This window comes from Pseudomonas mosselii (genome assembly GCF_003205295.1).
In the GTDB taxonomy this organism is placed as follows: Bacteria; Pseudomonadota; Gammaproteobacteria; order Pseudomonadales; family Pseudomonadaceae; genus Aquipseudomonas; species Aquipseudomonas mosselii_B.
The window spans coordinates 1-40,713 of sequence record NZ_QJRP01000038.1; the positions used below are offsets into that span (position 1 = coordinate 1).

Sequence of the window (40,713 nt, forward strand, 5' to 3'; positions counted from 1 at the left end):
CTCACTCCGGCCTTGCTCCCGGGAGGACCGCGCTGCAGGGCCCATCCTGGGCCCCAGCGCTTGACGGGCATCCATGCCCGTCACCTCCCTGCGCAAGGCCTGCGTTCGGCCTCCTGAAGTCGCGAAGGTACGGGCGGCGCCTGGGCTGACGCAGCTGTCGCTAGCGGGCTATGGGGCTAAACTTTTGATCGGCAACGGCAACGGCAACGGCAACGGCAACGGCAACGGCAACGGCGGGCAGCGTCACCACTTGTGCGTTCGTCGGCGCGCCGACTCAAACATCGATCGTTTCTCTGTCACGCAACTGTATTGTTGACTATCCTGCGATCTGTCCCAGTACACTTCGCAACTGTTACGGTATTCTGCCTCGGCAGTGAGTCGCACAAGAACAACGATCCCGTCCGCGCTTCGAGAACACGCCATGACCAACCTGCTGCTGTACCAGCGTATCGCCCAGCAACTGGCCGACGACATCCGTCGGGGTGTCTACCAGCCGGGTGAGCGGGTGCCGTCGGTACGCAAGATGAGCGCCCAGCTCAATGTCAGCCACGCCACCGTGCTGCAGGCCTATGCCAATCTCGAGGACCAGGGCCTGATCCGTGCCCGGCCGCAGTCGGGCTACTATGTCCACCAGACCCCGGCGCTCACGGCGCAGACCCCGGATATCGCCCGGGTCGAACGCCCCGGCCTGGTCACCCGGGCGAGCATCATCCAGCAGGTGCTGGTCGAGGCGCGGCGCGATGGCGTCTTCCCCTTTGGCGCGGCGGTACCCCATGTCGACTACCTGCCCGTGCGCGCCCTGCACCAGCAGTTGGCCAAGGTGACGCGCTTCCATAGTCCGCGTGCCTTCAGCTACATGTTCAGCCCCGGCTTCGAGCCGCTACGCCGACAGATCGCCATCCGCATGCGCGATGCCGGCGTGCTGGTCGATCCCCGTGAGGTGGTGGTGACCCATGGTTGCGTCGATGCCCTGCAGATGGCGCTGCGGGTCCTGACCCGGCCGGGCGACCTGATCGCCGCCGAGTCACCCACCTACTACGGTCTGCTGCAACTGGCTGACCTGCTCGGGCTCAAAGTCATCGAGATTCCAAGTGATCCGTCCACCGGCATCAGTCTGGAAGCCCTGCAGCTGGCCGCCAACCAGTGGTCGATCAAGGCCTTGGTGCTGACGGCCCGGCTGAGCAATCCACTGGGTGGCACCATTCCGGAAGAGCGGCAGAAACAGTTGCTGCGCCTGGCCTCGGATTTCGACATCCAGATCGTCGAGGACGATATCTACGGCGAGCTGATGTTCGAACAGGGGCGCACCAAGGCGCTCAAGGCGTTCGATCGGCTGGATCGGGTGATCTACTGCTCGAGTTTTTCCAAGACCCTGTCCCCGGGGGTGCGGGTCGGCTGGATGATCGCCGGGCGTTACCAGGACGAGATCCAGCGCCTGCAGACCTTCACCACCCACTCGGCCTGCAGCGTCACCCAGATGGCGGTGGCCGCCTACCTGGAGAACGGGGGATACGATCGTCACCTGCGCTACATTCGCCAGGAGTATCGCAAGAACCTCAGTGCCTACCAGCTGGCGGTGCAGCAGCATTTCCCGGACGGCACGCAGATGACTCGACCCACCGGGGGCTTCATCCTCTGGGTGAGCCTGCCGGGACGGGTCAATACCCAGGAGCTGCACGTACGGGCGCTGGAGCAGGGGATCAGTATCGCCCCGGGGCTGATCTTCAGTAATACCGAGCAGTTCAACCACTGTATCCGCCTCAACTGCGGCATTCCCTGGAACCGCGAGGCGGAGCGGGCGGTGATGACCCTGGGGCTGCTGGCCCAGCAATTGTGCCGCGAGCCAACGGGTTCACTTTTGTAGGCTTGTCAGATGAGCGGGGAACAGGGAGCATACGTGTTTTGCAGCTTACGCTTCCGGTACCCATGAATCTGCTTCGTCCTCTTGTCATTGCCCTGTGTTTCGCGTTGTCCTGGCTGCCGGCCGGAGCGGCGCAGGCTGCCGAGCCTGCTGCCAAGGCGCAAGGTGTGCACAAGTCGGCGGTCAAGGCTCCAGCCAAGCCGGCTGCCAAGGCCAAACCCAAGGCAAGAGCCAAGCCCGTCAGCAAGGCTGTTGCCAAACCGCTGCCCAAGCCGAAGATCGACCTGAGCCTGCCGAGTGAAATGGTCAGGCATCTCGAGCCGGACCTGGGTGACGGGCCGGTGGTGCGCAAGGCTCTGCTACCGTCTATGTTCCCCACCAAGCCCGAGTCCGACAGCAGCCCGTTCCAGCTCAACGGGCGGCTGATCAGCAACGAAATGCAGTTGCAGTTGCGCAATGACAGCCGGCGCGATGTTGACGGCGCGGCCATCGAATTCGAATTCCGCAACTGACTGCCGGGTCACGGTTGATTTCATCCGTCCGGCAATTTCAAACATATGTTTGAGCGGTTAGTATCCAGGGACGTTCGTCCCGTTTTGCTCCTGGGAGTCCTGTTGTCATGAAATGCCGCGAGGGTTGTGGTGCCTGCTGCATCGCCCCGTCCATCAGTTCGCCGATCCCTGGCATGCCGCAGGGCAAGCCGGCCGGCGAACGCTGCCTGCACCTGAATGTCGAAAACCTCTGTGCGCTGTTCGGCAAGCCCGAGCGGCCGCAGGTGTGTGGTGGCTTCAAGGCGGAAGCGGACATCTGTGGCAATGATCGTGACGAAGCCATTCGCATCATCGGATGGTTGGAGCAGATGACGGCGGCGTGACAGGTTGGATCTTCGACAACAAGGAACAAGATGATGAGATCGATCAAAGGTATTGCACTGCTGTGTGGCATGGGCGTCCTGCTGGCACCGACGGCCTGGGCCGAGAACTGGCAGGTGGCCAAGGACGAGGAGGGGATCAAGGTCTCCCTCAGCGAAGTGGCCGGCTCGAAGTACAAGGCCTATCGCGGCGTGACCGTGATCAAGGCGCCGCTGGCCAAGGTCAAGGCGCTGCAGGAAGACGTGGCGGGGGCCTGTGCCTGGATCCACGAGTGCAAGTCGCAGAAGCTGCTCAAGAGCGAAGGTGACCAGAGCTGGACCTACACCCAGTTCAACACGCCCTGGCCGGTGACCCCGCGGGATTCGATCCTGCATGTGACCACGGTCCAGGAGGCTGATGGCAGCCTGACCCGCAAGCTTCAGGAAGAGCCGAAGTATCTGCCGGAAGAAAAAGGCTTCGTGCGTGTCGCCCAGGTGGAAGGCTTCTGGAAGCTGGTGCCCAAAGGTGACAGCACCGAGGTGACCTATCAGGTGCACACCGAGCCGGGCGGCAGCGTGCCGTCGTGGCTGGCCAACAAGTTCGTGGTCGATGCGCCGTTCAATACCCTCAAGGGGCTGAAGGAGCGGGCCGAGAAATAGTGTTTGGCCTATCGCGGGGCTCCGTGGGAGCGGGCTTGCTCCGCGATAGGGTCGGTACCGGCACTACAGAAACAAGAAAGGCTGCCCGAGGGCAGCCTTTTTGCGTTCAGCCGGCAGGCTTACTTGCGGTCCTTCAGCTCAACGATGTCACGCTGCTCGTAGCCGGTGTACAGCTGGCGCGGACGGCCGATCTTGTACGGGCTGGAGAGCATTTCCTTCCAGTGCGAGATCCAGCCGACGGTACGCGCCAGGGCGAAGATCACGGTGAACATGCTGGTCGGGATACCGATGGCCTTGAGGATGATGCCCGAGTAGAAGTCGACGTTCGGGTACAGCGAGCGCTCGACGAAGTACGGATCGGTCAGGGCGATCTCTTCCAGGCGCATGGCCAGTTCCAGCTGCGGGTCGTTCTTGATGCCCAGCTCGCTGAGCACTTCGTCGCAGGTCTTCTTCATCACGGTGGCGCGTGGGTCGCGGTTCTTGTACACGCGGTGACCGAAGCCCATGAGCTTGAACGGATCGTTCTTGTCCTTGGCCTTGGCGATGAACTTGTCGATGTTCGAGACATCGCCGATTTCATCGAGCATGGTCAGTACGGCTTCGTTCGCACCGCCGTGGGCCGGGCCCCACAGTGCGGCGATGCCGGCGGCGATACAGGCGAACGGGTTGGCGCCCGAGGAGCCCGCCAGGCGCACCGTGGAGGTGGAGGCGTTCTGCTCGTGGTCGGCGTGGAGGATGAAGATCCGGTCCATCGCCTTGGCCAGCACCGGGCTGATCGGTTTGATCTCGCACGGGGTGTTGAACATCATGTGCAGGAAGTTCTCCGCGTACGACAGGTCGTTGCGCGGGTACATCATGGGCTGGCCCATGGAGTACTTGTAGACCATCGCGGCCAGGGTCGGCATCTTGGCGACCAGGCGAACCGCGGAGATTTCGCGGTGCTGCGGGTTATTGATGTCCAGCGAGTCGTGATAGAACGCCGACAGGGCGCCGACCACGCCGCACATCACTGCCATCGGGTGGGCGTCGCGGCGGAAGCCGTTGAAGAACGACTTCAGCTGCTCGTGAACCATGGTGTGGTTCTTCACGGTGCTGACGAACTGGGCCTTCTGCTCGGCATTCGGCAGTTCGCCGTTGAGCAGCAGGTAGCAGGTCTCGAGGTAGTCCGATTGCTCGGCGAGCTGTTCGATCGGGTAGCCGCGATGCAGCAGGATACCCTTGTCGCCGTCAATGTAGGTGATCTTCGACTCGCACGAGGCGGTCGCCATGAAGCCTGGGTCGAAGGTGAAGTGGCCGGATGCCCCCAACCCGCGGACGTCGATAACATCGGGACCAACGGTGCCGGTTAAAATGGGCAGCTCGACGGGGGCAGCGCCCTCGATGATCAACTGCGCTTTTTTGTCAGCCATGTGGCCTCCTATTAATGCTTGAAATCATCAGACAGACCCCCCACGCAGGGCCCGCACCACTATAGAGGGATAAATTCGAATGTCAATTTGCCTAAAGGCTGGTTGAAACGCCCTCTGAGGCCTGGTTTTTCACGAAATTCTCGCCCGTTTACGCCTTTTGTTCACTAAAGGCAATGCGCTATTTGGGCGAGCCCCTCACGTTGTCATAAGCAGCCTAACTGTCTATACTCGGCAGCCGACTCCCAGGGGCTTTCAAGCCCGCCCTGCTGGGTGTCGTCGCTCTCCTGGGTGGTGGGTACCTGACCAGTACACTTACCAACAACTTTGCCCTGTTAGCTAGGGGCTCTTCAGTGTGAAAAAAGCCGTGAAAAGCCAACGACCTGTAAACCTAGACCTAAGGACCATCAAACTCCCGATCACCGCGTACACGTCCATTCTTCACCGTATCTCCGGCGTCATCCTGTTCCTCGGCCTTGCCATCATGCTGTATGCACTGGGCAAGTCGCTGGGTAGCGAGGAAGGCTTTGCCGAGGTGAAGGCGTGTCTGACCAGTCCGCTGGCCAAACTGGTGACCTGGGGCCTGCTGTCCGGCCTGCTGTATCACCTCGTGGCAGGTGTGCGCCACCTGATCATGGACATGGGTATCGGTGAGACGCTGGAAGGCGGCAAGCTGGGCTCGAAAATCGTGATCGTCATCTCCGTGGTGCTGATCGTTCTGGCAGGAGTTTGGGTATGGTAACTAACGTCACGAACCTGTCGCGTTCGGGCCTCTACGACTGGATGGCGCAGCGCGTCTCGGCGGTCGTTCTCGCGGCTTACTTCATTTTCCTGATCGGCTACCTCGCCGCCCACCCGGGCATCGACTACGCCCAGTGGCACGCTCTGTTCACCAACAACGCGATGCGCATCTTCAGTCTGCTGGCCCTCGTTGCCCTGGGCGCCCACGCCTGGGTTGGCATGTGGACCATTGCCACCGACTACCTGACGCCGATGGCGTTCGGCAAGTCGGCGACTGCGATTCGTTTCCTGTTCCAGGCGGTATGCGGCGTTGCGATGTTCGCTTACTTCGTCTGGGGTGTGCAGATTCTCTGGGGTATCTGATTCATGGCTAACATTCCAACCATTTCCTTCGACGCCATCATCATCGGTGGTGGCGGCGCCGGCATGCGCGCAGCACTGCAACTGGCTCAAGGCGGCCACAAGACCGCCGTAGTCACCAAAGTGTTCCCGACCCGTTCGCACACCGTTTCCGCCCAGGGCGGCATCACCTGCGCCATCGCTTCGGCCGACCCGAACGACGACTGGCGCTGGCACATGTACGACACCGTCAAGGGTTCCGACTACATCGGTGACCAGGACGCTATCGAATACATGTGTCAGGAAGGCCCGGCCGCGGTCTTCGAACTGGATCACATGGGCCTGCCATTCTCGCGTACCGAGACCGGCCGCATCTACCAGCGTCCGTTCGGTGGCCAGTCCAAGGACTTCGGCAAAGGTGGCCAGGCCGCCCGTACCTGCGCAGCTTCCGACCGTACCGGTCACGCGCTGCTGCACACCCTGTACCAGGGCAACCTGAAGGCAGGCACCACCTTCCTCAACGAGTACTACGCCGTCGACCTGGTGAAGAACCAGGACGGCGCCTTCGTCGGTGTGATCGCGATCTGCATCGAAACCGGCGAAACCATGTACATCAAGTCCAAGGCCACCGTGCTGGCGACTGGCGGTGCGGGCCGTATCTACGCCTCCACCACCAACGCCCTGATCAATACCGGCGACGGTATCGGCATGGCGCTGCGTGCCGGTGTACCGGTGCAGGACATCGAGATGTGGCAGTTCCACCCGACCGGCATCGCCGGCGCCGGTGTACTGGTAACCGAAGGTTGCCGTGGTGAAGGTGGCTACCTGATCAACGCCCACGGCGAGCGCTTCATGGAGCGTTATGCGCCGAACGCCAAAGACCTGGCCGGCCGCGACGTGGTTGCCCGTTCCATGGTCAAAGAGATCATCGCCGGCAACGGCGTGGGCCCGAACAAGGATCACGTGCTGCTGAAGCTGGATCACCTGGGCGAGGAAGTGCTGCACAGCCGCCTGCCAGGCATCTGCGAGCTTTCCAAGACCTTCGCCCACGTCGACCCTGTGGTCGCGCCGGTCCCGGTCGTTCCGACCTGCCACTACATGATGGGCGGCGTTGCCACCAACATCCATGGCCAGGCCATCACCATGGACGCCGAAGGCAAGGACCACATCATTCCGGGCCTGTTCGCGGTCGGTGAAGTGGCGTGCGTATCGGTCCACGGCGCCAACCGCCTGGGCGGCAACTCGCTGCTCGACCTGGTGGTCTTCGGCCGCGCCGCCGGCCTGCACCTGGAAAAGGCACTGACCGAAGGCGTCGAGTACCGCGATGCCAGCGACACCGACGTCGATGTTGCCCTGAACCGCCTGAACAAGCTCAATGAGCGTACCAGCGGTGAAGACGTGGCAAGCCTGAAGCGCGAACTGCAGAGCTGCATGCAGAACTACTTCGGTGTATTCCGTACCGGCGAATACATGCAGAAGGGTATCGAGCAGCTGGCTGGCCTGCGTGACCGCATCGCCAACGTCAAGATCAACGACAAGTCCCAGGCCTTCAACACCGCGCGTATCGAAGCGCTGGAGCTGCAGAACCTGCTGGAAGTCGCCGAAGCGACCGCCATTGCCGCTGAAGCCCGTAAAGAGTCCCGCGGCGCGCACGCCCGTGAAGACTTCGAAGACCGTGACGACGAGAACTGGCTGTGCCACACCCTGTACTACCCGGGTGAGAAGCGCGTTGCCAAGCGTGGCGTCAACTTTGCGCCGAAGACAGTTCCTGCCTTCGAACCAAAAGTCCGGACTTACTAAGGGTGGCTGCTATGTTGAAAGTCGAAGTTTATCGTTACAACCCCGACACCGACTCGGCGCCCAAGATGGAGTCGTTCGACGTCGATACCGGCGGCAAGGACCTGATGGTTCTGGACGTGCTGGCGCTTATCAAGGAAAAGGACGAGGGCTTCTCGTACCGTCGCTCCTGCCGTGAAGGCGTGTGCGGTTCCGATGGCATGAACATGAACGGCAAGAACGGCCTGGCCTGTATCACCCCGCTGTCGGGTGTGGTCAAGGGCAACAAGCTGGTCCTGCGTCCGCTGCCTGGCCTGCCGGTCATTCGTGACCTGGTGGTCGATATGAGCATCTTCTACAAGCAGTACGAGAAGGTGAAGCCTTTCCTGCAGAACGACACGCCGGCCCCGGCCATCGAGCGTCTGCAGTCGCCGGAAGATCGCGACAAGCTGGACGGTCTGTACGAGTGCATCCTGTGCGCCTGCTGCTCGACCTCCTGCCCGTCGTTCTGGTGGAACCCGGACAAGTTCCTGGGCCCCGCCGCGCTGCTGCAGGCCTACCGTTTCCTGGCCGACAGCCGCGACACCAAGACTCAGGAGCGCCTGGCGTCCCTGGATGACCCGTTCAGCGTCTTCCGCTGCCGCGGGATCATGAACTGCGTGAACGTTTGCCCGAAAGGTCTGAATCCGACCAAGGCAATCGGCCACGTACGTAACATGCTGCTGCAAAGCGGCACCTGATTCAAAGCGTTGTACCTGCAGTAAGCCGAGGTGCGGGCGCTGAGCCCGCACTGAGGTAAAACCCGAGCAAGGGCCCACAAAGCCCGCGTTCATTACCTATGAAGATATGAGACCAGCAGGGGCTTCCGGGCTGGTACCCGGAAAATCAGCAGGATCCAGGTGGCGTGGTTCAGTCGCTGTGTTCGGACTTTTCCAGGTTTGCTGTGGCTCTCGCCGATCAGTCCCCTAACCGAGGGTGACCAAGCATGCAAGAAAGCGTGATGCAGCGCATGTGGGATAGCGCCCACCTTTCAGGTGGTAACGCTGCATATGTGGAAGAGCTTTATGAGCTCTACCTGCACGACCCTAACGCTGTGCCAGAAGAGTGGCGCACCTACTTCCAGAAGTTGCCCGCCGACGGCAGCACCGCTACCGATGTATCGCACTCGACGATCCGCGACCATTTCGTACTGCTGGCAAAGAACCAGCGCCGCGCCCAACCGGTATCCGCCGGGAGCGTGAGCAGTGAACACGAGAAGAAGCAGGTTGAAGTGCTGCGACTGATCCAGGCCTATCGTATGCGCGGCCATCAGGCTGCCAAGCTCGACCCGTTGGGGTTGTGGCAGCGCCCTGCGCCCGTAGACCTGTCGATCAATCACTACGGCTTGACCAATGCCGATCTTGATACGACCTTCCGTGCCGGCGACCTGTTCATCGGCAAAGAGGAAGCGAGCCTACGCGAAATCTTCGAAGCGCTGCAGAAGACATATTGTCGCACCATTGGCGCCGAGTTCACCCACATCGTCGATTCCGAGCAGCGCAGCTGGTTCCAGCAGCGCCTGGAAAGCGTGCGTGGCCGTCCGGAGTTCTCCGCCGACGTGCAGGCTCACCTGCTCGAGCGCGTCACGGCCGGTGAGGGCCTGGAGAAGTACCTGGGCACCAAGTACCCGGGCACCAAGCGCTTCGGCCTCGAGGGTGGCGAAAGCCTGATCCCGATGCTGGACGAAATGATCCAGCGCTCCGGCTCCTACGGCACCAAGGAAGTCGTGATCGGCATGGCCCACCGTGGCCGCCTGAACGTGCTCGTCAACACCTTCGGCAAGAACCCGCGCGAGCTGTTCGACGAGTTCGAAGGCAAGAAGATGAACGAGCTGGGCTCCGGTGACGTGAAGTATCACCAGGGCTTCTCCTCCAACGTGATGACCCCCGGTGGCGAAGTCCACCTGGCCATGGCGTTCAACCCCTCCCACCTGGAAATCGTCTCGCCAGTGGTGGAAGGTTCGGTTCGCGCCCGCCAGGATCGCCGCAACGACACCGTTGGCGACAAGGTTCTGCCGATCTCCATCCACGGTGACGCAGCATTCGCCGGCCAGGGTGTGGTCATGGAAACCTTCCAGATGTCGCAGACCCGCGGTTTCAAGACCGGCGGCACCGTGCACATCGTGATCAACAACCAGGTCGGTTTCACCATCAGCAACCCGCTGGATGCGCGCTCCACCGAGTACGCCACCGACGTTGCCAAGATGATCCAGGCGCCGATCCTGCACGTGAACGGCGATGATCCGGAAGCGGTGATGTTCGTCACCCAGCTGGCCATCGACTACCGCATGCAGTTCAAGCGTGACGTGGTCATCGACCTGGTCTGCTACCGTCGTCGCGGCCACAACGAGGCCGACGAGCCGAACGGCACCCAGCCGCTGATGTACCAGCAGATCACCAAGCAGCGCACTACCCGTGAGCTGTACGCCGAGCAGTTGATCAGCGCCGGTCGCATCGACGCCGAGCGCGCCCAGGCCAAGGTCGACGAGTACCGCAATGCCCTGGACAACGGCCTGCACGTGGTCAAGAGCCTGGTCAAGGAGCCGAACCGCGAGCTGTTCGTCGACTGGCGTCCGTACCTGGGCCATGCCTGGACCGCGCGTCACGACACCCGCTTCGACCTCAAGACCCTGCAGGAGCTGTCGGCCAAGCTGCTCGAGCTGCCTGAAGGTTTCGTCGTCCAGCGCCAGGTGGCGAAGATCTACGAAGATCGCCAGAAGATGCAGGCCGGTGGCTTGCCAATCAACTGGGGTTATGCAGAGACCATGGCCTACGCCACCCTGCAGTTCGAAGGTCACCCGATCCGCATGACCGGCCAGGACATCGGCCGTGGCACCTTCTCGCACCGTCACGCGGTGCTGCACAACCAGAAGGACGCCAGCACCTACGTGCCGCTGAAGAACCTGTTCCCGGGCCAGCCGCGTTTCGACCTGTACGACTCCTTCCTCTCGGAAGAAGCGGTACTGGCCTTCGAATACGGCTACTCGACCACCACGCCGAACGCGCTGGTGATCTGGGAAGCCCAGTTCGGCGACTTCGCCAACGGCGCACAAGTGGTGATCGACCAGTTCATCACCAGCGGCGAGCACAAGTGGGGCCGCCTGTGCGGTCTGACCATGCTGCTGCCGCACGGCTATGAAGGCCAGGGTCCGGAGCACTCCTCCGCGCGTCTGGAACGCTACCTGCAGCTGTGCGCCGAGCACAACATCCAGGTCTGCGTACCGACCACCCCGGCACAGATCTACCACCTGCTGCGTCGCCAGGTGATCCGTCCGCTGCGCAAGCCGCTGGTCGTGCTGACGCCGAAGTCGCTGCTGCGCCACAAGCTGGCCATCTCGACCCTGGAAGACCTGGCCGATGGCTCGTTCCAGACCGTGATCCCGGAAATCGACACCCTGGATCCTGCCAAGGTCGAGCGCCTGGTGCTGGCCAGCGGCAAGGTCTACTACGACCTGCTGGAAAAACGCCGTGCCGAAGGCCGCGAAGACATCGCCATCGTGCGTATCGAGCAGCTGTATCCGTTCCCTGAGGACGACCTGGTCGAAATCCTCGCGCCTTACACCAACCTCAAGCATGCAGTGTGGTGTCAGGAAGAGCCGATGAACCAGGGCGCCTGGTACAGCAGCCAGCACCACATGCGCCGTATCCTGGGCCGCCACAACAAGGCGCTGGTCCTGGAATACGCCGGCCGCGACGCTTCCGCCGCGCCAGCTTGTGGTTATGCATCGAAGCACGCCGAACAGCAGGAAAAACTGCTGCAAGACGCCTTCACTGTCTAACGCCTTCGCGCACCTGAAACCGAATTTAAGGAAACACAGATAATGGCTATCGAGATCAAAGCCCCAACCTTCCCGGAATCGGTTGCCGATGGCACCGTTGCCACCTGGCACAAGCAGCCGGGCGACGCCGTCAAGCGTGACGAGCTGATCGTCGACATCGAGACCGACAAGGTCGTCCTGGAAGTCCTGGCCACCGCTGACGGCGTGCTGGGCGCCATCGTCAAGGGCGAGGGCGACACCGTCCTGTCCGACGAAGTCCTGGGCTCGATCGTTGAAGGTGGCGCCGCCGCCGCAGCGCCAGCTGCCGCGCCTGCCGCTGCTGCTCCGGCCGCTGCTGCCGCCGACGCTGGCGAAGACGACCCGGTCGCTGCTCCAGCCGCGCGCAAGCTGGCTGAAGAGAACGGCATCGACCTGGCTACCGTTGCCGGCACCGGCAAGGGCGGTCGCATCACCAAGGAAGACGTCGTCGCTGCCGTTGCCAACAAGAAGTCGGCTCCTGCCGCTGCTCCGGCTGCCAAGCCGGCCGCTGCTGCCGCTGCCCCGGTTGTCGTCGCCGCTGGCGACCGCACCGAGAAGCGTGTGCCGATGACCCGCCTGCGCGCCAAGATCGCCGAGCGTCTGGTCGAAGCACAGTCGAACATGGCCATGCTGACCACCTTCAACGAAGTCGACATGACCGAAGTCATGGCCCTGCGTTCGAAGTACAAGGACCTGTTCGAGAAGACCCACAACGGCGTGCGCCTGGGCTTCATGTCGTTCTTCGTCAAGGCTGCCACCGAGGCGCTGAAGCGCTTCCCGGCAGTCAACGCCTCGATCGACGGCAACGACATCGTCTACCACGGTTTTGCTGACGTCGGCGTCGCCGTCTCCAGCGACCGTGGCCTGGTGGTACCGGTGCTGCGCAACGCCGAATCGATGTCGCTGGCCGAGATTGAGAACGGCATCGCCACCTTCGGCAAGAAGGCCCGTGACGGCAAGCTGTCGATCGAAGAGATGACTGGCGGTACCTTCACCATCACCAACGGTGGTACCTTCGGCTCGATGATGTCGACCCCGATCGTCAACCCGCCGCAGGCCGCGATCCTGGGCATGCACAACATCATCCAGCGCCCGATGGCCATCAACGGCCAGGTAGTGATCCGCCCGATGATGTACCTGGCGCTGTCGTACGATCACCGCCTGATCGACGGCAAGGAAGCGGTAACCTTCCTGGTGACCATCAAGAACCTGCTGGAAGATCCGTCTCGCCTGCTGCTGGACATCTAATCAACTAGCCGCGCGCCGCCGGCCCCGCTCTTCGCAAGAGGCGGGGCCGTGCGGTACGCGGCCTGTAGCTTGTAGCTGATAAGGAATCTTTTATGACCCAGAAATTCGACGTAGTGGTGATTGGTGCAGGTCCTGGCGGCTATGTTGCCGCCATCAAGGCTGCCCAACTCGGTCTGAAGACTGCCTGTATCGAGAAATACACCGACGCCGAGGGCAAGCTGGCCCTGGGCGGCACCTGCCTGAACGTGGGTTGCATTCCGTCCAAGGCGCTGCTGGACAGCTCCTGGAAGTACAAGGAAGCCAAAGAGAGCTTCAACGTGCACGGTATCTCCACTGGCGAAGTGAAGATGGACGTTGCCGCGATGGTTGGCCGCAAGGCCGGTATCGTCAAGAACCTGACCGGTGGCGTCGCCACCCTGTTCAAGGCCAACGGCGTCACTTCGATCCAGGGCCACGGCAAGCTGCTGGCCGGCAAGAAAGTCGAAGTCACCAAGGCTGACGGCACCACCGAAGTCATCGAAGCCGAGAACGTGATCCTGGCTTCGGGTTCGCGTCCGATCGACATTCCGCCGGCCCCGGTCGACCAGAACGTCATCGTCGACTCCACCGGCGCCCTGGAATTCCAGAGCGTACCGAAGCGCCTGGGCGTCATCGGTGCCGGCGTGATCGGCCTGGAGCTGGGCTCGGTATGGGCTCGCCTGGGTGCCGAAGTCACCGTCCTGGAAGCCCTGGACACCTTCCTGATGGCTGCCGACACCGCCGTGTCGAAAGAAGCCCAGAAGACCCTGACCAAGCAAGGCCTGGACATCAAGCTGGGCGCTCGCGTCACCGGCTCGAAAGTCAACGGCAACGAAGTCGAAGTCACCTACACCAACGCCGAAGGCGAGCAGAAGATCACCTTCGACAAGCTGATCGTCGCGGTCGGCCGTCGTCCGGTGACCACCGACCTGCTGGCCGCCGACAGCGGCGTGACCATCGACGAGCGTGGCTACATCTTCGTCGATGACCACTGCGCTACCAGCGTTCCGGGCGTATTCGCCATTGGTGACGTGGTGCGTGGCATGATGCTGGCGCACAAGGCCTCGGAAGAGGGCATCATGGTCGTCGAGCGCATCAAGGGCCACAAGGCCCAGATGAACTACGACCTGATCCCGTCGGTCATCTACACCCACCCGGAAATCGCGTGGGTCGGCAAGACCGAACAAGCCTTGAAGGCCGAGGGTGTTGAGGTTAACGTAGGCACCTTCCCGTTCGCGGCCAGCGGCCGTGCGATGGCAGCCAACGATACCGGTGGTTTCGTCAAGGTCATCGCCGACGCCAAGACCGACCGCGTCCTGGGTGTTCACGTGATTGGCCCGTCGGCTGCCGAACTGGTACAGCAGGGCGCGATCGCAATGGAATTCGGCACCAGTGCCGAGGATCTGGGCATGATGGTCTTCAGCCATCCGACCCTGTCCGAAGCGTTGCATGAAGCAGCGCTGGCGGTGAATGGCGGTGCCATTCACGTCGCCAACCGTAAGAAGCGTTAATTATAAGAAACCACGGCGGTCTGCCCGTCGTGGGTCTTGCGTGCAAGACTCACCGCGGAACGTCCGCCGGACCGGATCACATGGGAAAACCCGGGGTCAACGGTCACAGGTGGTGCGGCGCCAGTAATGGCGCAGCGCCGAAGCGCAGTACCTAACGAAGACGGTAAAAAGCATGAATCTTCACGAGTATCAGGGTAAGCAGCTGTTCGCTGAATACGGCCTGCCAGTTTCCAAGGGTTTCGCAGTCGACACCCCTGAAGCTGCAGCAGAAGCCTGCGACAAGATCGGCGGTTCCGAGTGGGTTGTAAAAGCCCAGGTTCACGCGGGTGGTCGCGGTAAAGCGGGCGGCGTCAAGCTGGTTCGCAGCAAGGAAGACGCCAAGGCGTTCGCTGCCCAGTGGCTTGGCAAGAACCTGGTTACCTACCAGACCGACGCCAATGGTCAGCCAGTTTCCAAGATCCTGGTCGAATCCTGCACTGACATCGCCAAAGAGCTGTACCTGGGCGCTGTAGTCGATCGTTCGAGCCGCCGCATCGTGTTCATGGCTTCCACCGAAGGTGGCGTGGACATCGAGAAAGTCGCTCACGACACTCCTGAGAAGATCCTCAAGGCCACCATCGATCCGCTGGTCGGCGCTCAGCCGTTCCAGGGTCGCGAGCTGGCGTTCCAGCTGGGCCTGGAAGGCAAGCAAGTTCAGCAGTTCGCCAAGATCTTCGTAGGCCTGGCCAAGCTGTTCAAGGATCACGATCTGGCCCTGCTGGAAGTGAACCCGCTGGTGATCAAGGCCGATGGCGATCTGCACTGCCTCGATGCCAAGATCAACATCGACGCCAACGCCATGTACCGTCAGCCGAAGCTGAAGACCTTCCACGACCCGTCGCAGGACGACGCCCGTGAAGCCCACGCCGCCAAGTTCGAACTGAACTACGTTGCCCTCGAAGGCAACATCGGCTGCATGGTCAACGGTGCCGGCCTGGCCATGGGTACCATGGACATTGTCAACCTGCACGGCGGCAAGCCAGCCAACTTCCTCGACGTGGGCGGCGGCGCTACCAAAGAGCGCGTTACCGAAGCATTCAAGATCATCCTGTCCGACAGCAATGTCGCGGCCGTCCTGGTCAACATCTTCGGCGGCATCGTTCGCTGCGACATGATTGCCGAAGGCATCATCGGCGCTGTGAAAGAAGTCGGCGTCAAGGTTCCGGTTGTCGTTCGCCTCGAAGGCAACAACGCCGAACTGGGCGCTAAAGTACTGGCAGAAAGCGGTTTGAACATCATTGCGGCAACCAGCCTGACCGACGCTGCTCAACAAGTTGTCAAAGCTGCGGAGGGCAAGTAATGAGCGTCCTGATCAATAAAGACACCAAAGTCATCTGCCAGGGCTTCACCGGCTCGCAGGGTACTTTCCACTCCGAACAAGCCATCGCCTACGGCACCAAGATGGTCGGCGGCGTCACCCCGGGCAAGGGTGGCACCACCCACCTGGGCCTGCCGGTGTTCAACACCGTGAAAGAAGCCGTAGAAGCCACCGGCGCTGACGCGTCGGTCATCTACGTACCGGCTCCTTTCTGCAAGGACTCGATCCTGGAAGCCGCCTTCGGTGGCATCAAGCTGATCGTCTGCATCACCGAGGGTATTCCTACCCTCGACATGCTGGACGCCAAGGTCAAGTGCGACGAGCTGGGCGTGACCCTGATCGGCCCGAACTGCCCAGGCGTGATCACTCCGGGCGAGTGCAAGATCGGCATCATGCCGGGTCACATCCACCTGCCAGGCAAGGTCGGTATCGTGTCGCGTTCCGGCACCCTGACCTACGAAGCTGTCAAGCAGACCACCGACGCCGGCTTCGGCCAGTCGACCTGCGTCGGCATCGGCGGTGACCCGATCCCGGGCTCCAACTTCATCGACATCCTGAAGCTGTTCCAGGAAGACCCGAAGACCGAAGCGATCGTCATGATCGGTGAGATCGGCGGTTCCGCTGAAGAAGAAGCCGCGGCCTACATCAAGGCCAACGTGACCAAGCCTGTCGTTTCCTACATCGCCGGTGTTACCGCACCTGCGGGCAAGCGCATGGGCCACGCTGGCGCCATCATCTCCGGTGGCAAGGGTACTGCGGACGAGAAGTTCGCCGCCCTGCAGGACGCCGGTGTGAAAACCGTGCGTTCCCTGGCTGACATCGGCAAGGCCCTGGCCGAGCTGACTGGCTGGGAAGTCAAGAAGTAAGTAACACGCAGTACCCCCCACGCGCACAAAGGCCACCTTCGGGTGGCCTTTGTCGTTTTTCTTGGCGATCGGCGATCACGCTTTTTGTGGGAGCGGCCTTGTGTCGCGAAAGGGCCGCAGAGCGGCCCCAGGGTTCTAGCGTCGATGCCAACTACCGCTGGGGCCGCTACGCGGCCCTTTCGCGACACAAGGCCGCTCCCACGCGTAGGAAAGCTCGATCCCTTCAATCAGGATTTTCAACCAGACATCTACCCAAATGAGCAATAAATTGTCGCCTAACACGTTCAACCAGACGACAAACACATACGCACATCGGACAAGCAGCACTGTGCCAGTGCGTTTGTCAGGCAAAACAGGTAGGCTACGCGTTCACTCTGTGCCCGTACCCCAAAAGGGAACGACACGCTAAACGGGTCTGGCTCACCAAGCCGGGCAGCATTTCCCTTCATCCTATGGGAAATCCCCTCCGACTCCCGATTTCAGCAGTGTGGTATTTCCTTAAATGAAAGTGTTAAAAGGCCAGGATATCCTGGCACTTGGCTTTATGACGTTCGCGCTGTTCGTCGGCGCCGGCAACATCATCTTCCCGCCCATCGTCGGCCTGCAATCCGGCCCGAACGTATGGATGGCCGCACTCGGCTTCCTGGTCACCGCGGTAGGCCTGCCGGTCATCACCGTCATCGCCCTGGCCAAGGTCGGTGGCGGCATGGACGCCCTGAGCAGCCCGATCGGCAAGTTCTTCGGTGGCCTGCTGGCGGCTGTGTGCTACCTCTCGGTCGGCCCGCTGTTCGCCACCCCGCGCACCGCGACCGTGTCGTTCGAAGTGGGCGTTGCGCCGCTGACCGGCGAGAGCCCGACGGCGCTGCTTATCTACAGCATCGTGTACTTCGCCGTGGTCCTGGCCGTGTCCATGTACCCGGGCAAACTGCTCGACACCGTGGGCCGTTTCCTCGCGCCGTTGAAGATCATCGCCCTGGCGGTGCTGGGCATCGCTGCCTTCGCCCTGCCGGCCGGCACCATTGGCGAGGCCCAGCCTGCCTACGCGGCCGCTGCGTTCTCCAAAGGGTTCTCCGATGGTTACCTGACCATGGACACCCTGGGCGCCCTGGTCTTCGGTATCGTCATCGTCAACGCCATCCGCTCGCGTGGCGTCGAGTCGCCGAAGCTGATCACCCGCTATGCCATCATCGCTGGCCTGATTGCCGGTGTGGGCCTGGTGCTGGTGTATGTCAGCCTGTTCCGTCTCGGGGCGGGCAGCCATGACATCGCAGCCGATGCCACCAACGGTGCGATGGTATTGCATGCCTACGTGCAGCACACCTTTGGTTCGCTGGGCAGCGGCTTCCTCGCCGTGCTGATCGCACTGGCCTGTCTGGTGACTGCCGTTGGCCTGACCTGCGCCTGCGCCGAGTACTTCAGCCAGATCCTGCCGCTGTCGTACCGTACCCTGGTGGTGATCCTGGCTGGCTTCTCGCTGGTGATCTCCAACCTGGGCCTGACCAAGCTGATCATGTTCTCGATTCCCGTGCTGACGGCGATCTACCCGCCGTGCATCGTGGTCGTGGGCCTGAGCTTCGTGAAGGACCTGTGGAATTCGCCAACCCGCATCCTGGCCCCGGTCATGCTGGTGTCGCTGGTGTTCGGCGTTGTCGATGCGATCAAGGGCAGCAGCTTTGCCCACGTACTGCCTGACGCCTTGGCTCACCTGCCGTTCAGCAACGAAGGCATGGCCTGGCTGGTGCCTTCGGTGGTTACCCTGGCCGCCGCCGTGGTCTTCGACCGTATGCTGGGCAAGCCGCGCGAGGCGCTGGCCTGATGGATTGAAGCCCGAAGGGCAGGGCGCCGGCCACAAGCCGAAGGGCGCCTGACCAAGGTGGATATCGAAACCCCGCTTCCTGTGAAGGAGCGGGGTTTTTTATTGCCTGTGCCGGCCCTTTCGCGGGTAAACCCGCTCCCACAGGCACCGTGTGATCCCTGTGGGAGCGGGTTTACCCGCGAAGAGGCCAGTGCAGGAAAAGCCAAAAATGGCGCACATGTGTCTTATGGCGAATCCGGACGTCGAAAATCGGTCTGTTTCTCTTTGACGGGATTCCTGCATGAGCTTCATTCAAAACAACCTGGGCAACCTCCTGGCCGCCTGCTGGTTTGCCATCTGCTGGGGCGGCTATACCCGTTATGCCATCTGGAAAGGCCGCGACACGGCGTGCCTGGCCAGCGTGCTGCACCTGTACCGCGAAGACTGGATGCGCCGCATGCTGCTGCGCGACAACCGCATCGCCGATGCCAGCGTGATCGGCAACCTGGAGCGCAACGCGTCGTTCTTCGCCTCCAGTACCCTGATCATCCTCGCCGGTATCCTCACTGTGCTCGGTGCATCGGATCGCGCGCTGTCGCTGCTGGCCGACCTGCCATTGGTACAGCAGGCCTCGCAAGGGATGTCCGAAATCAAGCTGCTGTGCCTGGCAACGGTATTCGTCTACGCCTTCTTTACCTTCAGCTGGTGCATGCGCCAATACAACTTCGCCGCGGTGCTGGTGGGGTCGGCCCCGATGATCGGCGAGCGGCTGGTAAACGAGCTCGAGCGCAAGGCTTTCGCGTCCAGGGCAGCGCGGGTACTTTCGCTGGCTGCCAACCAGTTCAACCTGGGGTTGCGTTCGTATTACTTCGGCATGGCCATGTTGAGCTGGTTCATCAGCCCTTGGTTGTTCATGGTCATGAGCGTCGGCGTGGTATTCATCCTGTATCGCCGCGAGTTCCATTCCCATGTATTGGAAGTGATGGTGTTCACACCGACGGAAAGTGTGTCGGTAGAGCCAGGCAAGGACACTTCCGGTGTTGCCGGCTGAAGCCTTTCAGCGTTAAGTGACAGGCACAAAAAAACCCGACATTGTCGGGTTTTTTTGTATTGCTCGATTACTGCTTGGCAGGCTCGGCAGGTGCAGTGGTCGGCGCTGGGGTAGTCGGCGCGGCTTCCTCGGCGGCCTTCTGCTGCGCTTCGGCCTGATCTTTGGCGGCTTCGGCGTTTTCCTTGGCGGCTTCGTTCATCTTATCCTGAGCTTCGCCCATCTTCTCTTGGGCTTGCTCGGCGTGTTGCTGTGCGTCCTGGGCTTTGTCTTCGCTCGCTTTATCGCAAGCAGCCAGGCCCATGGCAGCGGCCAGCATCAGAGCAAAAGCAAAAGGTTTACGCATGGGGTGTTTCTCCTGGGTGGAATAACTTTACTTGTACCTTCGAGTTCACCGGGTACGAAGAAGTTCCACAAAGGTTACAGATATATAACTACCCGACCTATATAGACTTTTTATCCATTTTATGCAGCGAGGGAAAATGAACGAGACGCCGTTGATGGCGATGGCCGAGCGTTTTCTCTCGGCGCTGAAACATTGCCAGGTATTGCAGATGCGCGTGCACCATGCCGATGCCGACGGCATGACGCTGGTGCTGCCCTGGCAGCCTGCGATTGTCGGCAATCCGCAGAACGGCGCGGTGCATGGCGGCGTACTGACCACGCTGATGGACACCACCTGCGGCATGGCCACGCTCTGTGCGCTGCCGCGTTTCGAGGTGTGCCCGACCCTGGACCTGCGCATCGACTACATGCACCCGGCCGAGGCGGGCAAGGATATCTACGGGCACGCCCAGTGCTACCGGGTGACCCGCGATGTCATCTTCACCCGTGGCACTGCCTACCAGGATGACCCTGCGCAGCCGATCTGCCAGGTGGTCGGCACCTTCATGCGCCTGGGACAGGACGTCAAGGGCGGCATCCGCTTCGGCAACAGCCTCAAGGAGGGCCGCGCGTGATCCCTGCCGATATCCGTCAACAGCTGAACCAGGCCCATGCCCGCGGCGACTACCAGCCGCTGCTGGCGTTGATCCCGTATGCCGGGCTGATCGGCATCGAATGCGAGCGTCAGGGCGACGACCTGCTGTTCCGCCTGCCGGCCAACCCCGACAACATCGGTAACCCGTTGCTGCCGGCAATCCATGGTGGCGTGATCGCCGGCTTCATGGAGCTGTCCGCGGCGCTCTACCTGCTGATCTACAGCGAGAGCGCGAGCATCCCGAAGATCATCGATTTCTCCATCGACTACCTGCGCGCCGGGCATTTTCGCGACACCTACGCCCAGTGCCAGCTGTGGCGCCAGGGGCGACGGGTGACCAACGTCGCCATCACCGCCTGGCAGGGCGATCGCGACGCGCCGATCGCCACGGCACGCGCGCATTTCAAGATCGAACCGGAAAAGCCCTTGAAATAGTCTGGGCTGCCCCCATCTGTTGTACATCCGCCATCAAAAGCAGGCCAGACGGCCGCCAGGCGCCAACAACCAACAGATTGGAGTTTTGAAGACCATGAGTGTGGAGACTCAAAAACAAACCCTGGGCTTCCAGACCGAGGTAAAGCAGCTGCTGCACCTCATGATCCATTCCCTGTATTCGAACAAGGAGATCTTCCTGCGCGAGCTGGTCTCCAACGCCTCCGACGCCGTCGACAAACTGCGTTTCGAAGCCCTGGCCAAGCCTGAGCTGCTCGAAGGCGGCGCCGAGCTGAAGATCCGCGTGAGCTTCGACAAGACCGCCAATACCGTGACCCTCGAGGACAACGGTATCGGCATGAGCCGCGAAGACGTCATCGCCCACCTGGGCACCATCGCCAAGTCCGGCACCGCCGATTTCATGAAGAACCTCACCGGTGACCAGAAGAAGGACTCGCACCTGATCGGTCAGTTCGGCGTGGGCTTCTACTCCGCGTTCATCGTCGCCGACAAGGTCGATGTGTTCAGCCGTCGTGCCGGGCTGCCGGCCGCCGAAGGCGTGCACTGGTCGTCCAAGGGCGAGGGCGACTTCGAAGTTGCCACGGTCGACAAGCCAGAGCGCGGCACCCGCATTGTCCTGCACCTTAAGAAGGGCGAGGACGAGTTCGCCGATGGCTGGCGCCTGCGCAACATCATCAAGAAATACTCCGATCACATCGCCTTGCCGATCGAGCTGCCGAAAGAGCAGGCAGCGGCCGCCGAAGGTGAAGAACAGCCGGCGCAGGAGTGGGAAACCGTCAACCGCGCCAGCGCCTTGTGGACCCGCCCGCGTACCGAGATCAAGGACGAGGAATACCAGGAGTTCTACAAGCACATCGGCCATGACTTCGAAAACCCGCTGGCCTGGACCCACAACAAGGTCGAAGGCAAGCTCGAATACAACTCGCTGCTGTATGTGCCGGCCCGCGCACCGTTCGATTTGTACCAGCGCGAAGCGCCACGCGGCCTGAAGCTGTACGTGCAGCGCGTGTTCATCATGGACCAGGCCGAGTCGTTCCTGCCGCTGTACCTGCGCTTCATCAAGGGTGTGGTCGACTCCAACGACCTGTCGCTGAACGTTTCCCGCGAGATCCTGCAGAAGGATCCGATCATCGATTCGATGAAGACCGCGCTGACCAAGCGCGTGCTGGATATGCTGGAGAAGCTGGCGAAGAACGAGCCCGAGCAGTACAAGGGCTTCTGGAAGAACTTCGGCCAGGTGCTGAAGGAAGGTCCGGCCGAGGACTTCGCCAACAAGGAGAAGATCGCAAGCCTGCTGCGCTTTGCCTCCACCCATGACGACAGCGGCGAGCAGAGCATCGCCCTGGCCGACTACCTGGCCCGCGCCAAGGAAGGCCAGGACAAGATCTACTTCCTGACCGGCGAGTCCTACGCCCAGGTCAAGAACAGCCCGCACCTGGAAGTCTTCCGCAAGAAAGGCATCGAAGTGCTGCTGCTGACCGATCGCATCGACGAGTGGCTGATGAGCTACCTCAGCGAGTTCGATGGCAAGGCCTTCGTTGACGTCGCCCGTGGCGACCTGGACCTGGGCAAGCTGGACTCCGAAGAGGACAAGAAGGCCCAGGAAGAAGTCGCCAAGGACAAGGAAGGCCTGGTCGAGCGCCTCAAGGGCGCGCTGGGTGACAGCGTGGCCGAAGTACGTGTCTCGCACCGCCTGACCGACTCGCCGGCGATCCTGGCCATCGGCGAGCAGGACCTGGGCCTGCAGATGCGCCAGATCCTCGAGGCCAGCGGGCAGAAGGTGCCGGAGTCCAAGCCGATCTTCGAGTTCAACCCGACCCATCCGCTGATCGAGAAGCTCGATGGCGAACAGAGCGAAGACCGCTTCGCCGAGCTTTCGCACATCCTGTTCGACCAGGCGGCCCTGGCGGCTGGCGATAGCCTGAAGGACCCGGCGGCCTATGTACGTCGCCTCAACAAGCTGCTGGTCGAGCTGTCCGCTTGATCTGACGTAGACAAAGCCCGCTTCGGCGGGCTTTTTCTTTCTGGCGAGAACTCACTTGTGGGAGCGGGCTTGCCCCGCGATACCTGCTTCGCGGGGCAAGCCCGCTCCCACGAATACATCTATCATGTGCTGACCCGTGAAGCCCAAGGAGAGCTGAATGAGCAAGGTCATCGTCGAATCGCTGGTCTATCACCTGTCAGGCAAAGCCTACGAGAGCCGCCTGGTCTATACCCAGGGCGCGCTGCCGCAGCCAGGCCTGGTGATGGCGCCGAACTGGATGGGTATCGGCGAGGGTGCCGAACGCATCGCCAGGGAAGTGGCCGAGCAAGGCTATGTAGTACTGATCGCCGACCTGTACGGCCAATCGGTGCGCCCGTCCAATGCCGACGAGGCGGGCGCGGCGATGATGCCGCTGAAGAACGACCGCGCCGAGCTGCGCAAGCGCATGCAGGAGGCGCTGGCGCAACTGGTGGGGCAGTCGAAGGCCTTGCTGGAGCCCGGCAAGGTCGCCACCTTCGGCTTCTGCTTCGGCGGCTGTTGTGCCCTGGAACTGGCCCGTACCGGCGCTGATCTGAAGGCCGCCGTTTCCTTCCACGGCACCCTGGACACGCCGAACCCCGAGGATGCCAAGCGCATCAAAGGCTCGGTGCTGGTACTGCATGGTGCTTCCGATCCGTTGGTGCCAAAGGAGCAATTGCCAGCCTTCGAGGAAGAGATGAACGCCGCCAAGGTCGACTGGCAACTGCTTAGCTACGGTGGCGCTGTGCATTCTTTCACCGATCCGAACGCCAATGTGCCGGGCAAGATGCAGTATGACCGGCGTACATCGGAGCGGGCATTCCGCGCGATGCATAACCTGCTCAAGGAAGTGTTCCAGCGCTGATACCGCAGGGGCCGCTTCGCGGCACAAGGCTGCTCCGACGGGGGGAACGCGTATTTCTGTAGGAGCGGCCTTGTGCCGCAAAAGGGCTGCAACGCAGCCCCCCAATTCAGTGGGGTAACTCGATTCTCGAAGTTTCCCCCGGCACCGTTGGCCAATCCCCCGCAGCCCACTTGGCCCGCGCTTGCTCGATCAACTCCGGGTCACTGGCCACGAAATTCCAGTTCATCCGCCGCGGCCCATCCAGCGCCGCACCACCGATCAGCACCAGCTGGCACGCTTCTTCGGCGTATAGCACCACATCTTCGCCCTCCGGCAGCACGACCAGGCTGCAGGCCTCCGCGCGCTCGTCGTTGAGCGACAGTTCACCGTCCAGCACATACAGGGCGCGTTGCTCATGTTCGGCTGGGACTGTCAGCGTCGTGGCCGATTGCATGTGCACGTGGGCATACAGGGTAGGGGAGAGCACCGGCACTGGCGACTCCAGGCAAAAACCATTGCCGGCAATCATGCGGATCTGCACGCCCAGGCTGTCACTGACCGGTAAGCTCGCCGCCGGATGATGGCTGTAGCTCGGCTTACCCTGCTCGTGCTCGCGAGGCGACGCCAGCCAGACCTGCAGCCCGTGCAGTCTTGAACCCTTGGCCAGCAGATCGGCAGGCGTACGCTCGACATGGGCCACGCCGCCTCGCGCGGTCATCCAGCTCACATCCCCCGCCAGCACGCGCTGGTCCGAACCCAGGCTGTCCTTGTGCTGGATTTCACCCTCGAACAGATAGGTGAGGGTGGACAGGCCGATATGCGGATGCTGGCGAATGTCCATGCCATGCCCCGGCGCGTAGTCGGTTTCCAGCATATGGTCGAAGAACACGAAGGGACCGATGCTGCGGCACTGCGCCGAGGGCAGCGGGCGCAGGATCGGCTGGCCCTCGACCGATTCGGCGCGTGGGCGGATGACCAGGGGACTGCTCATGGCGACACTCCTTGAGGGATGCCTGCAAGCATAGCGTTTCGCCGCCCGTGGCTGAACCGTCGCGGGTGCTGCCCGGTCTACTCTAGCGGTACCGGCAAAGGAGGCTCTGATGATTGCCCGCACACTGGCTTGCCTGCTGTTGAGCGCAGGCCTGCTCGACACCGCGCAGGCCCGCGACTATCGCTACAGCGACGCGCACCTGCACTACGTGGACTTCTTCCAGGAAACCGAGGGCATGCCGGCGCTGCTCAAGGCCATGGACGCAGCTGGGGTTGAGCAGTCGATGATCTCCGGCATTCCGGTGGCGAAGAAATGGCACGAGGACGAGCCCAAGCGCCCACGCTACTACGCCGGGGATGACGCCGACGCCTACTGGTACAGCGCCACCGACCTGTACGTCGCCGCTGCGTTGCAGAAGCTGCCGGCGCAGCAGCGTCGTCGCTTTCACCCGTTCCTCACCGGCTTCAATCCGGTGGACAAGAACGCCGTCAGCCATATCGAGCGCATGCTCGAACTCTATCCGGGGTTGTGGCAGGGCATCGGCGAAGTGTTCACCCGCCACGACGACCTCACCGCCCTGACCAGTGGCGACACGCCACGGGCCAACAACGAAGCCATGACCCGCATCTATCACCTGGCCGCCGAGCGCGATTTGCCGGTGCTGCTGCATTCGAACATCACCTCCAAGCGCGAGCGCAACCCGCTGTACCTAGCCGAGATCGAGGAACCGCTGCGCAACCACCCGCATACCCGTTTCATCTGGGCTCACGCCGGCAGCAGCCTGGAGATCCATCGGCACCAGGAGCAGATGGACTTTCTCCTGCCGGTGCTGACCCGGTTGCTGGAGGACTACCCGAACCTGTATGTAGACCTGTCCTGGAGCGTGCTCGAGCCTTACCTGCTCGACCCGCAAGGTGCGCCGTGCCCGGCGTGGGTGGCGCTGGTCGAGCGCTTCCCACAACGTTTTGTACTCGGCTCCGACCTGGTGGGGCGGTTCGACAGCCTGGGTGAGCAGATGCATGCTTTCGACCCCTTCCTAGATGCCTTGCCCGCGGCGGTGGCGGAGCAGGTGAGTCGGACAAATTTTCTCAACCTGCTGCCAAAAGCGGCGAAGTAGCGTGTTTTAGCAATAGATAGCTTTTTGATATCGCCTTTTCGTCTTACGCAATTTCCAGGCGGCCCGATACCTTCATTAAGCGACGGAACAACGCTTTTGGGAGGGATCCTGGAAATGAGCCTGAGACGCTTGAATATCGCCCCGCGCGCGGGCCTGGGCTTCGGCATCATGGCGCTGCTGGTAGTGGCGCTGGGCGGCTTCGCGCTGCAGCAGATGACCAGCATGCGCCAGCAGTCCGAACAGGTCGACAACAACTGGCTGCCGAGCGTGATCTCGGTGGGCCGCATGACCCAGGACATGCTGCGCATCCGCGCCTTGACCCTGCGCCTGCTGGTCAACACCGATCCGGCGGCCCAGCAGCAGAATCGTGCCCGCATCGAAGAGATCAAGGGCGGCTTGAGCAAGGCCCAGAACCATTACGATGGGTTGATCGTGCTGCCTGAGGAGCGGACCTTGTTCGACCGCTACCAGGTCCTCGAGCGCCAGTACATGACCTTGCAGGGGCGAGTGGTGCAGTTGGCCACCGATGGGCATGTCCAGGCGGCGGCGGCGCTGGTCAACGGCGAGATGAACCTGCTGGCCGACCAGATGACCGCCACGCTCAACGAGCTGATCGAACTGAACAATCACCAGGCCAACTCCGCCACCGACCTGGCCGAGGCCGTGTACAACGGCGCGAAGGTGTGGGTCGGCGTGCTGCTGGTGATCGCCCTGAGCCTTACCGTGGTGCTCGCCCTGGCCCTGACCCGCAGCATCGTGCGGCCGCTCGGGCAGTCGCTGAAGGTCGCCGAAACGGTCGCCACGGGTGACCTCACGCCGCAGATCACCGTGCAGGGCGACGATGAGCCGGCGCGCTTGCTGGCCGCGCTCAAGAGCATGCAGCAGAGCCTGCGCGAGACCATTGGGAGGATTTCCGACTCGGCCAGTCAGCTGGCCTCGGCGTCCGAGGAGCTGAGCGCGGTCACCGAGGATGCCACCCGTGGCCTGCAGCAGCAGAGCATGGAGATCGAGCAGGCCGCGACCGCGGTGAACCAGATGACGGCGGCAGTGGAGGAGGTGGCGAGCAATGCGGTGGCCACCTCGGAGGCTTCCCGCGAGTCCGACCAGATTGCCCGTCGCGGGCGCGAGCAGGTGCAGGCCACGGTCACCGCCATCGAGGCGCTGGCCAATGGCGTGGCGGGCAATGCCGAAGAGGTGGGGCAGCTGGCCCAGCAGGTACACGACATCAGCAAGGTGCTGGATGTGATCGGCTCGATCGCCGAGCAGACCAACCTGCTGGCGCTAAACGCTGCCATCGAGGCGGCGCGGGCCGGTGAGGCCGGGCGCGGGTTCGCCGTGGTCGCCGACGAGGTGCGGGCGTTGGCCCATCGCACGCAGTCCTCGACCCAGGAGATCGAGCAGATGATCGTCGCCATCCGCAGCGGCGCCGAGCGGGCGGTGCAGGGTATGCAGCACAGCGATGCCCAGGCCCGTTCGACCCTGGATGGCGCCCATGCCGCCGGCCAGGCGCTGGAGGCGATCGCCGCGGCCATCGGCCAGATCAACGAGCGCAACCTGGTGATCGCCAGTGCCTCGGAGCAGCAGGCCCAGGTGGCGCGGGAGGTGGATCGCAACCTGACTACCATCCGCGATTTGGCGCACCAGTCCTCGGCTGGGGCCGAGGAGACGTCTGCCGCGAGCCAGGCGCTGTCGAGGCTGGCGGTGGACCTCAATACCCTGGTGCAGCGGTTTTCCGTATAGAGACCTGGCCCGTGTAGGAGCGGCCTTGTGTCGCGAAAGGGCCGCGCAGCGGCCCCGGCACTCTCGCGGTGACGCTGAGATCCTGGGGCTGCTGCGCAGCCCTTTCGCGACACAAGGCCGCTCCTACACGGGGAGAAGTTGGGCTGAAGCACAAACAAAAACGCCCGGACCAAGGTCCGGGCGTTCTCGTTCAGCAGATCAAGCGATCACTTGCCAGTCCAGCGCTTGAGCACCAGGGTGGCATTGGTGCCGCCGAAGCCGAAGCTGTTGCTCATGACCGTGTCGATCTTGGCGTTCTCTTCGGTCTTGCGCAGTACCGGCAGGTCGGCGACTTCCGGGTCCAGCTCGTCGATGTTGGCGGAGCCGGCGATGAAGTTGTTTTCCATCATCAGCAGGCAGTAGATCGCCTCGTGCACGCCCGCGGCGCCCAGCGAGTGGCCCGACAGGCTCTTGGTCGAGCTGATCTTCGGTGCCTTGTCGCCGAACACTTCACGTACGCCCTTCATCTCGGCGACGTCGCCGACCGGGGTGGAGGTGCCGTGGGTGTTCAGGTAGTCGATCGGGGTGTCGACGGTGGACAGCGCCTGCTGCATGCAGCGGATCGCGCCTTCGCCGCTCGGGGCAACCATGTCGTAGCCGTCGGAAGTCGCGCCGTAGCCGACGATCTCGGCGTAGATCTTGGCGCCACGGGCCAGGGCATGTTCCAGCTCCTCGACCACCACCATGCCGCCGCCACCAGCGATGACGAAGCCATCACGGTCGGCGTCGTAGGCGCGCGAGGCCAGTTCCGGGGTTTCGTTGCGCTTGGTCGACAGGGCGCCCATGGCGTCGAACAGGAACGACTGGCTCCAGTGCTCTTCTTCACCGCCACCGGCGAAGACGATGTCCTGCTTGCCCCACTGGATCTGCTCCAGGGCGGTGCCGATGCAGTGCGCGGAGGTGGCGCAGGCCGACGAGATCGAGTAGTTGATGCCCTTGATCTTGAACGGGGTGGCCAGGCACGCCGACACGGTGCTGCCCATGGTGCGGGTGACGCGGTACGGGCCGACGCGCTTGACGCCTTTTTCGCGCAGGGTGTCCAGGGCTTCCATCTGGTTCAGGGTGGAAGCGCCGCCGGAGCCGGCAACCAGGCCGGTGCGCGGGTTGGAAACCTGCTCTTCGGTCAGGCCGGCATCCTTGATCGCGTCCTGCATGGCGAGGTACGCATAGGCGGCGGCGTGGCCGACGAAGCGATAGACCTTGCGGTCGATCAGCTCTTCGAGGTTGAGGTCGATGGAACCGGAAACCTGGCTACGCAGCCCCATTTCCTTGTATTCCGGGTTGTAGCGGATACCCGGACGGCTGTTGCGCAGGTTTTCGGTGACGGTAGCTTTGTCATTGCCCAGGCACGATACGATGCCCAGACCAGTGATCACGACGCGGCGCATGCGAATAACCCTTAGAAATTGTCAGTGGAGGTGAACACGCCGACCCGCAGGCCTTCGGCGGTGTAGATCTCGCGACCGTCGACGCTGACCGAGCCATCGGCGATGGCCATGTTCAGCTTGCCCTTCAGGACGCGCTTGATATGAATGTTGTAGGTGACTTTCTTGGCGGTAGGCAACACCTGGCCGAAGAATTTCACCTCGCCCGAACCCAGGGCGCGGCCACGGCCCGGCAGACCCTGCCAGCCGAGGAAAAAGCCGACCAGCTGCCACATGGCGTCCAGGCCCAGGCAGCCCGGCATCACCGGATCGCCTTCGAAATGGCAGGCGAAGAACCACAGGTCCGGATTGATATCCAGCTCGGCGACCAATTCACCTTTGCCGAACTTGCCGCCTTCCTCGCTGATATGGGTGATGCGATCGACCATCAGCATGTTCGGGGCGGGCAGTTGCGCATTACCGGGGCCGAACAGCTCACCGCGACTGCAGCGCAGCAGGTCTTCCCGAGTAAAGGCGTGTTGTTTGGTCATGCGAGCTCCTCAATAACCCCCTGCGGCAGGGGATGAATCTTCCCGGCCGGCCCGAAGCGCTAGGCATTCGAGGCGGCAGCCTACAGGTAGACTATTGCGTTGTGGTGAAAGTCACAGCGCACCTGGCAAAAGAAGTACAGGTGTGCACTGAAATGTTATTTTCCGGCCCTGCGGCGGTCCTGTCCAGTCCTTAAGACTGCCGCACTTTAGCATTTATCGCCAGTCGCGGCTGTCCGGCCCGGTAACCAGCGCTGCAGGATGCGCTGCAAATCGGTGCGTTTGAACGGCTTGCTCAGGTAATCGTTCATGCCGGCGGCCAGGCAGCGTTCGCGGTCACCCTGCAGCGCGCTGGCGGTCAGGGCGATGATTGGCAGGCCCTCGGTGCGGGGCAACTGGCGGATGCGTCGGGTGGCCTCGTAGCCGTCGACATTCGGCAGGCGGCAGTCCATCAGCACGGCGGCAAAGCGTTGTTGGCCGACCAGGTCGACCGCCTGGGCACCGTCCATGGCCAGGCTCACCTCGAAACCAAGGCTGCGCAGCATCGCCTCGATGACGCTCTGGTTGACCGGGTTGTCCTCCACCAGCAGGATCCGCCCGCCGCCTGCGCCGGTCGCGCTGTCCTGGGGCGTTGCGCCGGGCAGGGCGGCGGGCGCGCTGGCCAGGGCCAGCGGCATCTCCAGGGTGAAGGTTGAGCCCAATCCCTCGCGGCTCTCGCCGCGCAACTGGCCGCCCATGCGCTCGGCCAGGGTGCGGGCGATCGACAGGCCCAGGCCGGTGCCGCCGTAGCGGCGGGAGATGGTGTTGTCGGCTTGCTGGAAGGCCACGAACATCATTTCCAGGCGGTTGCTATCGATGCCGATGCCGGTGTCGCGCACAGTGCAGGTCAGCCAGATCAGTTGGCGGTCGAGCACCTGCCAGCGAGCCTCGATGGTCACTTCGCCACGCTCGGTGAATTTCAGCGCATTGCCCACCAGGTTCAGCAGAATCTGGCGGATGCGCGTCGGATCGCCCATCACCTGCAGCTGGTTCATGCCCGGCGGCAACTGCAGGCGCAGGTCGAGGTTGCGCTGCTGGGCGCTGTGCTGGAACGACAGCACGCTGCTGGTGATCAGCTCGCCGAGATTGAAGTCGATATGCTCCAGCTCCAGGGTGGTGCGCTCGATTCGCGAGAAGTCGAGGATGTCGTTGATCACCTTGAGCAGGTGGCCGGTGGACTCGCTGGCCACGGCGGTGTAGTCGGCCTGCTCGCCGGTCAGCTCGGTGGTCTCGAGCAGTTGCAGCATGCCCAGCACGCCGTTCATGGGGGTGCGCAGCTCGTGGCTCATCATCGCCAGGAAGTCCGACTTGGCGCGGTTGGCCTGCTCGGCTTCTTCACGGGCCTGGATCAGCTGGCCCATGGCCTGTTGCTGTTCGTGGGCGGCCTGGTCGAGGGCGCTGGCCAGGTTGTTGATGTGCCGGGCCAGGTGGCCCAGCTCGCTGTCGTCGACCACCGGCAGCGGCGCGTTGAAGTCGCCCTGCTGGATCGCCCGGACCGCGTGGCCCATGTCGCTGATCGGCTTGGACAGGCTGGTGGCCAGGCGTCGCGCCAGCAGGAAGGTGAACAGCAGGGCGAACAGGGCGAGGATCGCGGCCTTGATCACGATCTCCTGCTGGCGCTGGCTGAAGGCGTCGTCGGACATGCCGACGATCACCCGGCCCAGATAGTCGTCGCCGATGTTCGGCGCCGGCGCCTTGCCCTGCAGGAAGTCATTGTCCAGACGGATCTGCTGCAGGCGGATCGGTGCCTGGAACACCTCGACGCGCTGGGCGCGACTGTGGCTCTCGTCGGGCTGTTCGACGTACACCAGGATATGGTTGCGGCTGTCCTGCACCTCGAGGAAACGCACGTGCGGGATGCTCAGGGTGGCGCGCATCAGGCTCTCGAGCACTTCGTTGTTGCCCGAGATCACCCCGTACTCCGAGGCCGGTGCCAACTGGTTGGCGATCAGTTGCCCGGTGTGGTTGAGTTCCTGGCGCAGGTCCTGGATCCGCACGAAGGTGAAGAAGCTGATCAGCAGCAGGGTCAGCAACAGGGCCGGGCCCAGGCTGATGATCTGGGTGCGGGTGTGGATGTCCCAGCTCAGGCGCTTGCTCATGGAATGGGGGCTCCTTCGGCAAGGGCCAGGGCGGCGGCGACCGGGTCGATCGCCTCCAGGCCCAAGGCGCGGGCCACCTGCTGGTTGCCGCTGACACCGAAGTGCGCGGGGTAGAGGCTGCGCGGCCAGCGGCCTGGAGGCAGGTCGAGCAACTGCCCGAGCACCGCCAGCCAGTCGTCCTGGTCGCTGTAGGTGCTGGCCAGGGCGCCGGCGCGTACGAAGCCGACGTTCGGCCCGATCAGCGCCATCTGCCGGCCATAGCTGCTGAGCAGCACGTTCTTGGCCGACTTGGAGTTGTACAGGTCGGGATCGTCCAGGCCGAGCAGCACGTCGCTGTTGCCGAGCAGGTCTTGCAGGGGACGGCTGTCGCGCAGGTCGGGCCAGTCCTGGGCAACGATCTCCAGGCCCAGTGAACTGGCGGCCTGGCGCAGTTCGTCGAGCAGGAAGCGGCTGTGTTCACCGTAGAGCACGCCGATACGCCGCGCCTGCGGCAACAGGTAACGGGCCAGGCGCAGTTGCCGGGCAAGGGGCGGGTCGCTCCACAGCAGGGTCAGGAAGGCGGGGCGCGAGGCGCCCAGGCGTTGTTCGGCCTGCACCCGGCTGACCCGCAGCGCCAGCGCAGCCGGCCCCACGGTTTCGCCCAGGCGCCACTCCAGGGCCGGGGTGTCGAGCAGGATCAGGCGGGTGTCGGCCTTGAGTTTGGCCGGGCTTGGCAACTGCTCGACGGTCTGGAACCGCACCTGGTCGTTGGGGCGACGTTTTTCCAGGGCCGCGACGAAGCTGCGGATGCCGGGCTGGTCCTCGGCGCCGACCAGCAGGATTTCGCTGGCGGACAGCGATCCCAGGGGCCAGAGGCACAGCAGCAACAGGCGCAGCAGACGGACCATCAGAATTCCAGCTCCGCGCTGACGCTCAGGCGGTGGCGGCTGTCGTAGCGGTTCTGTTCCAGGGTGACAGGCTCGTCATCCAGGCGCTGCTGCCACAGCGCGGCCAGCTCCAGGTTGCTGCCTTGCACCTTGAAACGCTTGGCCAGGCGCAGGTCGACCCGCTCGTAACGGTAGCCGTTGAGGGCGTCGTCACCGTAGTAGAAGAGGGCGCTGGACCAGCCTTCGCCCCAGTCGCGCAGCCAGCCGGCCGAACCGCTGTTGCGGGCGCTCAGGCGTCGGTCGTCGGGGTTGCTGGCCCAGGCGTCGACATAGGCGTAGGTCAGTCGAAGGCGGTCGCGCTGGGTGGCGCGCCAGTCGAACTGCGCCTCGCTGCCGCTGAAGCGCGCCTTGTTGGCGTTGCTGGCGATGTACTGGTTGTTCTTCAACGGCTCGCTGATCATTCCGGTGATCTCGTCGTAGAACAGCTTCACATCCATGCTCAGGTCGAGGTCGGTGAAATAGCCGTTGTAGCCGAGTTCACGCGAGCGCATGCGCTCCTGGTCGAGGTTGCCCGGGCCGCGGGTCTTGACGAAGTATTCGCCGTTCTGCAGGCCGTAGCGGTTGGGCGTGAGGTTCTTGACCGTGTAGCTCCAGTTGACATTGTTCTCGAACATGTCGGGCGAACGGATCGCCTCGGAATACACGGCACGCAGGCCGTGGCGGGGGGTGATCAGGTAGTTCACCGCCATTCGTGGGGTAAGCGAGTTGCCCGACAGTTGCGAGTGTTCGTGCATCGCCCCGCCCTGGATGATCCAGTGCTCGTCGATGCGCCATTCGAGCTGGCCGAACAGGCGCCAGGTCTGGTCGTCGATGTTGCCGTTGAAGTAGGTCTGCGAGTCGGCCTTGTCGTAGCGGTAGTTCATGCCGCTGACCAGGCGCAGGCTGTCGGTCAGGCTCAGGGTGTCCTGGATTTCCAGGTCATAGCGGGTCTCGCGGGTGCTCTGGTCGACGTCGCCGCAGATCGTGCTGTTGCCGCCATCATTCCACTGGTCCAGCGCCTCTTGGCGCAGTCCGTTCAATACCGGGTCGGGCGAGGTAGGTGGATTGCCTTTGAAAAGGTTGCGCGCGACTACTTCGGCGTAATTCGGGTCGAGCTGCCACAGCCGTGTCAGCTGCGGGCTGAAGGCTATCGCAGCATCGCACGCCCGCCACACCTGCTGGCGGTCGAAATGCTGCGCCGAGCCCTGTACGTACAGGCTGTGTTCGGGGTTGAAGTCGATGTTCCAGCGTATCGAAGCCGCGTAGTCCTTGGCGTCGACGTCGGCGTCGTTGCCGGCCTGGTATTTTCCGAACACTGGCTGATACGTGTACGGCCGCTGGTTGCTGCCTTCCTTGGCCGCCAGTTGCCATTCCAGGGTCTGGTTCGGCGCCAGGGTGTGGCTGGCGTTGAGGTTGACGCGGTTGAGCCGGCGGCTGTCGCGGTAGTCGCGGCCGAACTGGTCCTGGTCGAAGCCATCGTCCTGCTGGCCGGAGAGCGACAGGCGCATATCGCCACTGTCCCAGCCAAAGCCCTGGCTCGCGTAGTAATCGTTGATGCCATCCTGGCCGCGGGTCAGCTTGACCCGCGTGCCATGGCTGTCGGCCGGGTTGCGGGTGAGGATGTTGACCACCGCCATCAGCGCGTTGGCGCCGTAGCTGACGGTGTTGGGGCCGCGGAACACCTCGATGCGCTCGATGTCCTCGATTGCCACCGGGATATCGCTCCAGTCCACCGTGGCAAGGCCTGCGCGGTACACCGAACGGCCATCGATCAGCACCTGCATGCGCCGGGCGTCGCTGACGTTGCTGCCGTGGTAGTTGACCGTCGGCTGATTGCCGGCGCCGTAGCCGATCATCATCCCCGGCACCAGGCGCAGCAGTTCGGGAATATCGCGGGCGCCGCTGGCACGGATCAGCTCGTTGTCGAGCACGGTCATGCTGCCCGGGACCGCCGCCGGGGATTGTTTCAGGCGCGTGGCGGTGAGAACCTGCGGCAGGTCCTGGTTGTCGATGAACAGGTCGTCGGCCACAGCCGGGCCGCCCAGCAGGGCAGTCAGCAACAGCAGGCGTGGATAGGGAGGCGTGCCAGGGAACACGAAACGGCCTTGTTTCAGAAATGAATCAGGCATGTTAACCGACCGTACGGCTTTTGCCAGTGATCGGCGGATGGCCTATTGCCGCATCGCACCACCTGAAGTTTCTCTATTGTGCTCGGGTGCGTGGGCGCGGGCTGGCCTCGCGATGCAAACGCACTGGTTCTGTCGCATCGGCACCGTATAATGCCCCCGTCGCCACTTACTTTATTGGTTAACGGATTGGATATGACTGAACAGCAACCTGTTGCGGTTCTTGGAGGCGGCAGCTTCGGCACCGCCGTGGCGAACCTCCTGGCCGAGAACGGCCATCCGGTGCGGCAGTGGATGCGCGACCCGGCGCAGGCCGAGGCGATGCGCGTCGATCGCGAGAATCCGCGCTACCTCAAGGGTATCCGCCTGCACGACGGCGTCGAGCCGGTCAACGACCTGCTTGCCACCCTGCAGGGTAGCGCGCTGATCTTCGTCGCCTTGCCCTCCAGCGCCTTGCGCAGCGTGCTCGCGCCCCATGCCGAGCTGCTGCGCGGCAAGGGCCTGGTCAGCCTGACCAAGGGCATCGAGGCGCACACCTTCAAGCTGATGAGCCAGATCCTCGAAGAGATCGCCCCCCAGGCGCGCATCGGCGTGCTGTCGGGGCCCAACCTGGCCCGCGAGATCGCCGAGCATGCGCTGACCGCCACCGTGGTCGCCAGCGAGGACGAGGCGCTGTGCCAGCAGGTGCAGGCCGTGCTGCATGGCCGTACCTTCCGCGTCTATGCCAGTGCCGACCGCTTCGGCGTCGAGCTGGGCGGCGCGCTGAAGAACGTCTACGCCATCATCGCCGGCATGGCCGTGGCCTTGGGGATGGGTGAGAACACCAAGAGCATGCTGATCACCCGCGCGCTGGCCGAGATGACCCGCTTCGCCGTGAGCCAGGGCGCCAACCCCATGACCTTCCTGGGGCTGGCCGGGGTCGGCGACCTGATCGTCACCTGCTCCTCACCCAAGAGCCGCAACTATCAGGTCGGCCATGCCCTGGGCCAGGGCCTGAGCCTGGAGCAGGCGGTCAGCCGCCTGGGTGAGGTGGCCGAGGGCGTCAACACGCTCAAGGTGCTCAAGGCCAAGTCCCAGGAAGTGGGTGTGTACATGCCGCTGGTGGCAGGCCTGCATGCCATCCTGTTCGAAGGTCGCACGCTCAACCAGGTGATCGAGCACCTGATGCGCGCCGAGCCCAAGACCGATGTCGATTTCATTTCCACCAGCGGTTTCAACTGAAGGAGCGACCCATGAACGATACCCCCGAGCGCGCCAAGCGCGAGTCGATCATCCTGCGGGTGCTGTGGATGCTGGTGTTCCTGGTGGCCTGGCAACTGGCCGAGCTGCTGCTCGGCGGCCTGGTGCTGGTGCAACTGATCTACCGGCTGATCTACGGCGCGCCCAGCGCCAGCCTGATGAACTTCGGCGACAGCCTCAGCCAGTACCTGGCGCAGATCGGCCGTTTCGGCACCTTCCACAGCGACCAGAAACCCTGGCCGTTCGCCGACTGGCCAGCGCCGCGTGCTCCGGAAGGCGAGGCGCCGCACGCCGTCGCCCCGGCTGCGCATCCGCTGCGTGACGAGGAGCCCAAGCTGTGAAGCTCTGGGTGCTGCGCCACGGCGAGGCCGAGCCACGGGCCAATACCGACGCCGAGCGGCGCCTGACCGCCCATGGTCGCGAACAGGTGCTGCACAGCGCCGCGCGGCTGCTGGGCCAGCCGTTGCAGGCGATCATTGCCAGCCCCTACGTGCGTGCCCAGCAGACCGCCGCCTTGGTGCACGGCGCGCTCGGCTTTGCCGAACCGGTGCGCACAGTGCCCTGGCTGACCCCGGAGAGCGACGCGCAGAAGGTGATCGGTGAGGTCGAGCGCCTGGGGCTGGAGCATGTGCTGCTGGTCAGTCACCAGCCGCTGGTGGGGACGTTGGTGGGGATGCTCGAGCATGGCCACGGCCAGCAGCCAGCGCCGCTGAGCACGGCCAGCCTGGCTGAGCTGGAAGGCGACTGGCCGCTGGCCGGGCTGATGACCGTGCGTGGGTTGTATCACGCAGGCTGATGCCTGGTTAAGGCCCTGTGGGAGATCACCCAGCCTCCAGGGTGTGTTGGCGTGTAGAGCACTGGGACGTGGGAGCGGCTTGCACTTCTACAGCGGCGTTGTCGGTGTCATCTATCGCGGGCGAGCCTGTTCCCATGCTCAAGGATTGGTTCTTTGAAAGCCAGATCCGCCAGCGAATGACCTGATCGCCCTTGGCGATGACCTTTCCGAACGTTGCCGCCCCCACGGCCCTTGTCGACAATGGGCCATCCATTCCCCGTGCAGAGCAGGCGGCCATGTCGCAGCAGATCTTCTTCGCCCACGCCAATGGCTTCCCCTCGGCCACCTACGGCAAGCTGTTCGCCGCCCTGGAGCCGGACTACGAGGTGCATCATCTGGCGCAGCACGCCCATGATCCGCGGTTTCCGGTCAACGACAACTGGCAGAACCTGGTGGACGAGCTGCTGCATCACCTCGAGCAGCAGGATGCGCCGGTGTGGGGTGTCGGTCATTCCTTGGGCGGCGTGCTGCACCTGCATGCGGCGCTGCGTCGTCCGGAGTTCTACCGCGGGGTGGTGATGCTCGACTCGCCGGTGCTGACCCGTGCCGATGAATGGCTGATCCAGGCCGCCAAGCGACTTGGCTTCATCGATCGCATCACCCCGGCGGGCCGCACCCTGGGTCGGCGCGAGGCATTCCCCGACCGCGACAGCGCCCGCCGCTACTTCGCCGGCAAGACCCTGTTCCGCCACTTCGACCCGGACTGCCTGGAAGCCTATCTGGAGCACGGCCTGGAGCAGGGCGAGGAGGGTTTGCGCCTGCGCTTCGACCCGGCCACCGAGATCAGCATCTACCGCAGCATTCCCCATGTCAGCCCGGCCCGACCACGCCAGTTGCAGGTGCCGTTGGCGATGGTACGCGGCGCCCAGAGCCGGGTGATCCGCAAGCACCACGCCCTGGCCGTGCGCGCCATGGCCAAGGGCGAGTACCACAGCCTGCCGGGTGGGCACATGTTCCCCCTGGAGCGGCCTACCGACACTGCCGGCCTGATCAAGGGCCTGTTCGACCGCTGGAGCCAGGCATGAGCGCCCAGGTCGAGGAGATCCGCCTGACGCTCGGCCATATCGAGCTGGCCGCGCACCTGTTCGGCCCGGCAGACGGCCTGCCGGTGATCGCCCTGCATGGCTGGCTGGACAACGCCAACAGCTTCGCCCGCCTGGCGCCGCAACTGAAGGGGCTGCGCATCGTCGCCCTGGACCTGGCCGGGCATGGCTACTCGGAGCATCGCCCGGTTGGCGCCGGCTACGCCCTGGCCGACTACGCCCATGACGTGCTGCGGGTTGCCGAGCAACTGGGCTGGGAGCGCTTCGGCCTGCTGGGACATTCGCTGGGTGCGATCATCTCGGTACAGCTGGCCGGGGCCTTGCCCGAGCGGGTCAGCCACCTGGCGTTGATCGACGGGGTGATTCCACCGACCCTCAGCGAGCAGGACGCCGCGGAGCGCTTGGGGCTGGCGCTGCAGGCGCAACTACGCCTGGAAGGCAAGCGCAAGTCGGTGTACGCGACCCTGGAGGAGGGCGTCGAGGCGCGCATGAAAGGCATGGTCGCGGTCAGCCGCGAAGCCGCCGAATTGCTGGCCCAGCGCGGCCTGATGCCGGTTCCCGGCGGCTACAGCTGGCGCAGCGACAACCGCCTAACCTTGCCCTCGCCGACCCGCCTGAACCAGGACCAGGCCATGGCCTTCGTCAAACGCATCGCCTGCCCGGCCTGTCTGGTGGTGGCCGCCGACGGCATGCTGGCGCGCCACACGCAGCTGCTGGAGCAGCTACCCTTCGAGCAGGTGACCCTGCCGGGCGGTCACCACCTGCACCTTAACGACGCCGGGGGCGCGGCCCTTGTCGCAGACTGTTTCAATCGCTTTTTTAGCATTCCTTGACTTGCACCGGACAAGTGTCGAGGCTTGGCGGGTTGAAAGGGAGACAACCATGTACATGCCAGACATCCACGCGCCTTGCCCCACCACCTGTGAGGGTGGTCGATGAGCGCACCTGTTTTCATGCGCGGCGCCATCGCCGCCTGCCTCGCCATCGCCAGCCCCCTGTTGTGGGCCGGCAGCCTGCCGGTACCGCCTGACGCCAAGGTGGTCGACCAGCGTCCGGCGGTGGAGCAGGAGCGGGTCTACCCCATGGGCCCGCTGCGCAAGATCAGCGGCCGCCTGCGGGTCGACGACAAGGTCGAGAGCCGTGGCCAGGTCAGCTCGGTGACCTATGAGCTGCCGGTCGAGCGCAGCGCCCGCGAAGCCTTCACCAGCGCCCGCGAGGCCCTGCAGCAGGAGGGCGGCTATCCGTTGTTCTGGTGCCAGGGCCGCGATTGCGGCGAGGCCAGCCTGTGGGCCAACGACGTGTTCGCCAATGCCCGGCTCAATGGCGGTGACGAGCAGCAGGCGTTCATCCTGTTGCGCCGTTCCGCCGAGGAAGCCGACACCCTGGTGGCGCTGTACAGCGTGACCCGCGGCAACCGCCGTGCTTATCTGCATGTCGAGGAGTTCGTCGCCGGCAGCCCGCTGGGCGAGCTGCTGCCCACTGCCGCCACGGTGCTGCGCGAACTGCGCGATACCGGCAAGCTCGACTACCCTGATCTTGCCGAGCCCCAGGCCACCTGGGCAACGTTGCTGGCCCGCAGCCTGAACCTCGACAGCACCTTGCGCGCCAGCCTCAGCGGCAAGGGCGCGCAAGCCTGGCGCGAGCAACTGGTCAAGGCTGGCGTGCGCAGCAACCGCCTTGAAGTGGGCGATGCCCCGACCGAGGGCCTGCACCTGGAACTGATCCGTTGAGTGAGCGCCACCATGGCCAACAATGACCGCCTGTTGATCCAGATCCTGCTGCTGACCTTGCTGGGCGCCGCGCTGTGGGTAATGGCGCCGTTCATCTCGGCGCTGCTGTGGGGCGCCATCCTGGCGTTTGCCAGCTGGCCGCTGATGCGCCTGCTCACCCGGCTGCTGGGTGGACGCGAAACCCTCGCCGCGAGCCTGCTGACCACGGTGTGGATCCTGCTGGTGGCCCTGCCGCTGGTGTGGCTGGGCTTCAACCTGGCCGACCACATCCGCGATGCCACCGCCTTCGTGCGTGACGTGCAGGTCGATGGCCTGCCTGACGCCCCGGCCTGGGTCGGCGGCATTCCCTTCGTCGGCGGGCGGCTGGTTGGCTGGTGGGAGTCGCTCGACCAGCAGGGTACTGCCTTGCTGGCCTCGGCCAAGCCCTATTTCGGCCAGGTCGGCAACTGGCTGCTGGCGCGCAGCGCGCAGATCGGCAGCGGCGTGCTGGAATTGACCCTGAGCCTGGTGTTCGTGTTCTTCTTCTACCGCGACGGTCCGCGCCTGGCGGCCTTCGTCCACCGCTTGCTGCACCGGCTGGTGGGCGAGCGCGCCGAGTACTACGTCGAACTGGTGGCCGGTACCGTGCAGCGGGTGGTCAACGGCGTGATCGGCACCGCCGCGGCCCAGGCCCTGCTGGCGCTGATCGGCTTCCTGATCGCCGGCGTGCCGGGGGCCATCGTGCTGGGCCTGGTGACCTTCATGCTCAGCCTGATTCCCATGGGCCCGCCGCTGGCCTGGATCCCCGCCACCGCCTGGCTGGTATGGAAGGGTGACTACGGCATGGCGGTATTCCTGGGGGTGTGGGGCACGTTCATCATCAGTGGCGTGGACAACGTGCTCAAACCCTACCTGATCAGCCGGGGCGGCAACCTGCCGCTGGTGATCGTGCTGCTGGGGGTGTTCGGCGGCCTGATCGCGTTCGGCTTCATCGGCCTGTTCATCGGGCCGACCTTGCTGGCGGTGGGGTATAGCCTGCTGTTGGACTGGAGCCGCAATTCGGCGCAGCATGTGTAGGAGCAACTGTCTTGCTCAACTGCTAAAGCTAGCGCGCCCCCTGTAGGAGCGGCCTTGTGTCGCGAAAGGGTCGCGCAGCGGCCCCAGATTCCGAGCAATCATCGAAATTGCTGGGGCTGCTGCGCAGCCCTTTCGCGACACAAGGCCGCTCCCACAGGGAGATAGTTCCCTGCGCGACAGCGCAGCCCAACGGGCTGGGCCATCTCCTGCAGCGACTATCGGCATCCGTGATCTTTACGCTTTCTTTATGCCC

General features: G+C 63.5%; 37 protein-coding genes and 1 pseudogene. 30 read left to right on the forward strand and 8 right to left on the reverse strand.

What is annotated here, in order from left to right; all coding sequences use genetic code 11:
- The first annotated feature begins 73 nt into the window (after nucleotides 1-73).
- From DMX06_RS26190 to DMX06_RS22840, 5 genes are all read left to right on the forward strand, one after another.
- The gene (locus DMX06_RS26190; RefSeq protein ID WP_146232232.1) at nucleotides 74-316 is read left to right on the forward strand and encodes a hypothetical protein; all 243 of its coding nucleotides are present in this window, start codon (nucleotides 74-76) and stop codon (nucleotides 314-316) included.
- Between the two features lie 105 nt (nucleotides 317-421).
- On the forward strand, nucleotides 422-1,864 hold the full coding sequence (locus tag DMX06_RS22825; RefSeq protein WP_110739472.1) for an aminotransferase-like domain-containing protein: 1,443 nt from the start codon (nucleotides 422-424) through the stop codon (nucleotides 1,862-1,864).
- Nucleotides 1,865-1,926: 62 nt separating this feature from the next.
- A complete protein-coding gene (locus DMX06_RS22830; protein WP_110739473.1) occupies nucleotides 1,927-2,373 on the forward strand; it encodes a hypothetical protein in 447 nt (148 codons plus the stop codon).
- 107 nt (nucleotides 2,374-2,480) lie between these two features.
- The gene (locus DMX06_RS22835) at nucleotides 2,481-2,735 is read left to right on the forward strand and encodes a YkgJ family cysteine cluster protein (protein ID WP_023628900.1); all 255 of its coding nucleotides are present in this window, start codon (nucleotides 2,481-2,483) and stop codon (nucleotides 2,733-2,735) included.
- 33 nt (nucleotides 2,736-2,768) lie between these two features.
- Complete coding sequence (locus tag DMX06_RS22840) at nucleotides 2,769-3,371, forward strand: START domain-containing protein (RefSeq protein ID WP_110739474.1); 603 nt, start codon at nucleotides 2,769-2,771, stop codon at nucleotides 3,369-3,371.
- 119 nt (nucleotides 3,372-3,490) lie between these two features.
- On the opposite strand, the gene gltA is transcribed toward DMX06_RS22840, so the two are convergent.
- A complete protein-coding gene (gltA, locus tag DMX06_RS22845) occupies nucleotides 3,491-4,780 on the reverse strand; it encodes a citrate synthase (RefSeq protein WP_110739475.1) in 1,290 nt (429 codons plus the stop codon).
- 352 nt (nucleotides 4,781-5,132) lie between these two features.
- Between gltA and sdhC the strand changes: the two genes are divergently transcribed.
- From sdhC to DMX06_RS22900, 11 genes are all read left to right on the forward strand, one after another.
- Complete coding sequence (sdhC, locus tag DMX06_RS22850; protein WP_011534755.1) at nucleotides 5,133-5,519, forward strand: succinate dehydrogenase, cytochrome b556 subunit; 387 nt, start codon at nucleotides 5,133-5,135, stop codon at nucleotides 5,517-5,519.
- Nucleotides 5,513-5,881, forward strand: a complete 369-nt coding sequence (gene sdhD / locus DMX06_RS22855; protein ID WP_023628896.1) for a succinate dehydrogenase, hydrophobic membrane anchor protein — start codon at nucleotides 5,513-5,515, stop codon at nucleotides 5,879-5,881. The genes sdhC and sdhD overlap by 7 nt, the downstream gene beginning before the upstream one ends.
- A 3-nt stretch (nucleotides 5,882-5,884) precedes the next feature.
- A complete protein-coding gene (gene sdhA / locus DMX06_RS22860) occupies nucleotides 5,885-7,657 on the forward strand; it encodes a succinate dehydrogenase flavoprotein subunit (protein WP_023628895.1) in 1,773 nt (590 codons plus the stop codon).
- A gap of 11 nt (nucleotides 7,658-7,668) precedes the next feature.
- Nucleotides 7,669-8,373 carry a succinate dehydrogenase iron-sulfur subunit gene (locus DMX06_RS22865; protein WP_012315348.1) on the forward strand — a complete coding sequence of 235 codons (705 nt, stop codon included), beginning with the start codon at nucleotides 7,669-7,671 and terminating at the stop codon, nucleotides 8,371-8,373.
- Between the two features lie 245 nt (nucleotides 8,374-8,618).
- The gene (locus tag DMX06_RS22870) at nucleotides 8,619-11,450 is read left to right on the forward strand and encodes a 2-oxoglutarate dehydrogenase E1 component (protein ID WP_110739476.1); all 2,832 of its coding nucleotides are present in this window, start codon (nucleotides 8,619-8,621) and stop codon (nucleotides 11,448-11,450) included.
- 42 nt (nucleotides 11,451-11,492) lie between these two features.
- Entirely contained in the window at nucleotides 11,493-12,716 is a 1,224-nt protein-coding gene (gene odhB / locus DMX06_RS22875) for a 2-oxoglutarate dehydrogenase complex dihydrolipoyllysine-residue succinyltransferase (RefSeq protein ID WP_110739477.1), read from the forward strand.
- Nucleotides 12,717-12,808: 92 nt separating this feature from the next.
- The gene (gene lpdA / locus DMX06_RS22880; protein WP_110739478.1) at nucleotides 12,809-14,245 is read left to right on the forward strand and encodes a dihydrolipoyl dehydrogenase; all 1,437 of its coding nucleotides are present in this window, start codon (nucleotides 12,809-12,811) and stop codon (nucleotides 14,243-14,245) included.
- Between the two features lie 172 nt (nucleotides 14,246-14,417).
- On the forward strand, nucleotides 14,418-15,584 hold the full coding sequence (sucC, locus tag DMX06_RS22885; RefSeq protein ID WP_023629628.1) for an ADP-forming succinate--CoA ligase subunit beta: 1,167 nt from the start codon (nucleotides 14,418-14,420) through the stop codon (nucleotides 15,582-15,584).
- Nucleotides 15,584-16,468: a succinate--CoA ligase subunit alpha gene (gene sucD / locus DMX06_RS22890; protein ID WP_004376004.1), complete on the forward strand. Its 885-nt coding sequence runs from the start codon at nucleotides 15,584-15,586 to the stop codon at nucleotides 16,466-16,468. The genes sucC and sucD overlap by 1 nt, the downstream gene beginning before the upstream one ends.
- Nucleotides 16,469-16,970: 502 nt before the next feature.
- The gene (gene brnQ, locus DMX06_RS22895; protein WP_110739479.1) at nucleotides 16,971-18,284 is read left to right on the forward strand and encodes a branched-chain amino acid transport system II carrier protein; all 1,314 of its coding nucleotides are present in this window, start codon (nucleotides 16,971-16,973) and stop codon (nucleotides 18,282-18,284) included.
- 280 nt (nucleotides 18,285-18,564) lie between these two features.
- Entirely contained in the window at nucleotides 18,565-19,314 is a 750-nt protein-coding gene (locus DMX06_RS22900; RefSeq protein WP_110739480.1) for a DUF599 domain-containing protein, read from the forward strand.
- A 67-nt stretch (nucleotides 19,315-19,381) separates the two neighbouring features.
- On the opposite strand, the gene DMX06_RS22905 is transcribed toward DMX06_RS22900, so the two are convergent.
- Nucleotides 19,382-19,657 carry a hypothetical protein gene (locus tag DMX06_RS22905; RefSeq protein WP_050706517.1) on the reverse strand — a complete coding sequence of 92 codons (276 nt, stop codon included), beginning with the start codon at nucleotides 19,655-19,657 and terminating at the stop codon, nucleotides 19,382-19,384.
- 136 nt (nucleotides 19,658-19,793) lie between these two features.
- On the opposite strand from DMX06_RS22905, the gene DMX06_RS22910 reads away from it, so the two are divergent.
- The 4 genes from DMX06_RS22910 (at nucleotide 19,794) to DMX06_RS22925 (ending at nucleotide 23,610) form a co-directional block, all read left to right on the forward strand.
- Nucleotides 19,794-20,270, forward strand: a complete 477-nt coding sequence (locus DMX06_RS22910) for a PaaI family thioesterase (protein ID WP_110739481.1) — start codon at nucleotides 19,794-19,796, stop codon at nucleotides 20,268-20,270.
- Nucleotides 20,267-20,725 carry a PaaI family thioesterase gene (locus tag DMX06_RS22915; RefSeq protein WP_110739482.1) on the forward strand — a complete coding sequence of 153 codons (459 nt, stop codon included), beginning with the start codon at nucleotides 20,267-20,269 and terminating at the stop codon, nucleotides 20,723-20,725. Before DMX06_RS22910 ends, DMX06_RS22915 begins: the two co-directional genes overlap by 4 nt.
- A 94-nt stretch (nucleotides 20,726-20,819) precedes the next feature.
- Entirely contained in the window at nucleotides 20,820-22,727 is a 1,908-nt protein-coding gene (gene htpG, locus DMX06_RS22920) for a molecular chaperone HtpG (RefSeq protein ID WP_110739483.1), read from the forward strand.
- Nucleotides 22,728-22,884: 157 nt separating this feature from the next.
- Nucleotides 22,885-23,610: a dienelactone hydrolase family protein gene (locus DMX06_RS22925; RefSeq protein ID WP_110739484.1), complete on the forward strand. Its 726-nt coding sequence runs from the start codon at nucleotides 22,885-22,887 to the stop codon at nucleotides 23,608-23,610.
- Between the two features lie 106 nt (nucleotides 23,611-23,716).
- On the opposite strand, the gene DMX06_RS22930 is transcribed toward DMX06_RS22925, so the two are convergent.
- A complete protein-coding gene (locus DMX06_RS22930; protein ID WP_110739485.1) occupies nucleotides 23,717-24,580 on the reverse strand; it encodes a pirin family protein in 864 nt (287 codons plus the stop codon).
- Between the two features lie 109 nt (nucleotides 24,581-24,689).
- Between DMX06_RS22930 and DMX06_RS22935 the strand changes: the two genes are divergently transcribed.
- The 3 genes and pseudogenes from DMX06_RS22935 (at nucleotide 24,690) to DMX06_RS26995 (ending at nucleotide 27,437) form a co-directional block, all read left to right on the forward strand.
- Complete coding sequence (locus DMX06_RS22935) at nucleotides 24,690-25,697, forward strand: amidohydrolase family protein (protein WP_110739486.1); 1,008 nt, start codon at nucleotides 24,690-24,692, stop codon at nucleotides 25,695-25,697.
- Nucleotides 25,698-25,811: 114 nt separating this feature from the next.
- A pseudogene (locus tag DMX06_RS26990) lies at nucleotides 25,812-26,582 on the forward strand (MCP four helix bundle domain-containing protein); the annotation flags it as partial.
- Between the two features lie 114 nt (nucleotides 26,583-26,696).
- Nucleotides 26,697-27,437, forward strand: a complete 741-nt coding sequence (locus DMX06_RS26995) for a methyl-accepting chemotaxis protein (RefSeq protein WP_437181065.1) — start codon at nucleotides 26,697-26,699, stop codon at nucleotides 27,435-27,437.
- A 206-nt stretch (nucleotides 27,438-27,643) separates the two neighbouring features.
- Here DMX06_RS26995 and fabB read toward each other — a convergent pair whose 3' ends face one another.
- From fabB to DMX06_RS22965, 5 genes are all read right to left on the reverse strand, one after another.
- Complete coding sequence (gene fabB / locus DMX06_RS22945) at nucleotides 27,644-28,864, reverse strand: beta-ketoacyl-ACP synthase I (RefSeq protein WP_028690472.1); 1,221 nt, start codon at nucleotides 28,862-28,864, stop codon at nucleotides 27,644-27,646.
- A gap of 11 nt (nucleotides 28,865-28,875) precedes the next feature.
- Nucleotides 28,876-29,391: a 3-hydroxyacyl-[acyl-carrier-protein] dehydratase FabA gene (gene fabA, locus DMX06_RS22950; protein WP_102684717.1), complete on the reverse strand. Its 516-nt coding sequence runs from the start codon at nucleotides 29,389-29,391 to the stop codon at nucleotides 28,876-28,878.
- Between the two features lie 206 nt (nucleotides 29,392-29,597).
- Nucleotides 29,598-31,526 (reverse strand): response regulator, encoded by a 1,929-nt coding sequence (locus DMX06_RS22955; protein ID WP_110739488.1) that lies wholly within the window; start codon nucleotides 31,524-31,526, stop codon nucleotides 29,598-29,600.
- The gene (locus DMX06_RS22960; RefSeq protein ID WP_110739489.1) at nucleotides 31,523-32,413 is read right to left on the reverse strand and encodes an ABC transporter substrate-binding protein; all 891 of its coding nucleotides are present in this window, start codon (nucleotides 32,411-32,413) and stop codon (nucleotides 31,523-31,525) included. The genes DMX06_RS22955 and DMX06_RS22960 overlap by 4 nt, the downstream gene beginning before the upstream one ends.
- The gene (locus DMX06_RS22965; RefSeq protein ID WP_181427884.1) at nucleotides 32,413-34,560 is read right to left on the reverse strand and encodes a TonB-dependent receptor plug domain-containing protein; all 2,148 of its coding nucleotides are present in this window, start codon (nucleotides 34,558-34,560) and stop codon (nucleotides 32,413-32,415) included. Before DMX06_RS22965 ends, DMX06_RS22960 begins: the two co-directional genes overlap by 1 nt.
- A gap of 192 nt (nucleotides 34,561-34,752) precedes the next feature.
- On the opposite strand from DMX06_RS22965, the gene DMX06_RS22970 reads away from it, so the two are divergent.
- The 7 genes from DMX06_RS22970 to DMX06_RS23000 all read left to right on the forward strand — a co-directional run bounded on the left by DMX06_RS22970 (nucleotide 34,753) and on the right by DMX06_RS23000 (nucleotide 40,460).
- Nucleotides 34,753-35,778: an NAD(P)H-dependent glycerol-3-phosphate dehydrogenase gene (locus DMX06_RS22970; RefSeq protein ID WP_028690477.1), complete on the forward strand. Its 1,026-nt coding sequence runs from the start codon at nucleotides 34,753-34,755 to the stop codon at nucleotides 35,776-35,778.
- Between the two features lie 11 nt (nucleotides 35,779-35,789).
- The gene (locus DMX06_RS22975) at nucleotides 35,790-36,137 is read left to right on the forward strand and encodes a DUF4389 domain-containing protein (protein WP_110739490.1); all 348 of its coding nucleotides are present in this window, start codon (nucleotides 35,790-35,792) and stop codon (nucleotides 36,135-36,137) included.
- Nucleotides 36,134-36,592: a phosphohistidine phosphatase SixA gene (gene sixA, locus DMX06_RS22980; RefSeq protein WP_110739491.1), complete on the forward strand. Its 459-nt coding sequence runs from the start codon at nucleotides 36,134-36,136 to the stop codon at nucleotides 36,590-36,592. The genes DMX06_RS22975 and sixA overlap by 4 nt, the downstream gene beginning before the upstream one ends.
- A gap of 275 nt (nucleotides 36,593-36,867) precedes the next feature.
- The gene (locus DMX06_RS22985) at nucleotides 36,868-37,656 is read left to right on the forward strand and encodes an alpha/beta fold hydrolase (RefSeq protein ID WP_110739492.1); all 789 of its coding nucleotides are present in this window, start codon (nucleotides 36,868-36,870) and stop codon (nucleotides 37,654-37,656) included.
- On the forward strand, nucleotides 37,653-38,507 hold the full coding sequence (locus DMX06_RS22990) for an alpha/beta hydrolase (protein ID WP_110739493.1): 855 nt from the start codon (nucleotides 37,653-37,655) through the stop codon (nucleotides 38,505-38,507). Before DMX06_RS22985 ends, DMX06_RS22990 begins: the two co-directional genes overlap by 4 nt.
- Before the next feature lie 102 nt (nucleotides 38,508-38,609).
- Nucleotides 38,610-39,404 (forward strand): DUF4892 domain-containing protein, encoded by a 795-nt coding sequence (locus DMX06_RS22995; RefSeq protein ID WP_110739494.1) that lies wholly within the window; start codon nucleotides 38,610-38,612, stop codon nucleotides 39,402-39,404.
- Nucleotides 39,405-39,416: 12 nt separating this feature from the next.
- On the forward strand, nucleotides 39,417-40,460 hold the full coding sequence (locus DMX06_RS23000) for an AI-2E family transporter (RefSeq protein ID WP_110739496.1): 1,044 nt from the start codon (nucleotides 39,417-39,419) through the stop codon (nucleotides 40,458-40,460).
- Nucleotides 40,461-40,713 lie beyond the last annotated feature (253 nt).

What these genes read in the sequence shown, in the direction of transcription:
- DMX06_RS22955 (WP_110739488.1), bottom strand. Translation starts at nt 31,526, where the DNA reads ATGAGCAAGCGCCTGAGCTGGGACATCCACACCCGCACCCAGATCATC.
- DMX06_RS22830 (WP_110739473.1), top strand. Translation starts at nt 1,927, where the DNA reads ATGAATCTGCTTCGTCCTCTTGTCATTGCCCTGTGTTTCGCGTTGTCC.
- gltA (WP_110739475.1), bottom strand. Translation starts at nt 4,780, where the DNA reads ATGGCTGACAAAAAAGCGCAGTTGATCATCGAGGGCGCTGCCCCCGTC.
- fabB (WP_028690472.1), bottom strand. Translation starts at nt 28,864, where the DNA reads ATGCGCCGCGTCGTGATCACTGGTCTGGGCATCGTATCGTGCCTGGGC.
- DMX06_RS22960 (WP_110739489.1), bottom strand. Translation starts at nt 32,413, where the DNA reads ATGGTCCGTCTGCTGCGCCTGTTGCTGCTGTGCCTCTGGCCCCTGGGA.
- odhB (WP_110739477.1), top strand. Translation starts at nt 11,493, where the DNA reads ATGGCTATCGAGATCAAAGCCCCAACCTTCCCGGAATCGGTTGCCGAT.
- DMX06_RS22990 (WP_110739493.1), top strand. Translation starts at nt 37,653, where the DNA reads ATGAGCGCCCAGGTCGAGGAGATCCGCCTGACGCTCGGCCATATCGAG.
- DMX06_RS22985 (WP_110739492.1), top strand. Translation starts at nt 36,868, where the DNA reads ATGTCGCAGCAGATCTTCTTCGCCCACGCCAATGGCTTCCCCTCGGCC.
- sucD (WP_004376004.1), top strand. Translation starts at nt 15,584, where the DNA reads ATGAGCGTCCTGATCAATAAAGACACCAAAGTCATCTGCCAGGGCTTC.
- DMX06_RS22930 (WP_110739485.1), bottom strand. Translation starts at nt 24,580, where the DNA reads ATGAGCAGTCCCCTGGTCATCCGCCCACGCGCCGAATCGGTCGAGGGC.
- DMX06_RS22925 (WP_110739484.1), top strand. Translation starts at nt 22,885, where the DNA reads ATGAGCAAGGTCATCGTCGAATCGCTGGTCTATCACCTGTCAGGCAAA.
- DMX06_RS22995 (WP_110739494.1), top strand. Translation starts at nt 38,610, where the DNA reads ATGAGCGCACCTGTTTTCATGCGCGGCGCCATCGCCGCCTGCCTCGCC.
- sucC (WP_023629628.1), top strand. Translation starts at nt 14,418, where the DNA reads ATGAATCTTCACGAGTATCAGGGTAAGCAGCTGTTCGCTGAATACGGC.
- DMX06_RS26995 (WP_437181065.1), top strand. Translation starts at nt 26,697, where the DNA reads ATGGAGATCGAGCAGGCCGCGACCGCGGTGAACCAGATGACGGCGGCA.
- DMX06_RS26190 (WP_146232232.1), top strand. Translation starts at nt 74, where the DNA reads ATGCCCGTCACCTCCCTGCGCAAGGCCTGCGTTCGGCCTCCTGAAGTC.
- DMX06_RS22865 (WP_012315348.1), top strand. Translation starts at nt 7,669, where the DNA reads ATGTTGAAAGTCGAAGTTTATCGTTACAACCCCGACACCGACTCGGCG.
- sdhD (WP_023628896.1), top strand. Translation starts at nt 5,513, where the DNA reads ATGGTAACTAACGTCACGAACCTGTCGCGTTCGGGCCTCTACGACTGG.
- DMX06_RS23000 (WP_110739496.1), top strand. Translation starts at nt 39,417, where the DNA reads ATGGCCAACAATGACCGCCTGTTGATCCAGATCCTGCTGCTGACCTTG.
- DMX06_RS22970 (WP_028690477.1), top strand. Translation starts at nt 34,753, where the DNA reads ATGACTGAACAGCAACCTGTTGCGGTTCTTGGAGGCGGCAGCTTCGGC.
- brnQ (WP_110739479.1), top strand. Translation starts at nt 16,971, where the DNA reads ATGAAAGTGTTAAAAGGCCAGGATATCCTGGCACTTGGCTTTATGACG.
- lpdA (WP_110739478.1), top strand. Translation starts at nt 12,809, where the DNA reads ATGACCCAGAAATTCGACGTAGTGGTGATTGGTGCAGGTCCTGGCGGC.
- sdhA (WP_023628895.1), top strand. Translation starts at nt 5,885, where the DNA reads ATGGCTAACATTCCAACCATTTCCTTCGACGCCATCATCATCGGTGGT.
- DMX06_RS22870 (WP_110739476.1), top strand. Translation starts at nt 8,619, where the DNA reads ATGCAAGAAAGCGTGATGCAGCGCATGTGGGATAGCGCCCACCTTTCA.
- DMX06_RS22825 (WP_110739472.1), top strand. Translation starts at nt 422, where the DNA reads ATGACCAACCTGCTGCTGTACCAGCGTATCGCCCAGCAACTGGCCGAC.
- DMX06_RS22905 (WP_050706517.1), bottom strand. Translation starts at nt 19,657, where the DNA reads ATGCGTAAACCTTTTGCTTTTGCTCTGATGCTGGCCGCTGCCATGGGC.
- DMX06_RS22975 (WP_110739490.1), top strand. Translation starts at nt 35,790, where the DNA reads ATGAACGATACCCCCGAGCGCGCCAAGCGCGAGTCGATCATCCTGCGG.
- fabA (WP_102684717.1), bottom strand. Translation starts at nt 29,391, where the DNA reads ATGACCAAACAACACGCCTTTACTCGGGAAGACCTGCTGCGCTGCAGT.
- DMX06_RS22910 (WP_110739481.1), top strand. Translation starts at nt 19,794, where the DNA reads ATGAACGAGACGCCGTTGATGGCGATGGCCGAGCGTTTTCTCTCGGCG.
- DMX06_RS22835 (WP_023628900.1), top strand. Translation starts at nt 2,481, where the DNA reads ATGAAATGCCGCGAGGGTTGTGGTGCCTGCTGCATCGCCCCGTCCATC.
- DMX06_RS22965 (WP_181427884.1), bottom strand. Translation starts at nt 34,560, where the DNA reads ATGCCTGATTCATTTCTGAAACAAGGCCGTTTCGTGTTCCCTGGCACG.
- DMX06_RS22840 (WP_110739474.1), top strand. Translation starts at nt 2,769, where the DNA reads ATGAGATCGATCAAAGGTATTGCACTGCTGTGTGGCATGGGCGTCCTG.
- DMX06_RS22935 (WP_110739486.1), top strand. Translation starts at nt 24,690, where the DNA reads ATGATTGCCCGCACACTGGCTTGCCTGCTGTTGAGCGCAGGCCTGCTC.
- htpG (WP_110739483.1), top strand. Translation starts at nt 20,820, where the DNA reads ATGAGTGTGGAGACTCAAAAACAAACCCTGGGCTTCCAGACCGAGGTA.
- DMX06_RS22900 (WP_110739480.1), top strand. Translation starts at nt 18,565, where the DNA reads ATGAGCTTCATTCAAAACAACCTGGGCAACCTCCTGGCCGCCTGCTGG.